48 protein-coding genes, 1 tRNA gene and 2 pseudogenes are annotated in these 57671 nt (G+C 58.6%); 35 read left to right on the plus strand and 16 right to left on the minus strand.

Annotated features, from left to right (window positions below):
- Window positions 1-104 precede the first annotated feature (104 nt).
- Together NKH98_RS26955 and NKH98_RS26960 are read right to left on the minus strand one after the other, a co-directional pair.
- Window positions 105-179 (minus strand) — tRNA-Gln (locus tag NKH98_RS26955).
- Between the two features lie 126 nt (window positions 180-305).
- Window positions 306-621: pseudogene (locus tag NKH98_RS26960) on the minus strand (VOC family protein).
- Window positions 622-817: 196 nt separating this feature from the next.
- Between NKH98_RS26960 and ppdK the strand changes: the two are divergent.
- The 3 genes from ppdK (at window position 818) to NKH98_RS26975 (ending at window position 5612) form a co-directional block, all read left to right on the plus strand.
- Complete coding sequence (gene ppdK, locus NKH98_RS26965; RefSeq protein WP_352903139.1) at window positions 818-3496, plus strand: pyruvate, phosphate dikinase; 2679 nt, start codon at window positions 818-820, stop codon at window positions 3494-3496.
- A 135-nt stretch (window positions 3497-3631) separates the two neighbouring features.
- The gene (locus NKH98_RS26970; protein ID WP_352903141.1) at window positions 3632-4735 is read left to right on the plus strand and encodes a glycosyltransferase family 9 protein; all 1104 of its coding nucleotides are present in this window, start codon (window positions 3632-3634) and stop codon (window positions 4733-4735) included.
- Window positions 4736-4874: 139 nt separating this feature from the next.
- Window positions 4875-5612 (plus strand): polysaccharide deacetylase family protein, encoded by a 738-nt coding sequence (locus NKH98_RS26975; protein WP_352903143.1) that lies wholly within the window; start codon window positions 4875-4877, stop codon window positions 5610-5612.
- On the opposite strand, the gene NKH98_RS26980 is transcribed toward NKH98_RS26975, so the two are convergent.
- Both NKH98_RS26980 and NKH98_RS26985 read right to left on the minus strand, forming a co-directional pair.
- Window positions 5613-6002, minus strand: a complete 390-nt coding sequence (locus NKH98_RS26980) for a DUF427 domain-containing protein (RefSeq protein WP_352903145.1) — start codon at window positions 6000-6002, stop codon at window positions 5613-5615. It lies immediately after the preceding gene.
- 125 nt (window positions 6003-6127) lie between these two features.
- Window positions 6128-6514, minus strand: a complete 387-nt coding sequence (locus tag NKH98_RS26985; RefSeq protein WP_352903146.1) for a hypothetical protein — start codon at window positions 6512-6514, stop codon at window positions 6128-6130.
- Between the two features lie 178 nt (window positions 6515-6692).
- Here NKH98_RS26985 and NKH98_RS26990 point away from each other — a divergent pair, with 178 nt between their 5' ends.
- Complete coding sequence (locus NKH98_RS26990) at window positions 6693-8321, plus strand: fatty-acid--CoA ligase (RefSeq protein ID WP_352903148.1); 1629 nt, start codon at window positions 6693-6695, stop codon at window positions 8319-8321.
- An 82-nt stretch (window positions 8322-8403) separates the two neighbouring features.
- Window positions 8404-9186, plus strand: coding sequence for a DUF1499 domain-containing protein (locus tag NKH98_RS26995; protein ID WP_352903151.1), 783 nt, complete (start codon window positions 8404-8406; stop codon window positions 9184-9186).
- A gap of 13 nt (window positions 9187-9199) precedes the next feature.
- Here NKH98_RS26995 and NKH98_RS27000 read toward each other — a convergent pair whose 3' ends face one another.
- Window positions 9200-10108 carry an MBL fold metallo-hydrolase gene (locus tag NKH98_RS27000; protein WP_352903153.1) on the minus strand — a complete coding sequence of 303 codons (909 nt, stop codon included), beginning with the start codon at window positions 10106-10108 and terminating at the stop codon, window positions 9200-9202.
- Between the two features lie 114 nt (window positions 10109-10222).
- On the opposite strand from NKH98_RS27000, the gene NKH98_RS27005 reads away from it, so the two are divergent.
- The 29 genes from NKH98_RS27005 (at window position 10223) to NKH98_RS27145 (ending at window position 42743) form a co-directional block, all read left to right on the plus strand.
- Complete coding sequence (locus NKH98_RS27005; protein ID WP_352903154.1) at window positions 10223-10813, plus strand: biotin transporter BioY; 591 nt, start codon at window positions 10223-10225, stop codon at window positions 10811-10813.
- A 479-nt stretch (window positions 10814-11292) separates the two neighbouring features.
- Window positions 11293-11817, plus strand: coding sequence for a transcription termination/antitermination protein NusG (gene nusG, locus NKH98_RS27010; RefSeq protein WP_352903156.1), 525 nt, complete (start codon window positions 11293-11295; stop codon window positions 11815-11817).
- Window positions 11818-11965: 148 nt separating this feature from the next.
- Entirely contained in the window at window positions 11966-13285 is a 1320-nt protein-coding gene (locus tag NKH98_RS27015; RefSeq protein ID WP_352903157.1) for a UDP-glucose dehydrogenase family protein, read from the plus strand.
- Window positions 13286-13325: 40 nt separating this feature from the next.
- Window positions 13326-14603: a sugar transferase gene (locus tag NKH98_RS27020; RefSeq protein ID WP_352903159.1), complete on the plus strand. Its 1278-nt coding sequence runs from the start codon at window positions 13326-13328 to the stop codon at window positions 14601-14603.
- Window positions 14604-14632: 29 nt separating this feature from the next.
- Window positions 14633-15079: an NAD-dependent epimerase/dehydratase family protein gene (locus NKH98_RS27025; protein WP_352903162.1), complete on the plus strand. Its 447-nt coding sequence runs from the start codon at window positions 14633-14635 to the stop codon at window positions 15077-15079.
- A gap of 11 nt (window positions 15080-15090) precedes the next feature.
- The gene (locus NKH98_RS27030; RefSeq protein WP_352903164.1) at window positions 15091-16854 is read left to right on the plus strand and encodes an ABC transporter ATP-binding protein; all 1764 of its coding nucleotides are present in this window, start codon (window positions 15091-15093) and stop codon (window positions 16852-16854) included.
- Between the two features lie 136 nt (window positions 16855-16990).
- Window positions 16991-17845 (plus strand): polysaccharide pyruvyl transferase family protein, encoded by an 855-nt coding sequence (locus tag NKH98_RS27035; RefSeq protein ID WP_352903165.1) that lies wholly within the window; start codon window positions 16991-16993, stop codon window positions 17843-17845.
- Between the two features lie 289 nt (window positions 17846-18134).
- Window positions 18135-18902: a hypothetical protein gene (locus tag NKH98_RS27040; protein ID WP_352903167.1), complete on the plus strand. Its 768-nt coding sequence runs from the start codon at window positions 18135-18137 to the stop codon at window positions 18900-18902.
- Window positions 18902-20014, plus strand: a complete 1113-nt coding sequence (locus tag NKH98_RS27045) for a glycosyltransferase family 61 protein (RefSeq protein ID WP_352903168.1) — start codon at window positions 18902-18904, stop codon at window positions 20012-20014. The genes NKH98_RS27040 and NKH98_RS27045 overlap by 1 nt, the downstream gene beginning before the upstream one ends.
- 20 nt (window positions 20015-20034) lie before the next feature.
- Window positions 20035-21171, plus strand: a complete 1137-nt coding sequence (locus NKH98_RS27050; RefSeq protein ID WP_352903244.1) for a glycosyltransferase family 4 protein — start codon at window positions 20035-20037, stop codon at window positions 21169-21171.
- Window positions 21168-22364, plus strand: a complete 1197-nt coding sequence (locus NKH98_RS27055; protein WP_352903171.1) for a glycosyltransferase — start codon at window positions 21168-21170, stop codon at window positions 22362-22364. The genes NKH98_RS27050 and NKH98_RS27055 overlap by 4 nt, the downstream gene beginning before the upstream one ends.
- Window positions 22365-22417: 53 nt before the next feature.
- Entirely contained in the window at window positions 22418-23341 is a 924-nt protein-coding gene (locus tag NKH98_RS27060; protein WP_352903173.1) for an NAD-dependent epimerase/dehydratase family protein, read from the plus strand.
- Between the two features lie 14 nt (window positions 23342-23355).
- Window positions 23356-24288 (plus strand): glycosyltransferase family protein, encoded by a 933-nt coding sequence (locus NKH98_RS27065; RefSeq protein ID WP_352903175.1) that lies wholly within the window; start codon window positions 23356-23358, stop codon window positions 24286-24288.
- Window positions 24289-24388: 100 nt separating this feature from the next.
- On the plus strand, window positions 24389-25435 hold the full coding sequence (locus tag NKH98_RS27070) for an EpsG family protein (RefSeq protein WP_352903247.1): 1047 nt from the start codon (window positions 24389-24391) through the stop codon (window positions 25433-25435).
- Between the two features lie 6 nt (window positions 25436-25441).
- A complete protein-coding gene (locus NKH98_RS27075) occupies window positions 25442-26557 on the plus strand; it encodes a glycosyltransferase family 4 protein (protein ID WP_352903177.1) in 1116 nt (371 codons plus the stop codon).
- 23 nt (window positions 26558-26580) lie between these two features.
- Complete coding sequence (rfbA, locus tag NKH98_RS27080; protein ID WP_352903180.1) at window positions 26581-27462, plus strand: glucose-1-phosphate thymidylyltransferase RfbA; 882 nt, start codon at window positions 26581-26583, stop codon at window positions 27460-27462.
- A 2-nt stretch (window positions 27463-27464) separates the two neighbouring features.
- Entirely contained in the window at window positions 27465-28019 is a 555-nt protein-coding gene (gene rfbC / locus NKH98_RS27085) for a dTDP-4-dehydrorhamnose 3,5-epimerase (protein ID WP_352903182.1), read from the plus strand.
- Window positions 28020-28049: 30 nt separating this feature from the next.
- Window positions 28050-29120 (plus strand): dTDP-glucose 4,6-dehydratase, encoded by a 1071-nt coding sequence (gene rfbB / locus NKH98_RS27090; RefSeq protein WP_352903185.1) that lies wholly within the window; start codon window positions 28050-28052, stop codon window positions 29118-29120.
- Window positions 29027-29998, plus strand: a complete 972-nt coding sequence (gene rfbD / locus NKH98_RS27095) for a dTDP-4-dehydrorhamnose reductase (protein ID WP_352903188.1) — start codon at window positions 29027-29029, stop codon at window positions 29996-29998. The genes rfbB and rfbD overlap by 94 nt, the downstream gene beginning before the upstream one ends.
- A gap of 778 nt (window positions 29999-30776) precedes the next feature.
- The gene (locus NKH98_RS27100) at window positions 30777-31262 is read left to right on the plus strand and encodes a hypothetical protein (protein WP_352903190.1); all 486 of its coding nucleotides are present in this window, start codon (window positions 30777-30779) and stop codon (window positions 31260-31262) included.
- 508 nt (window positions 31263-31770) lie between these two features.
- Window positions 31771-32598, plus strand: a complete 828-nt coding sequence (locus tag NKH98_RS27105; protein ID WP_352903193.1) for a tyrosine-protein phosphatase — start codon at window positions 31771-31773, stop codon at window positions 32596-32598.
- Entirely contained in the window at window positions 32598-33383 is a 786-nt protein-coding gene (locus NKH98_RS27110) for a polysaccharide biosynthesis/export family protein (protein ID WP_352903196.1), read from the plus strand. Before NKH98_RS27105 ends, NKH98_RS27110 begins: the two co-directional genes overlap by 1 nt.
- A 33-nt stretch (window positions 33384-33416) precedes the next feature.
- A complete protein-coding gene (locus NKH98_RS27115; protein ID WP_352903199.1) occupies window positions 33417-35801 on the plus strand; it encodes a GumC family protein in 2385 nt (794 codons plus the stop codon).
- The gene (locus tag NKH98_RS27120; RefSeq protein ID WP_352903202.1) at window positions 35761-36948 is read left to right on the plus strand and encodes a tetratricopeptide repeat protein; all 1188 of its coding nucleotides are present in this window, start codon (window positions 35761-35763) and stop codon (window positions 36946-36948) included. The genes NKH98_RS27115 and NKH98_RS27120 overlap by 41 nt, the downstream gene beginning before the upstream one ends.
- Window positions 36945-38261: an O-antigen ligase family protein gene (locus NKH98_RS27125; protein ID WP_352903205.1), complete on the plus strand. Its 1317-nt coding sequence runs from the start codon at window positions 36945-36947 to the stop codon at window positions 38259-38261. The genes NKH98_RS27120 and NKH98_RS27125 overlap by 4 nt, the downstream gene beginning before the upstream one ends.
- A 346-nt stretch (window positions 38262-38607) precedes the next feature.
- Complete coding sequence (cysD, locus tag NKH98_RS27130) at window positions 38608-39513, plus strand: sulfate adenylyltransferase subunit CysD (protein ID WP_352903208.1); 906 nt, start codon at window positions 38608-38610, stop codon at window positions 39511-39513.
- A gap of 2 nt (window positions 39514-39515) precedes the next feature.
- Entirely contained in the window at window positions 39516-41453 is a 1938-nt protein-coding gene (gene cysN / locus NKH98_RS27135; RefSeq protein WP_352903211.1) for a sulfate adenylyltransferase subunit CysN, read from the plus strand.
- Between the two features lie 10 nt (window positions 41454-41463).
- The gene (gene cysQ / locus NKH98_RS27140; protein ID WP_352903249.1) at window positions 41464-42252 is read left to right on the plus strand and encodes a 3'(2'),5'-bisphosphate nucleotidase CysQ; all 789 of its coding nucleotides are present in this window, start codon (window positions 41464-41466) and stop codon (window positions 42250-42252) included.
- 239 nt (window positions 42253-42491) lie between these two features.
- Window positions 42492-42743, plus strand: a complete 252-nt coding sequence (locus tag NKH98_RS27145; protein ID WP_352903214.1) for a type II toxin-antitoxin system VapB family antitoxin — start codon at window positions 42492-42494, stop codon at window positions 42741-42743.
- Between the two features lie 146 nt (window positions 42744-42889).
- On the opposite strand, the gene NKH98_RS27150 is transcribed toward NKH98_RS27145, so the two are convergent.
- Complete coding sequence (locus NKH98_RS27150) at window positions 42890-44476, minus strand: adenylate/guanylate cyclase domain-containing protein (protein ID WP_352903217.1); 1587 nt, start codon at window positions 44474-44476, stop codon at window positions 42890-42892.
- Between the two features lie 313 nt (window positions 44477-44789).
- Here NKH98_RS27150 and NKH98_RS27155 point away from each other — a divergent pair.
- Window positions 44790-44975: pseudogene (locus NKH98_RS27155) on the plus strand (inositol monophosphatase family protein); the annotation flags it as partial.
- Window positions 44976-45180: 205 nt separating this feature from the next.
- Here NKH98_RS27155 and NKH98_RS27160 read toward each other — a convergent pair.
- From NKH98_RS27160 to NKH98_RS27205, 10 genes are all read right to left on the minus strand, one after another.
- Window positions 45181-46506 (minus strand): type II toxin-antitoxin system HipA family toxin, encoded by a 1326-nt coding sequence (locus tag NKH98_RS27160; protein ID WP_352903220.1) that lies wholly within the window; start codon window positions 46504-46506, stop codon window positions 45181-45183.
- Window positions 46506-46760, minus strand: a complete 255-nt coding sequence (locus tag NKH98_RS27165) for a helix-turn-helix domain-containing protein (protein WP_352902751.1) — start codon at window positions 46758-46760, stop codon at window positions 46506-46508. The genes NKH98_RS27160 and NKH98_RS27165 overlap by 1 nt, the downstream gene beginning before the upstream one ends.
- 662 nt (window positions 46761-47422) lie before the next feature.
- Window positions 47423-47656 (minus strand): DUF6429 family protein, encoded by a 234-nt coding sequence (locus tag NKH98_RS27170; RefSeq protein WP_254819737.1) that lies wholly within the window; start codon window positions 47654-47656, stop codon window positions 47423-47425.
- Window positions 47657-47956: 300 nt separating this feature from the next.
- Window positions 47957-48505 carry a class I SAM-dependent methyltransferase gene (locus NKH98_RS27175; RefSeq protein WP_352903224.1) on the minus strand — a complete coding sequence of 183 codons (549 nt, stop codon included), beginning with the start codon at window positions 48503-48505 and terminating at the stop codon, window positions 47957-47959.
- Between the two features lie 124 nt (window positions 48506-48629).
- Window positions 48630-49460 carry a PA3715 family protein gene (locus NKH98_RS27180; RefSeq protein ID WP_352903227.1) on the minus strand — a complete coding sequence of 277 codons (831 nt, stop codon included), beginning with the start codon at window positions 49458-49460 and terminating at the stop codon, window positions 48630-48632.
- Between the two features lie 536 nt (window positions 49461-49996).
- Window positions 49997-50311: a GYD domain-containing protein gene (locus tag NKH98_RS27185; RefSeq protein ID WP_352478525.1), complete on the minus strand. Its 315-nt coding sequence runs from the start codon at window positions 50309-50311 to the stop codon at window positions 49997-49999.
- Window positions 50312-50367: 56 nt separating this feature from the next.
- On the minus strand, window positions 50368-52668 hold the full coding sequence (locus tag NKH98_RS27190) for a mannose-1-phosphate guanylyltransferase/mannose-6-phosphate isomerase (RefSeq protein ID WP_352903230.1): 2301 nt from the start codon (window positions 52666-52668) through the stop codon (window positions 50368-50370).
- 1224 nt (window positions 52669-53892) lie between these two features.
- Window positions 53893-54696: a metallophosphoesterase gene (locus NKH98_RS27195; RefSeq protein ID WP_352903233.1), complete on the minus strand. Its 804-nt coding sequence runs from the start codon at window positions 54694-54696 to the stop codon at window positions 53893-53895.
- 411 nt (window positions 54697-55107) lie between these two features.
- A complete protein-coding gene (locus NKH98_RS27200; protein WP_352903235.1) occupies window positions 55108-55563 on the minus strand; it encodes a hypothetical protein in 456 nt (151 codons plus the stop codon).
- 243 nt (window positions 55564-55806) lie between these two features.
- Entirely contained in the window at window positions 55807-57351 is a 1545-nt protein-coding gene (locus NKH98_RS27205; protein ID WP_352903237.1) for a family 16 glycosylhydrolase, read from the minus strand.
- Between the last annotated feature and the right edge of the window lie 320 nt (window positions 57352-57671).

The following is a 57671-nucleotide window of genomic DNA, read 5'->3' on the forward strand; positions in this document are numbered from 1 at the left end:
CAGAGAACCTTGCAGACCATCGACAACCCGTTCGGCACGAGGTTGTCACCCATGTCTTAGGTACATTCTGTTACCCATGTCTCCGGGTCGTACCCCTTGCGAGTTGGCTGGGGCGCCAGGATTCGAACCTGGGAATGTCGGTACCAAAAACCGATGCCTTACCACTTGGCGACGCCCCAACAGCCGGAGCGTGCCCGCTGTGCGCGCGGCCTTATAGGACGAGCCGGGAAAAAGCTCAATGCCGACATATCGACTATGCGCGACCGATCCAGCAATTTTGCAATCGCTACTTTGAACGGATCTACTCACCCAAACCGCCATTTATTGCCAGCCGGATGGACGAAACGGAACCGCCTGCCGCCGGGGAATGAGAAATCGGTTGGCGATGGTGCCGCCGGCATTCTCGACGGCGTCCTCCAGCCTCTCGGAATAGAGCATGGGCAGCGGCTTGGCCGGCGCATCTTGGCGATCCGCCTGAAACCGCCTTCCAGCCCTTTCGCAAAGGCCGAAAAGGGCCCGCAATCGGTGAACGACCACGAGAAGGCGCGCTGTAGAAAGCCTTCACTCTATACAGCCTTCCGCCCGTGGCCGCATTTCCAGATAATCGAGCTTTCCGGCCATTCTCGTCGCTCTGTCCTTTTTTGTTGTCGGTATGTCCTAAAGCAAAGCTTTCAAAAAACAGGTCTTTCCGGCGTAGGCTTTCCTTAATCGATTGTAGAGACCGGCGGGCTTGGTCGATGCCTTGCCTTTCGCACTGCAGCATCATATCGCTCGATTTGCCAATTAATTTCCAATCTCCTGCAACCGGGGAGCAAGCATGACCAAATGGGTATACACCTTTGGCGACGGCGCCGCGGAAGGCCGTGCCGGCGACCGAAATCTGCTCGGCGGCAAGGGCGCCAATCTGGCCGAAATGTGCAGCCTGGGCCTGCCGGTGCCGCCGGGCTTCACCATCACTACCGAAGTCTGCAACGCCTATTACGCCAACGGCCATACCTATCCGGCCTCGCTGGAAGCGGATGTTGGGGTCGCCCTCGAGCATATCGGCCGGCTGACCGGGCGCAGTTTCGGCGATCCGTCGAAACTGCTTTTGGTGTCGGTGCGCTCAGGTGCCCGCGCTTCCATGCCCGGCATGATGGACACCGTGCTCAATCTCGGCCTGAACGACGAGACGGTTGAAGCACTGGCCGCCGATTCAGGCGATCCGCGCTTTGCCTATGACAGCTACCGCCGTTTTATCCAGATGTATTCCGATGTCGTCATGGGCCTCGACCATGAGGTGTTCGAGGAAATCCTCGAGGACCAGAAGGGCGGCCTCGGCCATGAGCTCGACACCGAGCTGACGGCCATCGAATGGCAGGGCGTGATCGCGCTCTACAAGGCCAAAGTCGAGGAGGAGCTCGGCAAGCCGTTTCCACAGGATCCGCACGAGCAGCTCTGGGGCGCCATCGGCGCGGTGTTTTCTAGTTGGATGAACAACCGCGCCATCACCTACCGGCGCCTGCACGACATTCCCGAAAGCTGGGGCACGGCGGTCAACGTCCAGGCCATGGTTTTCGGAAATATGGGCGACACCTCGGCCACCGGCGTCGCCTTCACCCGCAATCCGTCGACCGGCGAAAAGCAGCTCTATGGCGAGTTCCTGGTCAATGCCCAGGGCGAGGATGTCGTTGCCGGCATCCGCACGCCGCAGAACATCACTGAGGCTGCGCGGATTGCCGCCGGCTCAGACAAGCCGTCGCTGCAGAAGCTGATGCCGGACGCCTTCCAGGCTTTCGTCAGCATCTCCGACCGTCTGGAAAGACATTACCGCGACATGCAGGATCTCGAATTCACCATCGAGCGCGGCAAATTGTGGATGCTGCAGACCAGGTCCGGCAAGCGCACTGCCAAGGCCGCGCTGAAGATTGCCGTCGACATGGCCAGGGATGGACTGATTTCGAAGGAGGAGGCCGTCGCCCGCATCGATCCGGCCTCGCTCGACCAGTTGCTGCATCCGACGATCGATCCGAAGGCGGCGCGCGATGTGATCGGCGTCGGCCTGCCGGCCTCGCCGGGCGCTGCGACCGGCGAGATCGTGTTTTCCTCGAACGACGCCGAGGAAGCCAAGACGCAAGGCCGCAAGGCGATCCTGGTCCGCATCGAGACCAGCCCCGAAGACATCCACGGCATGCATGCGGCCGAAGGCATCCTGACGACGCGCGGCGGCATGACCAGCCACGCCGCCGTGGTGGCGCGCGGCATGGGCAAGCCTTGCGTTTCGGGCGTAGGCTCGCTGCGCGTCGACTACAAAGCCGGCACGCTGATGGCCATGGGCGCGACCTTCCGCAAGGGCGACATCATCACCATCGACGGCGGCAACGGCCAGGTGCTGAAGGGCGCCGTGCCGATGCTGCAGCCGGAACTCTCGGGCGATTTCGCAGCCATCATGGAATGGGCCGACGGTGCGCGCCGCATGAAGGTGCGCACCAATGCCGAGACGCCGCTCGATGCGCGCATGGCGCGCTCCTTCGGCGCCGAAGGCATCGGGCTTTGCCGCACCGAACACATGTTCTTCGACGGCGACCGCATCGTTGCCATGCGCGAGATGATCCTGGCCGATACGGAAAAGGACCGCCGAACGGCGCTGGCCAAGCTGTTGCCGATGCAGCGCTCCGATTTCCTCGAACTGTTCGAGATCATGGCTGGGCTGCCGGTGACGATCCGCCTGCTCGATCCGCCGTTGCACGAATTCCTGCCCAAGACCGAGGAGGAGGTGGCCGAGGTCGCCGCTGCCATGAACGTATCGCCGGACAAGCTCAGGCGGCGCACCGAAGCGCTGCACGAGTTCAATCCGATGCTCGGCCACCGTGGCTGCCGGCTTGCGGTTTCCTATCCCGAAATCGCCGAGATGCAGGCACGAGCCATCTTCGAGGCCGCCGTGGAAGCCGGCAGGAAGGCCGGCGCGCTAGTGGTCCCGGAGATCATGGTGCCGCTGGTCGGGCTGGCAAAGGAGCTCGAATTCGTCAAGGCGCGCATCGATGCCGTCGCCAAGAGCGTGATTGAGGAAACCGGCGTCAAGATCACCTATCTTACCGGCACGATGATCGAACTGCCGCGCGCCGCGATCCGCGCTCATGTCATTGCCGAGGCGGCCGAATTCTTCTCCTTCGGCACCAACGATCTGACCCAGACCACCTTCGGCATCTCGCGCGACGACGCGGCCTCGTTCCTCGAGACCTACCGGCAAAAAGGCATCATCGAGCAGGATCCATTCGTGTCGCTCGATATCGACGGTGTCGGCGAGCTGGTGCGGATGGCGGCCGAAAAAGGCAGGGCAACGCGGCCGGAGATCAAGCTCGGCATTTGCGGCGAACATGGCGGCGATCCAGCGTCGATCCATTTCTGCGAGGAGGTCGGCCTCGACTATGTCTCGTGCTCGCCCTACCGCGTGCCGATCGCGAGGCTGGCTGCCGCGCAGGCGGCGGTGAGGGTTGCAAAGAACGGCCGCGGATAGGAGTTGGAGTCCACCGGCATCTGACCTTACCGATTTGTAACCAAATTCACGCGAACGTGCGCGTGACGGCTCCAAATCCCGACATCGTTTCTGCCCAGTTTCCGGCCCCCGAACCCGCCCCGGTGCCAGAAACAGATGTTGCAGAACCCGCCCGCGCACGTCCGCTCGATTCTCATCCTCCAGACGAAATTCATCGGCGATCTTGTCCTCGCCTCGGCGCTCGCCAGAAACCTGCGCCTCGAATATCCAAAGGCCAGGATCGTGTTCCTTTGCGAGGCGAGCTTTGCCAGTTTCCTGACGGCTCATGGCATCGCCTCGGACGTGGTGGCGTTCCGGCGCGCCCGGATGCGTGGCACCCCACTGGAGCGTGGCCGCGAGCTTTACGCGATGGTGCGCGCTCTGCGCCGGTTCCGGTTTGACCTGACCATCGACCTGGCCGATTCCAAAACCTCACGCATCATCGTGAGATTCGTCAACGCCAAGACCCGCGTCGGATATGATCCTCCCGAAAAACCGTTGCGCTGGCTGGAACGCCAGCCCGCCAACATCCTGGCCAAGCCGTTTGGCTTTGGTGGCCAGCATTATCTCTGCCGCTATCTTTCGCCGCTTGAGGCACTCGGCGTGGAGTTGCGCGCGCCGGTCCCAAAGATCGAGCCGCTGCCGCTGGAGACCGCCAAGGCATTGGCGCTTCTCGACCGGCATCATCTTCGGCGTAACGCCTTCATAGCCGTTCATGCGGGAGCGAGCTTCCGGGGGCGGCAATGGCAACCGGAACGTTTTGCGCTGGCGATCGACGAGCTCTCGCGACAGACCGGGTTGGACTTCCTGCTTGTCGGCGGCCCCGGTGAACGGGCATCTGCCGAGCGCATCCTCGCCAAGGCCGCTTCGCCGGTCGTCGACGTGGTCGGGGCGCTGTCGCTGGCAACGCTGCTGGCGGTCCTCGGCCAGGCACGCCTGTTTCTGGGGAACGAGAGTGGCCCGATGCACATGGCCGCCGCCGCGGGAACGCCTGTTGTCGGCCTCTTCGGCCTGACCGACCCCGCCGTCTGGGGTCCTGTCGGCGTGACCAGTGTTACGCCGCGGCCCTCCATGCCTTGCGAGTGCATAGCCAGGGACCTGTGCCGCCGTCCCGATCCGAGCAAGGCTTTCTGCGTCTGGCGACTAGAGGTCAAAGCGGTTGTCGACGCGGTGCGCGCGATCCTTTCACGTACGGTTAAGGACGTCGAGCACGCATTGTGACCTCGTGCTTGCCAAAGGTCAGGCCGGCGGTCAAATTGCCGCTGCCGACGCTTTTGCAGGGGCATCGTCCCGATTTCCGCCTTGATGCCGGTCTTGGGGTCGCCGCTTCAACTTTGATCCGGCGACCTGGAAATAATCAATGCGCCTGTTCCAAAAGCATTTTTGCGCTATTGCGATATCGCTGTGGGCTGCCTCTCCCGGCAACGCCCAGTTGCTCGTCGAACCGACGCTGCACATCAAGGCTGAGGCGGGCGGCGGCCGCGTCGCGCTGACGCTCGATGCCTGCAGCGGGCGGACCGATACAAGAATTCTCTCGGCGCTGGTGGAAAACAAGATTCCCGCTACCATTTTCGTCACCGGCATCTGGCTGAAACACAACGCCGCCGCCGTCGAGATCATGCGGGCGCATCCCGAACTGTTTGAATTGGAAAACCATGGCGGCCGCCACGTCCCGGCCGTCGACACGCCGCAAAAGATCTACGGCATTCGCAGTGCCGGCAGCCCGGAGGCCGTGCTGGCCGAAGTCGAATCGGGTGCTGCCGCTCTTGCCGTGACCGGCGAACCGGCCCCGAAATGGTTTCGCGGCGCAACCGCCGAATACAGCCCGTCGACAATCGCAATGATTCGCAAGCTTGGTTTCAAGATCGCCGGATTCTCGATCAACGGCGACGGCGGCTCATTGCTCGGTGCAAAAGAGACCGCCCGGCGCATCGCCGCGGCAAAGGACGGCGACGTCATCATCGCTCATATCAACCAGCCGACCCATGCGGCGGGCGAAGGCGTGGTGCAAGGCCTCCTGGCGCTGAAGAACAAGGGCCTCACCTTCGTGCGGCTCGATGATGCCGACGGCATCGGCGATGAAGGCACCACCGACTGATCAGCCGGGCGTGGCCTCGATCGTCACCTTGTTTGGATAGAACGCGCCGTGATCCCGAATGTCTGACATCTCGTCGAACGGCCGCTCATAGGCCCACATCGCATCCTCGCCGGCATCGCCGGCGGGCAGCACGCTCCAATAGCTGGCATCGCCCTTGTAGGGGCAATGGGTCGAGTGTTCGGTTTTGCCAAGCTGGTTGAAGTCGATGTCGTCGAACGGAATGTAGAAAACCGGAGGGTAGGGCGATTCGGTCAGCACTTTGACCTTGCTGGACGAAGCGATGACGACATCGCCGGCGCGCACCGTCACGGTGCCCTTATAAGGCTCGACGGTGATGACCTTGCCCGGATTGCGCTGAAAGCCTGGTGCCGGGTTTGCGATCTGGTCCACGTCGGTTCTCCTTGCCTCAACCCCAAGATGTGTCTGGGAAGCGCGTTGCGCAAGACCTGCCAGCCACCGGCGGGCGTCGCACGCGGGTGGCAGTCTTGCGCTTTCCTCCGGTATCTCGCCTAAAATCAGGCGGCCGCTTGGAATGCGTCCATCAGTCCGGCATAGGCGGCGGCAATGCCGGCCACCGGATTGGTGCTTTTCGAGGTGGTCTCGACCTTCAGTGCACCACCGCTGGTCGGCAAGGTGAGCAGCAGGAACTGGCGATTGCCGCCATCGCCGACGCAGGCGGCGGCGACGTGCTGGGCTTCGCCCTCATTCTCGACGCACATCTTGAACAAGAGCGTGCCGCCGACCGCTTCGAGGGCGCCACCGACGACCTCGACGAATTCATCTTCGGAAACGGTTTTGGCGTCGGGCACCAGATCGGCCTGCGCGACATCGGCTGCCACCAGATCGGCCAGACTTTCGGCAAGCGTATTCTCGAGGGCTTCGTCGTCGAGCTGCGCGTCCATGCGACACCTCTTTTATTAGCCAATCGCACCCCGCCCGTTAATCAACGTTAACGCCGAGCATGGCCGGATTGTGGCGAATTCCGCCTCATTTCGCCCTATGCACCGCTCCAGCCCGGTCACCGCTGGACAATCCGCCAGTTCGTCCCACAATGGCGAAAAAAATATTGGGAGGAACAAGATGCTCGGGCTGATGCAGGAATGGCCGCTGCTTTGCCACAAGCTGATCGACAATGCCGAGAGGCAGCACGGCAGACGCGAGATCGTGTCGCGCTCGATCGAGGGGCCGATCGTGCGCAGCACATATGCCGAAATCCATCATCGTGCCCTGAAGGTCGCTGAGCGGCTCGAGCGTGATGGTTTCGGGCTTGGCGACCGCATCGCAACCCTGGCCTGGAACACGGCGCGCCACATCGAGGCCTGGTACGGCATCATGGGTGTCGGCGCGATCTATCACACGCTCAACCCGCGGCTCTTTCCCGAGCAGATCACCTGGATCATGAACAATGCCGAGGATAAGGCGATCTTCGTCGACCTGACCTTTCTGCCGCTGCTCGAAAAGATCGCCGGTGCGGTCAAGTCGCTGAAGCAGGTTATTGTGCTGACCGACAAGGTGCATTTGCCGAAGACAGCGCTGCCCAATGTGGTTGCCTACGAAGAATGGCTCGCTGAAGCCGACGGCAACTTCGCCTGGAAGACATTCGATGAAAACACCGCCGCCGGCATGTGCTACACCTCGGGCACGACGGGCGACCCGAAGGGTGTCCTCTACAGCCATCGTTCGAACGTGCTGCACGCCATGATCGCCGCCATGCCCGATGCTATGGGCCTGTCGTCGCGCGATACCATACTGCCGGTCGTGCCGATGTTTCACGCCAACGCCTGGGGCCTTGCCCAGAGCGCGCCGATGATTGGCGCCAAGCTGGTCATGCCCGGTTGCAAGATGGATGGCGCTTCGCTCCACGAGCTGCTCGACACCGAACAGGTGACCTTCAGCGCCGCCGTGCCGACGGTGTGGATGATGCTCCTCCAGTATCTGGAAGAGACCGGCAAGAAACTTCCCTATCTGCAGAAAGTCGTCATTGGCGGCGCGTCCTGTCCACGCGCGCTCACGACGAAGTTCCAGGACAATTACGATGTCCAGGTCGTCCATGCCTGGGGCATGACCGAGATGTCGCCGCTCGGCACGCTGTGCACCCTGAAGCCGGATTACGCCGGGCTGAAGGGCGGGGCCCGCCTCGGCGTCCAGCAGAAACAAGGCTTTACACCGTTCGGCATCGAAATGAAGGTGACGGACGACGCCGGCAACGACCTGCCATGGGACGGCAAGACCTTCGGCCGGCTCAAGGTCCGCGGGCCGGCCGTCGCGCGCGCCTATTATGGCGGCATCGGATCCGAACAGTTCGATCAAGACGGCTGGTTCGATACCGGTGATGTCGCGCACATCGATCCCTGCGGCTATATGCAGATCACCGACCGCGCCAAGGACGTGATCAAGTCGGGCGGCGAATGGATCTCGACCATCGAGCTCGAGAACGTCGCGGTCGGCCATCCCGATGTGGCAGAGGCCGCCGCCATCGGCATTCCGCATTCGAAATGGGGCGAGCGGCCTTTGCTCGTGGTCGTCCGCAAGCCGGGCAGGGAGCCGACCAAGACGGACATTCTCGCCTTCATGGACGGCAAGGTGGCGAAGTGGTGGATGCCGGACGACGTCGCCTTTGTTGGCGAAATCCCACACACCGCTGCCGGCAAGATCCAGAAAATTACCTTGCGCCAGCAGTTCCGGGATTATCACCTGCCGACGGATTGACCGGAGGTGCGGCGTCTTTGCGCCTTCAAGCCGCCGCTGATAGGCACTATGCCTGTGTTCGTGTTGGGGCAGCGCGAAAACAATGACGGGAATTCCCGAGCGACAAACGTCGAGGGCTGCCGGTTGGTCGCGGCGCGCCGGCGCGTTTTCGGCAGTCCTGCTTCTGACCGCTCTTATCGGCCATCGCTATGACCTCGTCGAGACCCCGGCTTTCCTGTGGGTGCTTGGCATCGTCGCGTTGCTGGCAGCATTTGCGCTTCTGTTTGCCGGATTTGCCTTTGCGCGATTGTGGAATTTCGGCGATCGCGGCGGCCAGGACCTGACCGTCGGCGCCTTGCTGGCGCTTCTGGTGCTCGTCCCGTACGGCGTCGCGGCCTATTGGGCGGCGACTTATCCGCCGCTGCGCGACATCTCGACGGATCTGGACGACCCGCCGGCGCTCGATATTTCTACCCGGTCAAAGGACATGAACGAGCTTTTGCCGCCGACGCCCGGCGAGCAGCGCCTGCAAATCGAAGCTTATCCGCTCGTTACCGGACGCAGCTACACCTTGCCTTTTGATCGCGTTCTGGAGGCGGTCAAAACCGTGCTCGATCGGCGCAGCTGGCAGCTCACGGCGCCGTTTCCCGACGCAGCAGGGCAAAGCGTGACGGTCGATGCGCTGGCCAAGAGCTTGCTGCTTGGCCTTCCCGCCGATGTCGCCATCCGCGTGACCGACGACGGCGACGTGGTCATCGTCGATATGCGCTCGGCCTCGCGTTACGGCCGCCACGATCTTGGCGATAATGCAGCGCGCATCGCCGATTTCCTTGCCGAACTTGACCAGGAAGTGGCCGGCCAGGTGGGCGTCGCGCCGGCGGAATGATGTCGGGAGGGTACTACTTTGCTGGCGAATAGATGCCGTCGATAGCCGGCGCGCCATCGGTGTGGACCAGGCCGCGCGCCACCAGGTCTTCCAGATGGGCAAGCACCGACAGGGCGGCCGCGCCATGCAGGCGCGGGTCGGTGTCTCGATAGATCACCTCCACCATGTCCTTGATTGCCCGGTCGCCGCTGTTGATCCGCTCCAGAATTGCCCGTTCGCGCATTTTGCGATGCGTTTTCAATCCGCGCATGAAGTTGCGCGGCTCGGTCACCGGCCCGCCATGGCCGGGCAGCAGCAGCCGGTCGTCACGTTCGATCAGCCGGTCGAGCGATGTCATGTAGTCCGCCATCGCGCCGTCCGGCGGCGCGACGATCGTGGTTGCCCACGCCATGACGTGGTCGGCCGAGAAAAGGATGCCGGTTCCCTCCAGCGCGAAGGCTGCATGATTAGCGGTATGGCCGGGCGTCAGCACCGTCCGGATCGCCCAGCCGTTGCCGTCGATCACCATATCGTCCGGCAGCGCGATGTCAGGAGCAAAGTCGGTGTCGGCGCTGGCATCGAGCGGACTGACCTCGCCGGTACGCAACGGCCGCGCCGGACGATGTCGGCCTTCCGCCAGAACCGCCGCACCCGTATGCTGCTTCAGCCGCGCCGCCAGCGGCGAATGGTCGCGATGCGTGTGGCTAACGAAGATATGGCTGACCGGCCTGGTCCCGATCGCTTCGAGCAGTGTTCTAAGATGTGCCTCGTCATCCGGTCCGGGATCGATCACCGCCAGTGTCTCGTGTCCGACGATATAGCTGTTGGTTCCGTGAAAGGTGAACGGGCTTGGGTTCCTGGCGGTGATCCGAAGGACGTCGGGTGCAACGGCTACGCCCTGGCCGTAGGCAGGGTCGAAGTGTGTGTCGAATTTCAGCGCCATGCGAACGTCGCGACCTTTTTTGGGGCGAGGGCAAAACCGATTGCCGCTTAGCACGGAAGCCAATATAGGAAAACGCAAGGCCGCGTTCGGCGGCAATCCGGAACGGGGAAGACCATGGCAATTGCAACGACGATGCGTCCGCTCATTTCTCTCGCTTTGCCCGAAAAGGGCGCAGCCCGCCTGGCGGGACAGCTTCTGCTGGCGTTCGCCGGAACGCTGCTGCTGGTCTTGTCGGCCAAGACCAAGGTCATGCTCGGTCCGGTCGATATCTCAATGCAGACGCTCGCCGTCTTCCTGATCGCGGCCTCCTTCGGCATGCGCCTCGGCGTCGCAACGCTGCTTCTCTACATGGCTGAGGGCGCGATGGGCTTTCCGGTCTTCCAGAGCACGCCGGAAAAAGGCATCGGCATCGCTTACATGCTGGGTTCGACCGGCGGTTATCTAGCCGGCTTCGTCGTCATGGCCGCGATCGTCGGCTGGGCTGCCGACCGTGGCTGGGATCGCCATCCTATCAAGCTCTTCAATGCCATGCTGGTGGCCGAGATCGTCATGATGGCAATGGGCTTTGCCTGGCTGGCGCTGTTGATCGGCCCGGAAAAATCCTGGCAGTTCGGGGTGGTGCCCTTTATCGTCGGCGATCTGATCAAGGTTGCGCTGGCCGCGAGCCTGGTGCCGGCTGTCTGGTCGCTGCTGAAGCGTCCGTGAAGCCGGTCAGGCGGCAATGTTATTGCCTGAATCCCATGACTCGATGGTAATCTGGTTTCCGCGACGACCTGTCGAAATGGTTTTCGTCACAGGTGGTGTGGCCGTGCAGGATCTTTCTCGCTGCCTAGCGCGACGCCATCCGGCGAACCGTCACATTAGCTTCAAGTCGACGGACTAAGCACCAGAACCGACGGGCGATTCGTCACGACCAGCGTAACCAAGCACCTAGGTATGGAAACAAATTGCTCGACATAGCATCTCAGCCAGCTGAAAAAGAAAGCGGCCCGATGATTATTTAGGCACGGCTAAACTTCCGGACAATTTGTAGGAAATTTTTAACCCATCCGCCTTGACTCTAATGGCTTGGTAGCTTGCTGGTATCCACACACTGTCCTAACCGTTGACCTTAAATCATACCGCAGACCGCCGAGGGAAGACACGTGAGTAGCGCGCATAAGCCAACGAGCAACGCGACCCCCATGTCGCCAGAGCCGACCGCTGCGCCGGCAACTCGCTGGTATGCGGCCAGCGTCTTTCCCGGAAAGGAGCATGTCGCCGAACGGCATCTCCGGATCCAGGGATTTCAGCCGTTTGTGCCTCGCTACGAGAAAACCGTGCGTCATGCCCGGCGTCTCGAAACACGGTCCGCAGCTTATTTCCCGGGCTATATGTTCATCGCCCTTGACCTCGTGATGCAACGTTGGCGCTCAGTTAATGGAACATTCGGTGTGCGCTCCCTCGTCATGCAGGCCGACCTGCCTTTGCCGGTCCCCTCGGGTCTGGTAGAGCGCTTCATTGCGCTAGCCGGCAGACACGGCCTGCTCGATTTCAGCGGCGGCCTCGCGGCCGGCGCTTCGGTCCGGATCCTTTCCGGCCCGTTTGCGGAAATGATCGGTCGCCTTGACCGGCTCGATCCAGCCGGAAGGGCTCGGGTTCTGGTTGCCATAATGAATGGCGAGATTCCTGTCGATCTGGATACCAGGAATCTCGTAGCGATCGCATGATCGCAAGCATCAAGGTGCGGCGAGGCGATGTAAATTGTTGTAGGATCGGCTCTCGGGTTTTCACCCGGGAGTGCGGTAGCCGTCGTTCGGTGGGGATAGGCGCTGTCTGGCGAGATCGTCTCGTCGGCGCTGATTGAGAGTACGCGATATGCGAATAACAATGATTGGTGCCGGCTATGTAGGGCTCGTCTCGGGCGCCTGTTTCGCCGACTTTGGCCATCAGGTCTGCTGCGTCGATCATGATGCGGAAAAGCTTGCCATGCTCAAACTCGGCAAGATACCGATCTATGAGCCCGGGCTCGACGACCTCGTTACAACCAACACTGCGCAGGGTCGCTTGCGTTTCGACGACAATCTGGCGGATGCGGTTTCTCAATCGGATGTCGTCTTCATTGCCGTGGGCACGCCGTCGCGGCGTGGCGACGGTCATGCCGATCTGTCTTTCGTCTACGACGCGGCCGCCGAAGTAGGCCGCGCGCTCAAAGGATTTACGGTCGTGGTGACGAAATCGACCGTGCCTGTCGGTACCGGCGACGAGGTGGAACGAATCATCCGCGAGCAAAATCCCGCCGCCGATTTTGCGGTGGTTTCCAATCCGGAATTTCTTCGCGAAGGATCGGCGATCGAGGACTTCAAGCGGCCCGACCGCATCATTGTCGGCACCGATGCCGAACGGGCCAAAGCCGTCATGGGCGAGATCTACCGTCCGCTCTCGCTGAACGTCGCGCCGATATTCTATACCAGCCGGCGTACGGCAGAGCTTACCAAATATGCCGGTAATGCGTTTCTGGCCATGAAGATCACCTTCATCAACGAAATTGCCGATCTTTGCGAGCGGTTGGGAGCCGATGTGCAGGACGTCGCGCGCGGCATCGGCATGGACAACCGCATCGGCGCAAAGTTTCTTCATGCCGGGCCGGGCTATGGCGGTTCCTGTTTCCCGAAAGATACGCTGGCACTGGTCAAGACCGCGCAGGACGCGGCAAGCCCCGTGCGGCTTATTGAAACGACGGTCTCGATAAATGACCAGCGCAAACGGGCGATGGCCCGCAAGGTAGTCGAGGCCTGCGGCGGCTCGGTTCGCGGTAAGACCATCGGTATCCTCGGCCTTACGTTCAAGCCGAACACCGATGATATGCGCGATGCCCCCTCATTAGCCATCATTCAGGCACTCAAGGATGCGGGCGCTTCTATCAAGGCCTATGATCCCGTTGGCATGGAGCAGGCTCGCAAGATGATCGAGGGCATCGAGTTCGGGGAAAGCGCCTACGCGGTAGCTGACGGCTCGCATGCAATCGTCATCGTCACCGAGTGGAACGCGTTTCGGTCGCTCGATCTGAAGCGGCTCCGCGCACTCATGGCGACGCCGGTGATGGTTGACCTGCGAAACGTCTACCGCGGCGAGGACGTCGTGAGGGAAGGCATAGCCTATTCGAGTGTCGGCCGAGAGCCGCATTTTGCGAAATGAACATCCAGGTTTTCACGGGACTAGGTTCGCGGGATTCAGTTTGAACACCAACGCTATCCATTTACCCAATCGAAGGCACCTCCTGCTGCGGATGCGCTTCCAGCTACTTGGCGGACTGACGTTCGCCATCCTGCTGCCGGCGTTGATCCGCATGTCATTCGATGAACACGTGATCTGGCAGTCGAACATGCAGGTCACCATTTTTGCGGCATTTACCGCCCACACGACGGGCTATCTCCTCTACAAGCGCATCGGCAATTTCCCCGGCGTCGCGGCGGCCGGCTACATCTTGCCAACGTTCGCGCTGACTTACGGGCTCGTGTTCGTCACTATCTTTTTCTTCAGGTTCGAATACAGCCGGTTCCAGGCAGCAGCGAGCTTCATCCAATCAACGGTGTGGTATTTTGGGTTGAGCCTAGCCACGCGGCGGCTCGATGCATTTCGGCTGGCGATAATTCCTGGCGGAGACGTCGACCGATTGGAGAGCATACCGGGTGTGAACTGGCAAAGGATTCATTCGCCTGACACGATTGTGGAATATGCGAACGGCGTCGTGGCCGATCTTCGAGCCAACCTTTCAGACGAGTGGGAGCGGTATATTGCGGACCGCGCGCTCTCAGGAACGCCGGTTTATCACATCAAACAAATCAGCGAGTCGCTCACAGGCAGGGTGGAGATTGAGCATCTTTCTGAAAATACCCTAGGTTCCCTGAATCCAAACCAGGCTTATCTGAAGATAAAGCAGGCAATAGACTGGACTTCTGCGTTGTTTGTCCTTATTGTTTTCTCGCCATTGTTGTTGTTTATGGCCGTCGCGGTGAAATTCGATTCACCTGGGCCGGCACTATTTAGACAAAAAAGGATGGGCTACAGAGGCCATCCTTACGAAGTATACAAATTTCGAACGATGAAGCTCAACGACACCCTTGTCGACGAGAAGGAAGCGGCTATTACGAAGGTCGACGATGCTCGCATCACGCGCTTGGGACAGTTTTTGAGAAAAACCAGGATCGATGAATTGCCGCAGGCCTTCAATATCCTGCGCGGCGAAATGAGCTGGATCGGCCCTCGACCGGAAGCACTCGTGCTCTCGAAATGGTACGAGGCGGAGCTGCCATTTTATCGATACCGGCACATCGTTCGGCCCGGCATTACCGGATGGGCGCAGGTCAACCAGGGCCATGTTGCGGCAGTGGACGACGTTCTGGAAAAACTTCACTACGACTTTTACTACATCAAGAATTTCTCGCCCTGGCTCGACGTGCTGATTGTATTTCGCACCGTTCGAACCATGCTGACAGGATTTGGCGCGCGTTGAAAAGTGCTTCTCTCCAAAGTAGCTATGATATGAAGGCCCTGTTAACCGGCGCTGCCGGCTTATTCGGCTGCCGTGTCGTCAAGCGTCTACCGGAGCGTCGCGCTGAGGTCGTCGGCTTCGAAGCGCAAATGACCCAATACGAGCCGGATATCAGGCAAACACGCGTGACAGCCTGGACTCGGGCGTTCAACCATGGGGCCAATGTGGCCTTGCAGTGCATTCAAGCAAATCTTGCCGATCAGGTTTCCCGCCTCAGCGCGCATGGTCTAGAACGTGTAATCAATTTGGCCGTCCAAACTGAGGTCCATCATAGCTTGGGAAATCCATATCCGTTTTGTCGAAATCGATGTCATCGATTGTCTGCCGAGTGCCGGGCAGTTGATCAGGTTGTGCAGTTTGACGCCGCAAGCAAAAGTCCCAACGAGTTGATGGGGCATAGCTACAAATCTCAAATCTCCAGGGGCTTTGCAGTTTGAGCCAACACTCGATGATCGGATCACTGCGGGAGCTTTTCTCGCATGTGTCGCGCCGCCGGCGCCAACTCGGCCCCGTCCTGATGTTGATGCTTGCTGGCGCAGTTGCCGAGGTGGTTTCGCTGGGGGCAATTCTTCCCTTTCTCGCCGTCGTGTCAAAGCCACAGGAGGCACTTGCTAGCGAAAGGCTGCGGCCACTGCTCGATGTACTCGGACTTAATACGCCCATGGAACTAGTAATTGCGGCTGCGGTCGGCTTCGCGCTATCGGCGGTAATCGCGGCGGCAGTGCGGCTGTTGCTAGTTTGGGGCAGCCAAAAGTTCGTCTTTGCCGTCGCTCACGAGCTTAGTGTAGCGGTGTACCGCCGTACGCTACATCAACCGTATGCCTATCATACAGCCCACAATTCAAGTGAAACTCTGGCCGCCATCAACAAGGCACAACTTGTGACAAATGGTTTGCTGGTGCCACTGATGCAAGCGGCGAGCGCTGCTATCATTGCCTTGTTCATCCTGCTCGGCCTGCTCTTTGTTGACCCGTTGGTAGCGCTGGTCTCGGGGTTCGGCTTTGGAGTCATTTACCTGCTGGTTATGCATTTCACCAAGCGAATGATGCGGCGCAATGGTGGCGTCATCGCCAGAGCACAGAAGGAGCGAGTGCAGGCGGCAGGCGAAGGGTTGGGTGGTATACGTGACGTGTTGCTAGACCGATCGCAAATGGTTTTCGTAAAGCGCTTTTCAGCCGTCGAGAGCGATCTGCGCCGGACACAGGGGACCAACAATTTCGTAGCCGCCGCGCCGCGGTTTGTGGTCGAAGGACTGGGCCTTGTGCTGATCGCCGGCCTAGCGTTAATGCTTAGCCTCCGTGACGGCGGGCTTGTTGGAGCGATCCCGGTGCTCGGCGCCTTGGCGCTCGGCGCCCAAAGACTGCTTCCTTTGCTGCAACAACTCTACACCGGGTGGACTTCATACATGGCAAACGGTCAGTCGTTGCGTGACGTTCTTGACATTTTGCGGTTGCCCGACGCGCCGCAATTCGCCGCCTCGCAAAACGTTGAGCCACTGCCCTTCAACACAGCGATTGCGTTAGAAAATGTTCGCTTCTCCTATCCAGCAGTAAGCCGACCGGCGATCGAGGAGGTCAATCTGGTCATCTCCAAGGGAATGCGTGTCGGCTTCGTGGGCAAGACAGGCAGCGGCAAGTCGACCTTGATGGACATCGTTCTCGGCCTTTTGACTCCGACCGGCGGCCGTATCCTAATCGACGGCGTCGAACTGAGCGATGCCAACCGTTCAGCTTGGCAGGCGCGCATTGCTCATGTGCCGCAGGCGATCTACCTTTCCGACGGCAGCATCGCCGAGAACATCGCCTTCGGCGTCTCCAGCGAAAAGATCGATCACGCGCGGGTCCACCGCGCCGCCGAACAGGCCGAGCTCCTCGATGTAATCGAGGCGCTGCCTCAAGGCTACGGCAGCATCGTCGGCGAGCGGGGGATTCGTCTCTCCGGCGGGCAGCGTCAGCGCATCGGCATTGCGCGTGCGCTCTACAAGCAGGCCGACGTGCTCGTGTTCGACGAGGCAACCAGCGCGCTGGACAATGAGACCGAGAGGGCTGTGATGCAAGCAATAGACGGGTTGAGCCGAGCCTTGACAGTCATATTGATTGCACATCGGATATCTACCTTGGCAAAATGCGACTACATCTTTGAACTGAACGCTGGAAAGGTCTCGCTGAGGGTCGACGATGTTCTTCAGCAGACAAATAACAGAACTGGGTGAACATAGCGTGGGGCGAATACATGAGGCACTTAGTCTGTATCGATTCGCGCGTAATCGCGACTTAAATGGATACGGCGTGTCGTAAAACCTTATGCAGCGACGTCTCAGTACGTGTCAAATTAATGGACGGTATACAATGCGGGCAATAGGCGTCCTATCTCGTTTTACATCCGAGCTTGTACCATTTTTAAAAGGGGACAGAAGGACGCCGGTGGTCTATTTTGACAAAGTACGAAACGTCGGCGATCTTCTCAATCCTTACCTGATCCCGAGAATAACTGGGGTTGAAACGCGAAGGTCGAAGTCAAGTGCCTTCATTCATTTGAGAGCGATTGGGAGTGTGCTGGGGTCCGCCAACTGGCAAAGTTACATCTGGGGGGCAGGTTCAATCGACGGCTCCCCTCCTAGGTTCAGATTGGACCCGCGAAAGATTCGCGCAGTTAGAGGAGTACTCACGCGTGATATGTTGAGTAACTGCGGGTACCCGATGGACTCCGTACTACTTGGTGACCCGGCGTGGCTATTACCAAGATACTATAAGAAGAGATCATCTATCAATGGGGCTGCCTACCGTGTTGGCATTGTGCCACACTTCTCCGATATGGAGAGATTTGTAGACAAATCCCTAGTTCCGTCGCAGGACTGCACCGTGATAGATGTTGGGTTGGATCCGGAGAGTTTTGTTGACAAAGTTCTATCATGCGACTTTATCGTAAGTTCCTCTCTCCACGGGCTCATTATCGCCGATGCGTATGACGTGCCCAATGCATGGGTGAAATTTTCTAACAAGCTACTTGGGGACGAGTTCAAGTTCAGAGATTACTATTCAACAACTGATTGCCCGAAAGAGCCTGCGTATAGGGTCGCGATGCAGAGTGACCTGACGGGGTTGTTGAGCAGCATCTCCTCGATTGCTACTACAAAGCAATTCAAACGCAACGCAGATGATTTGCTGGATGCTTTCCCATCCGAAATGAAGGTGCCCGCGTAGCCATATGGATCTAGTGCGCGAAAGCAAGAGTTTGTCGGTAGACGGAAGGCTCAGGAATGCGACCAGGTAATGTGGCGCAATATGAGACGTCCTTCTATCGCTGAGAGCTCAAACACACGTGGCGCTGGCAAAGCGTATCCGCGCAAAATTGGTCTGCTCTTAGTGTTGACGCCGGTTTGCTTTCGTGATGAAGGCAGCGTGTCACATGCAAGCGCATTAGGTGCCTGTCTGCTGGCGTCCGCACGCTAGTGGGTTGGGGAGATCCCGCGGATGGAGAGCGACTGAAAACATGAAAAGGAAGCCAGTTGACGTAAAGTTGGAAGACTGGATACTGCGTGATCGTGTATTTCGTGTCGCACGTGGGTGGTCCAATAGTGAACTTCGATGGATCGGGCAATTAATTAGTGGTGACGTGGTCAACGTGAGCGCCTACCGCGATGAGGATAAACAGGGTGCTTACTATCGAGGCTACTTCCCTCATGCGTCATCGTACACGTTGACTAACTTTAAGCAAAGCATGAGTGGCTTCCAGGGAGAGGCAGGAGAGATTTTTCTTGATCTTGAGTTGGGTCTTCCGGAAAGTCTTCAAGGAAAGTTTGATTGTGTCTTCAATCATACTACTCTTGAGCATGTCTACGAATTCCGAAAGGCGTTTGCAAATTTGTGTGGAATGAGTCGAGACTTGGTTGTTGTCGTTGTACCGTGGTTGCAAGAAAATCATACTGACTATGGCGACTATTGGCGATTTTCGCCCTCGGCCGTGGCTCGGCTATTTGACGAGAACGGCTTCACTAACGCATATATTTCGTGGAACGACGACCCCGGGACTTCGGTCTACGTGTTAGGAGTTGGAACACGTCACCCGGAACGCTGGGTGCAGAAGTTTCCTTTCTCTGTCGATCCGCACAGCGCAAACTTTCTGCGGTTGCCACAAAACGCCGCGGGCCGATACGCGCTACCCTCGTCCACGCTTCGGCCGTTTCTCAGGAAGACGATAGAAATGGCGAAACGCGTCACAGGGCGGGGAAGGAAGGATCCGAACGAGGATTCGGCCTGATGCTGTCGTTGTTATATCCGACCCGGGAAATGATCGCACTGAAGGCGCCTGGATCAATCCGTCGCTACGACGAGTCGTTCATCAACATGACGTTAGCCGAACGATCGCGGTTTCTCGACTTCTCATATCGGCAAGTCACACCGCAAGTGGAGCACCACCAAGGGGTCACCGTTACCCGCAGCGGCGTTTGCATCCGTGGCGGTCGTATTATTCCAGCTAGCATACATTGGCATCGCCGGATACATCACAAACTTCTTGTCACGACGTTCGCCTCGCTTGCGCGGAGAAAACGAGTCCGCCTCGTAGAAGGCAAGCCGTACATAATCATTCACAACATGTGGACTGGCGGCTACTATCACTGGATCGCCGAGGCTCTTCCCAGGCTGATCGCGGCAAAAGATCACCTCGCGGACGGCATTCTCCTCCTGCCGCAGTCGAAGAGCCTGGAGCGCGTGATGCTTGAGAGTGCGGCGGTATTCGGCGCGACTGCCATTCAGCGGTTCCCCGGTAACGCGAATGTCATGGTCCCCGACCTAGTGCTGCCGCGAAATTCCCCTCTGATTAACAATTATCAACCAAATGAGATGGAGGAATTGAGGGAACGGGCCGCATGGGCGGCGAGGGATCATCCTGCGCCGCTGGGGGCGCGGCGCTTGTTTATCAGCCGCAGCCGGTCTCGGGGTCGCAAGATTGCCAACGAGGAAGAGGTCCAGGCCAGACTGATCGAATTGGGCTTTTCAGTGGTCCATCTGGAGGACTTTGGCTTCCTAGATCAGGTCCGCTTGTTCCAGCAGGCGGATGAAGTGGTCGCTCAGCATGGGGCGGGCCTCGTCAATATCGCATTCATGCGGCCTGGAACGCGGGTTATCGAGCTAATCAGGCGACAAGGCACGCGACGCAGCGATTGGAACAGGCTGCATCAGAGCTCCCTACTTCAGGCCGCGTACCCGAAGCTCGCAGCCTGCATGAATGTCTATTACGAGTGCCTCTTGTGCGAGGCGGTGGACGTGGGGCAGACGTTTGACATCGGTGATGTTTTTGTCGATGTCGAGCAACTTGTCGCAAAATTGGGAGCGGTACGAACATTCGGAGGTGGGCGGTTTTGCGGATAGCATATCTGTCAAACTCGGTCGTGCCTTCGAATTCGGCGAACAGCATCCATGTTGTTCACATGTGTCAAGCGTTAGCCGATTGGGGCCATTCCGTGGATCTCGTAGCCCAACGCGGCGCTTCTGGCGAGGAGCCTTTCGGGGGATATGGCGTCGATGGGGGATTTCGCATCAGGGCATTTGCGAAGGGCAGAAGCAGGCTCGCGCGAGTGCTCATAGCAGTCAGGTCTGGCCTGTTCGCACTGGGCCATGACTTTGTGATCGGCCGCAGCCTAAACGCCTGCGCCGTTGCAGCCGCTGTCGGCGTTCCGACCCTCTTCGAAGCCCATGAGCCTCTGGCGCTCGGCGAGTTGAGAATATTGCGCATTATGGCTCGCCGACGGTCGTTTCGAGGTCTCGTCGTGATAACGCACAAACTCGCTGATTGGTACGCGGGGGCCGTCACGGAATTGGCCGGCAAGATATTTGTGTTTCCCGACGGCGCAACGCCGATCACCCGCACGCTCGCAAATCGTATTGCGCCGGTCGACGGGAAGTTGCAGGTTGGCTATGTAGGGAACCTTTACCCCGGAAAGGGTCTGGAACTGATCGCTAAACTGGCGCCGCTCTGTCAATGGGCGATGTTTCACATCGTCGGCGGGGACGGAGAACTGCTCGCTGACTGGCAGCGCCGATTGAGCCCGTTGACCAATGTTGAATTTTACGGACGGGTCCCCCACAGGGACACGGCTGAGTACATCTCTTCATTCGATGTGGTTGTCCTTCCAAACGGCAGAGTAGTGGAAAGCCGAGACGGAAAAAATATCAGTGAATGGACGTCGCCATTAAAGCTCTTTGAGTACATGGCTGTCGGCAAGCCAATAGTTTGCTCGCGACTTCCCGCCCTGTGCGAAATCATCACTGAAGGGTTGAATGGCTTGCTGTGCGATCCTGACAATACGCAGGAGTGGGTGGACGCATTGTTGCGCTTGCGGGACCACCCGGACCTGAGATTAAAACTGGGCGAACACGCAAGGAGAGATCTGGAACAAAAGTATTCATGGCGGGCGCGAGCAGGAGCGATAGTGTCTGCGGCCAGTTCCCGGCAGGTCCAGACGTTGATTTCGCGGGGTAAATGGCGCCAACTGATCATGTCCTACATGGATCGCAGGTCCCAATGAGAGGCGGCGGCGTCCTCTACATTTCGTACGACGGCATCCTGGAGCCACTCGGGCAGTCGCAGGTGCTTGGTTACGTCGAGCGTCTAGCCGCGGAATTGCCGATGCACCTGATCAGCTTCGAGAAGCCGGAGGATTGGAACGAGGAGGATAAGCGTGCGCGCATTGCGAGCCGCATCTCCCAAGCTGGGATACATTGGCACCCGTTGAATTACCACCGACGCCCCACGGCACCCGCCACCGCCTACGATATCGCCCAAGGTATCCGGCTTGGCGCCTGGCTTGTCATGCGCCATCGCCTGTCGATCGTACATGCACGGTCCTATGTTCCGTCGGTCATGGCCCTTGCGATCAAACGGCTGACTGGCGCTCGCTATTTATTCGATATGCGAGGCTTTTGGGCGGATGAACGTGTCGACGCCGGCATGTGGGCGAAGGAAGGACGGCTCTATCATGTTGCCAAGCACTTTCAGCAGCGCTTTCTGCAAGCGGCCGACGCTGTCGTATCATTGACGCACGCTGCCTCAGCCGAAATCAGCAGCTTTGCCTATCTTGCCGGACGAGTTCCGCCGATCACCGTGATCCCGACCTGCGCCGACCTCGACCGCTTCACACCTCGTGTCGGTGCTGCACCGGCACGGTTCACGCTGGGTTTTGTCGGGTCCGCCGGAACGTGGAATCAGTTTAGCGAAGTTTTGTCCTTCTTCAAAGCCGTCCGTGCACGTCGGCCTGATGCCAGGCTGCTTGTCGTAAATCGCGGCGAGCACGATCTCATTCGCAAGGCGGTCACCGATTGCTCGCTTGACAACAACACTGTCGAGATCACAGCGGCCGATCACTTCCAGGTTCCAGATTTGATTCGGAAGATGACGGCCGGCACAGCAATGAGAAAACCCGCCTATTCGAATCTCGGTTCAGCGCCGACCAAAATTGCCGAATACCTCGGCTGCGGTATTCCTTGCTTGGGAAATGGGAGCGTCGGAGATGTAGCGGAGATCTTGGAGGGACGGCGTGTAGGCATCGCAATGACAAGCTACTCAAAGGATGACCACGCCGCAGCAGCCGACAGGCTGCTCATGCTTTTGGAGGAGCCGGAAGTGAGTGCTCGCTGCCGGCAAACGGCCGAGGCGATCTTTTCCCTTGACAAGGGTGTCGAAGCTTACTGGCGAATCTACGCTTCGCTCCAGCAACATTAGATTGGTTGCAACTCGAACTCTGCTGATCACGACATAAGGACCAAGCGACCGAAATGAGTTCCTATTTGATTACTGGAGGAGCCGGCTTCATCGGCTCCCATTTATGCGACGTCCTCCTGGATCGAGATGATAGGGTCGTCGTCCTCGATAACTTCCTGTCCGGCAAACGGCAGAACCTTCCCACTGCCCATCCCAATATCAGGGTTTTAAATGGCGACATTCGGGAGATCGCCAAATTCCGCAGCGAGATCGGTGATGTTGACGCCATTGTCCATCTCGCGGCGCTGATCAGCGGTTATGACAGTCTACGAACGCCTGACGAGTATGTAGGCGTCAATGTGACCGGCCTTCAGCGGGTGATCGATTTCGCGGCCACTCAGCGCATCAGGAGAATCGTCTTCGCGTCCAGTTCGACGGTTTACGGGAATACGGATCTGCCCTCGATCGACGAAAGTGTCACGCCGGCGCCTGTCACCGTCTACGCCGCGTCGAAGCTGTTTGGGGAGCACCTCCTGGCCATGTACGCCAACTTGCACGGATATTCTTATTGCTCTCTGCGCCTTTTCAATGTCTATGGTCCGCGGCAGGCGGTCGATCATCCTTACGCCAATGTCACATGCAAGTTCTCTCACGCCGCAGCCCATGGACTTCCCATAAAGAAATTCGGTGACGGTGGGCAAAGCCGCGATTTCGTCTATATAGCGGATGTGGTAGATGCCTTCATCTCAGTTCTGGAGGAAAGGGGCAACGGGCTCTATAATATTGGAACCGGCACGTCTAACAGCATCAATACGCTGATTTCAGAGCTGGAGGAGATCACGAACAGCACTCTCGGCGTCGAGTTGCTCGATCCTTGGCCGAACGACATACGTCGAATACAGGCCGACGTTTCAAAGTATATCACGACGTTCGGCAGGCGCCCGAAGGTAAGCCTTCGCGAAGGTTTAGAACGAACGGTCGATTTCTTTCGCGGATGATGGAACACGCACTCTTGGAAAGATCTGAACCAGAGGCATTGCAAAGTGTTGTCCTCGCAATTTCCACCTTCCGAACGGCTGAACATGTGCTCAGGCTTCTTCGATCGGTGTTTGCTAACGGTAAAACGCCATTCTTGGCGGTGGTCGTCGTCGATTCGCTAGGCGACGGTCGGTTGGCTGCCGCCATTCAGGAGAATGGATGGCCCGTCGAGTATCACAATGCTGACCGGAATCTCGGTTCCGCCGGCAATTTGCAGAAGAGGCTGCAGATGGCGGCGGATCTCGGCGCACGCTGGTGCTATGCGATCAACCATGACGGCGAGGTCGACCTCCGTGCCGTGCAGGCCATGGTCCTAGCTGGCAACGCGGGCGAACGCATCGGTGCGGTTTATCCAAATCGTTTTCGGCCACACCGGGGGGAGAGCTGGGAGAAACCGCGTCGGAGCGGGGTGCCGCACCTGCTTTCACCAAGGCTTTCTTCCCAACATGCCTTGGGCGAGGAAGTTGTTTGGAGCAGTTCGAACGGCGCGCTCTACAGCTTGCAGCCTCAGCGCGATGGCATCGAAGTCTGGGGCGATCTCTGGATGAGTTGGGAGGATTTGGGATACGGTCTTTGCCTGAAAAAAGGAAAGTGGCGGCAGATTATATGTGCAGATGCGATTTTTATCGACACGTATGAATACAGAAAGGCGAAATTCTTGGGCAAAACGATTTATGTTGCCGACAAGCCTACGTGGTATCAGTACTACCATTTTAGAAATTTAATTCTAATAGCCAGAAGGGTAGATGGCGGGTTTAAGCTATATCTAAGCCTATTTCCAATGTTGATAAAGGATTTGGTTGTTATTATGTCGTACAAATCGGACCCGCTAATCCGACTTCGGTTGCTGTTTCGAGGCGCGCTTGACGGGATTCGGAACATCTCGGGCAAGGGGCCATTCCCATGACTGGCGCGAACGTCGCCGCCGCGGGTAACACGAGGATAATCAGCTCGTCAGAGCTACCAAATTAAGGCACAGGCCCTCTACGTTGCTTCCTTACTGGCTCATGTTTGGCGTCCCAGCCTTCGCAGCGCTTTTTGAGCGACGCGGGAAGGCGCTTGTATACCCTGGAGAACGATGGCTGTTCTTCATTACTGGGCTTGCCCTATGCTTGCTGGTCGGCCTTCGTAATGATGTAGGAGCCGATTGGCCCGCCTATTTGGGTCACCTCGTTCGAGCAAGCTTAACGGTATTTACGGATATTCCAAAATTGGGGGACCCGGGCTATGCACTACTGAACTGGATCAGCGCCCGAGTGGATCCTGAGGTTTGGCTGGTCAACCTGGTATGTGCCGGTTTGTTTAGCTGGGGGCTTTTCTCGTTCGCACTGGCCCAGCCACGTCCCTGGCTCGCGCTTGCCGTCGCAATACCTTACCTGGTTATCGTCGTTGCAATGGGCTATACGAGGCAGGGCGTGGCGATTGGGTTGGCAATGCGCGGGCTCGTCGCCCTTGGCCGTGATCGTTCCAACCTCAAATTTGTCGCATGGGTGCTAATCGCGGCCACCTTCCACAAATCGGCCGTCCTGCTGATACCGATCTCGGCCCTTGCCGAGAATCGTGGTCGCGTTTGGACCATGCTGTGGGTAGGTGGTGCTGCACTACTGGCCTATTTCGCCCTGCTTCAGGATAGCGTTGACAAGCTGATGTACACATACGTCGATCGTGAGTACGATTCCGGTGGTGCGGCGATCCGGGTCATCATGAACGCAATCCCGGCGATAGTGTTTATCTTTTTTAGGAGACGGTTCCTGTTCGGTCCGCATGAGAAGCAGCTTTGGCTCATCATAGCGCTGATCGCGATAGCGTTGGTGCCAGCCCTCGTTATTTCGCCGTCATCGACGGCTGTTGATCGAATGGGGCTCTACCTAATTCCGATCCAGATCATGGTCCTGTCACAGATCCCGGAAGCTTTCGGGAGGTCCGACCGATCTTATCGAGTCCTGGGTTTGCTCGTGGTTTTATATTCAGCGATTGTACAGTATGTCTGGTTCAATTTCGGATCTCACGCCACCTATTGGCTTCCCTATCAAAACTATCTCCTCCAAGGCTGAAAAAATTTGCGCGTCATCATCTGTGCCAACACTGCGTGGAACCTCATCAACTTCCGCGCTGGGCTCATTCGGAGTTTCCAAGAACGCGGCATGGAGGTTATTGCTGTCGCTCCACCACATCAGCAGCATGCAGCGCAGTTGGTGAGGATGGGTTGCCGTTTCGAACAAATACCTATGGACAACATGGGCACGTCGCCGTTTGCTGACCTTGCCCTGTTGACGCGATTTCGAAAATTGTTCAGGCGAACGCGACCTGACATTTATCTTGGCTACACAATTAAACCGAACATCTACGGGTCCATCGCCGCAAAGATGCTCGGTGTCAGCGTTATCAACAATATCGCCGGTCTGGGAGTCGCATTTTCAAAGGGCTCAAAGATACAACGCATTGTTGAAATCCTTTATCGCTACGCTTTGCGCGGATCGCGGCGCGTATTCTTTCAGAACCGAGAAGACCGCGATGATTTTGTCCGCAAATCCATCGTAATGCCAGAACTGGCCGAACTGCTGCCAGGCTCGGGTGTGGACCTGCAGCATTTTATGGCCGCACGGGCTGTACCGAGCGAGGATGGCGCCGAAAGCGTTTTCTTACTGGTTGCGCGACTCCTTTGGGAAAAAGGCGTGGGCGAGTTTGCCGAAGCTGCGCGAATCGTGCGCTCGACTAAGCCGCAGGCCCGTTTTCAATTGCTTGGCTTTCTCGACGTCCAAAATCCCTCGGCAGTCTCGAAAATGGTGATCGAGGAGTGGGTGAAGGAGGGGGTTGTCGAGTACCTTGGTGTGACGGACGACGTACGCAGATATCTCGCGGCTGCCGATTGCGTGGTCTTGCCGTCCTACTACCGAGAAGGAACCCCGCGCAGCCTACTCGAGGCGGCAGCTATGGGCCGGCCAATCATCACGACGGATTGGACCGGCTGCCGGAATGTGGTCGACCATGGTGTTAACGGCTATCTCTGCCAGCCACGCGACGCTCGGGACCTTGCCGATCGAATGTTCAGGTTCATGTCGCTTTCCCTGCACGAGCGAGGCGCTATGGGCGATGCTAGTCGCGCGAAGGCCGAACATGAGTTCGACGAAAAGTTCGTAATACAAAAATACCTGAATGCGATGGGAGAGGTGTAAATGGGCATTCAGGAGGGTCGAGCATGAAGGGCATCATCCTTGCGGGCGGGAGCGGAACCCGTCTTTATCCGCTGACGCTTTCCGTATCGAAGCAATTGCTGCCGGTCTACGATAAGCCGATGGTCTATTACCCTCTGAGCGTGCTAATGCAGGCGGGGATTCGCGATATCCTCGTCATCTCGACCCCGCGTGATCTTCCGGGCTTTCAGGCGCTGCTGGGCGATGGCAGCGTCTTTGGCCTGGATCTGTCCTATGCCGAACAGGCGCAGCCGAATGGGCTGGCCGAAGCCTTCATCATCGGCCGCGACTTCATTGGCTTGGACAATGTGGCCATGGTGCTCGGCGACAACATCTTCTTCGGCGCCGGCTTGACAGCCATCTGCCAGACTGCCGCAAAGCAGACACAAGGCGCTTCAGTCTTCGCTTATCATGTCGAGGACCCGCAACGGTATGGCGTCGTGAGCTTCGAAGCGTCGACCAGCAAGGCGCTGACGATTGAGGAGAAGCCGAAGGAGCCGAACTCGAACTGGGCGGTCACCGGTCTCTATTTCTACGACAATGACGTGGTCGACATTGCTGCATCAATCAGGCCGTCGGGGCGCGGTGAGCTCGAAATTACCTCGGTCAACAATATCTACTTGGAGCGTGGCTCGCTTCATGTACATCGGCTAGGCCGCGGCTTCGCTTGGCTCGACACCGGTACGGTTGACAGCCTGCATGACGCGTCCTCGTTTGTCCGAACCATAGAACATCGGCAGGGGATCAAGATCGCCTGTCCGGAAGAAATCGGCCTGGAAATGGGTTGGATCTCGGCCGATGCAGTTCTGGCGCGTGCGGAAAAGCTTGGCAGGAACGAGTATGCCGGCTATTTGCGCCGCCGAGTCTCCGAACTGGCGCGAGGCTGATTATGACGAACGTTCGCAATCTTAGGCTGGGCGGCGTGCTGGAAATCACGCCAAAGCGCTTTGCCGATGCACGCGGCTTCTTCTCCGAGACTTACAATGCAGCAGGCCTTGCCGGAGCTGGCATTGATCTCGTCTTTGTACAGGACAATCACAGCCTCTCCACTGCGGCGGGTGTTCTGAGGGGGCTTCACTATCAACTGCCCCCTTTTGCACAAGCCAAGCTCGTTCGGGTCGTGCGTGGCGCGATTCTCGATATCGCTGTGGACATCAGGAAGAGTTCTCCAACCTTCGGGAAATGGGTCTCGCTGGAGGTATCCGCTGAGAAGTGGAATCAGATCCTCGTACCGATCGGCTTCGCGCATGGCTTCGTCACCTTGGTGGAGAATACGGAGGTGATCTACAAGGTGACGAGCCCATATTCACCAGCGCAAGATCGTTGCGTCCGCTTCGACGATCCGGCGATTGGCATCGAGTGGCCGACCTTTCATAATGGGCTCGTGCTTTCGGATAAAGATCGCAATGCACCGCTTCTCGTCGAGGCCGAGATCTTCGACTAGATCGATCATGCCAAGCGGAGGGCTTTTGGGTTGAACATATTGGTAACGGGGGGGGCGGGCTTCATCGGATCGGCGGTTTGCCGGCATCTGTGCAGCAACCCCACGCATCGCGTTGTCAACGTGGACAAGCTGACTTATGCTGGCAATCTGGCTTCATTACGCCAGATCGAGAACCATCCTAACTACAGCTTCGTGCGGGCGGACATTTGCGACGAACATGCAATTTCGCAAGTCCTGCGCGACCATGACATCGATGTCGTAATGCATCTTGCCGCCGAGAGCCATGTGGACCGCTCGATCGACGGGCCGGCAGCTTTCGTCGAGACGAATATCGTCGGTACCTTCAAGCTGCTCACGGCCGTCTTGACCCATTGGCAGCACCTGTCCGCCGAGCGCCAAGAAACCTTTCGTTTCCATCATGTCTCGACAGACGAGGTGTTTGGGGATTTGCCCTTCGACGGCAGCTTCTTCACCGAAGAAACCGCTTATGCTCCGTCCTCCCCCTATTCTGCGTCCAAGGCCGCGTCGGATCATCTCGTTCGTGCCTGGCGCGAGACGTACGGGCTGCCTGTGGTCGTTTCCAACTGTTCGAACAACTACGGCCCGTTTCACTTTCCTGAAAAACTGATTCCATTAATCATCCTCAATGCGCTCGAGGAGAAGCCGCTCCCCGTTTATGGCACTGGTTCAAATGTTCGGGACTGGCTGTTCGTCGACGATCATGCGCGGGCGCTGGAACTGGTCGCGACCAAAGGAAGGCCGGGTGAAAGCTATAATGTGGGCGGGCGTTCTGAGCGCAGCAATCTCAACGTTGTAGAGACGATCTGCCGGACGCTGGACAGCCTTCGGCCGCGGCGCGGCGGAGCACGATATCGCGACTTGATCGCGTTCGTGGCTGATCGCCCTGGCCATGATCGGCGTTATGCAATCGACGCGTCCAAGATCGAGCGCGATCTCGGCTGGACGCCAGCCGAGACATTCGAGACGGGCCTCGCCAAGACCATCCGATGGTACCTCGACAATCCTTGGTGGTGGGAACCCATCCGCAGCAGCCGCTATGCCGGCCAAAGGTTAGGTGCAGTGGAAAAGGCACTGTCGTGAGAATTCTTGTCACGGGCCGTGAAGGGCAGGTTGCGCGTAGCCTAGCTGAGCGCGCCTCGACCGTTCCAGGCATCGAATTGATCGTGACGGCTCGGCCGGACTTTGATCTTCTCGATCCCAAATCAGTCAGGTCGGCGATCCTTGTCAGAAAGCCTAGTATAGTTGTCTCCGCCGCAGCTTATACATCCGTCGACCAAGCCGAGGACGAACCCGAGACCGCGCAGGCGATCAACGTGTTGGGTGCGCGCGCCGTCTCTGCCGCAGCAGCCGAAACGGGTGCTCCCGTTATCCATCTCTCGACCGACTATGTGTTTCGCGGGGACAAACCCGGCGCTTACATTGAAACCGATACCACTGGCCCAAATGGGGTCTATGGCCGCACCAAGCTCGATGGCGAGGGAGCGGTTGCCTCCGCCAATAGCCGTCATGTCATCTTGCGCACCGCCTGGGTATACAGCCCATTCGGCCGTAATTTCGTGAAGACCATGCTCAGACTGGCAAAGGACCGTGATACGATCCGCGTAGTCTCTGACCAGTTCGGCAACCCAACCTCTGCTCTCGACATCGCAGACGGCATTCTGCACATCGCGAAAGCCGTGGAGCGCGGAGAAAATTCCCACCAGTTCGGCATATTTCATCTCGCCGGCACGGGTGGTACGAACTGGAGTGGTCTTGCTCGCGAGATATTCGCCGAAAGCCGACGGGTTGGCGGTCCATTGGCAAATGTCGAGGACATATTCACATACGAATATCCGACTGGTGCGAAACGCCCGGCCAACTCACTCCTCGACTGTCAAAAGCTGTGGGACATCTACGGCTGGCGCGCGCCCGACTGGCAGGAATCGTGCGGGGCTGTCGTCAGGAGACTTGTCGGCTGAGCATGTTACTGGCAATCGCTTGCAGGCTACCGGAGCCGTCGAAGCCACTGGATGCTATCTGCAACAAGGCGGCCATCGAACCTACCGGATCAAAGGGAGGACGGTCCTCCGCAATGAACGAGATGGCGGTGGGAATCCTGCGTGACGGCAGCAGGGGCTGAACGTTATCTCACCATCCACTCTCGGGCGTCAGCGGGTTCGGTAGCGCGAACCGAAGCTGATAGACCGGGGGGCAGATTGCAGTGAGGTGGCTCCCAGGCAAGGGGGCAGAGGGCCCGGCCCGCGCGCCGTGTTGGATCCCGGGATGCTTGCGACGGCTCCCTCCCGCCAGATCCGTGGCGCAGTATTGTGCAATGCCTCACCTCCGATTTCTCCGATGGCACCAATCTTGCTGCAAAGCTCGTAGAGCCGGCATCCTGCACCTGCGGGTTCGATCTACAAGTCTTGGGCGACAGGCCTGCCTCGGACGAAAGGGTGGCTGGTCGATACCACGACCACGTTCGATCGCAGACGCTGCGCGCAAGCTTCGAAGCGATGGTGACGCCAACGCCGCAAGGAGTGCTAGATCAGCTCTCTGGCAATCCATTGATTGCGACCGGCTTAAAGTTGATAAGTTTGATAATCCAATGGTGTGTTCCATCCACCACACACCGAAACCAAAAATTATCCCGCATTTGCTATATGGGTTGGAATTGGCGCAAAAAGCTGTTACGCGCTGATCCAGTAGCTTGGTGATTGGGTAGGCCTCGCGTAACGTGGGACAGAAGGATTGATGCGGATGAACCTAATTTTGAAAAGTGCGTTGGCCGGATTTGTTGTGTTGGCCGGCTTCGCCCCGGTGTCATCTTTCGCGAAGGATGCATCGTGCACCTGTGCAACTGCCTATCAGGGTACAAATCCGATTGGATCGATCGGGAGCGTCAATGGCGACGTAATGGTCTCGCAGGTGGCTGGCTATGGTCCGGCGCAAGCGGGGAGCGCGCTGGAGTTCGGCAGCCGCGTGGTGGTCGGCGCCAAGGGGTCTGCTTCGGTTCGTGTCGGTGGCTGCAACTTGAGCGTGCCGGCCAATTCGACCCTCGATATCTCCCGGGTTGAGAACAAAATCTGCCTCAATGTTCTCGGTTCTGAGCACACCGCCCAAACGGGCGATTCCAACAATGATGACAATGATGACAAGACGCCGCTCTACATTTTTGGCGGTATGGTTGGTGCGGCTGGCATTTTGGCTGCAACACAGGATGACGGCCACGGCGTCAGCGACTGAGTTGGACTGCGGAGGCGCATGGCGCTTCTGCGGTGCGCCTGGTAGCGACAGCGGAATTGCCTTACCGGTTTGTCGGTCGGGTCGTTCAAGCTCAGGGCGACGTGCGGATGTCTAAGGCTGGGAGCCGGGCAAAGATCGGAATGTCAGCCCATTTCGGTGCACGCATCGCGACCGAATTGCAATCTCCCGCTTCGCTGCGTGTTGGCGCGAGTTGCGGACAGGGCCTCCCGCGGGTGCGACGATCGGAGTCAATCCTGCGGAAGGCTGCATGTGCGTAGCGCTCGCTACTTCGGAGGCAGTTATTGCCGCTGGCAGTGTGAGCCATGGCCTTGCGCCAATTCTGTTGGGCGGCGATTCGGTGCGGATCATCGGCCTGCATTATGATTTTGCCTTTGTCCGCCAGTAGCTGGCCCCCAGCATCCGTAGTATGGCATGAACTTGAGAGATGCCTCATTCGCTGTTCTGCGAGTGACGCATTTAGTCGTGATGACGACGGTGCATTGCTTCGTTGCAGTCACAAACGCCAATGATAGATCTGCATTCCCATATCTTGCCCGGCCTCGATGACGGCTCACCCAGCCTCGCTGAGTCGCTGGAAATGGCTCGACTGGCGGTGGCCGATGGAACGACTCACATGGCGTGCACCCCGCACGTGACGCCCGGTGTCTATGAAAACGGAACATCGAACATTGTCCGGGCGGTTCAAGAATTGCATCAGGCGCTTCGCCGCGCCACCATACCGCTTGCTCTTTACGTCGGTGCAGATGTTCACATAGCGCCAGATCTTCCGGACCGATTGGCGGCCGGCAGTGTGCCGACTTTAAACAGGTCCCGCTATTTTCTATTCGAACCGCCGCATCATGTCCTCCCTCCACGAATGGAGGACCTTGCTCTACGCCTCATAAACGCCGGTTTCATCCCGATCCTTACCCATCCTGAGCGTTTGACCTGGATCAAAACGAATTACGACGTTGTCGAGAGGCTGAATGCAGTGGGCTGCCTTATTCAGCTTACCGCCGACTCGATTGTGGGTGCTTTTGGACGCGCGGCGCTTTACTATTCTGAGAAGCTGATTGACGAGGGCAGGGTGGACATTATCGCATCGGACACTCATAGCGCTACGCGCCGGCGTCCTGGGCTTTCGCAGGCGGTTGCGGCGGTTGCCAAGCGATGTGGGGATGACGAGGCCCGCAATATGGTGTTGAAACGTCCAGGCGAAATATTGGCGAACCGGCCTATCGAGCCGGTCGGAAAGGCACGTCCGAAAAAACCGAACGCTAGCAACGGCGGCCGGTTTGGAGGATTTGGCCGCTTGTTCAAAGGCGGGACAGCGTGATGGCGATTTTTCGTTTCGCATGGACCCATATGGGCGCGGTATCCCTCTTGCTCGCTTCGCTTGCAATTTCGGCATGTACGAGCACTTCGTCGACCGCTTCATCTTCGTCGGGTCCGGTCGACGCGCTGCAATTGACATCATCATCGACGCCACTTTCAGGCGGCGGCGCTCTGCAGATGGTGAAGGATCTGCCAGCGCCGCAAAACACCCAGAACGGCAGCGAGCAGCCATTGTCTCCGAACGATGTGCTCGAGGTGAATGTGTTCCAGGTCGACAATCTGAACAGAACGGTTCAAGTCGATGCTGGCGGGCAGATTTCGCTTCCGCTTATCGGAACCATTACCGCCTCAGGAAAAACGGTCCGCCAATTGGAGCAAGAGATCGAGACTGCGTACGGAGCCAAATACCTGCAGTCGCCAGACGTGACGGTTTTCGTCAAGGAATCTATCGGACAGCGAATAACGGTCGACGGAGAGGTCAATAGGGCCGGTATATATCCCGTGTCGAGCAATTCAACTCTTCTGGACGCCATCGCCTTGGCGGGGAATTTCAGTCCTATAGGGGATGCGAAAAAGGTCTTCATTTACCGCAACATCGGCTCAAATACACTAGTGGCAAATTACGACGTGGAGGCTGTTCGTGCCGGGAAGGTCCGCAATCCGCGCATCTACGGCGGTGACAAGGTTGTCGTCTTTGCGTCGAAATCGAAAATTGCGATGAGCAATCTTAAGGATGCTCTGGGCATTGCTTCAAGTGCTGCTCGACTTGGGGTGATGGTTCCGTAATGCTTAACGCTCAAACTTAGGATCATTGGCACTATGCTCGATCGCAACAGGCAGCATCAACTTGCGGCTCCCCGACATGGTCAAGCCCTGTCTGCAGATCAGTATTATGATGGTCCTCAAAACTATGGCCCCTACGGTCGCGACGACTCCGAGCAGGAGGAGGGCTTCAGTCCGCTAAGGCTGCTCTTTTATTTTGTCCAGTACCGGTGGCTGATCGTCATGATGGCGGCAGCTGGCCTTGTCGCCGGTGTGATCATCACCATGATGCAAACACCGAAGTATCAGGCAACAACGCAATTGGAAGTGCTGGTCCCTTCTGCCAAGGTCTTCCAGGACATTGAGGTCGTTTCTGAAAATGCCGACGTCCGCGCTTTTCTGACAGCGCGTGAAAAGCTCAAAAGTCGCGCATTGGCGCAGCGCGTAGTATTTCAACTGGGGCTGAGCGAAAAGCCGGACTTCCTGTTTCCGACCGCCGACTTCTCTCTTAGTAACATCTTCTATCGTGCGTTCGGGATTTCGAAATCGGCTTCTATTCAAGACAAAACCCCGGAGCAACGCGAAAGCATTGCGATCCGGCGGATTATAAATGACCTAACGGTTAGTCTCGTCCCCAACACAAGCCTACTGTCGATCACGTTTGTTGATCAAAAGCCGCAATATGCGAGCGAGGTGGCTAATCAGGTCGCGCAAAGCTTTATCGATCAACGTCTCGATCAGACAAGTGAAACCTCCGACCTGGCGCGACAGTTCATTCAGGAACAGGTTTTGCAAGTAAAGCAAAAACTTCAAAAATCGGAAGAAGAATTGGTCGCTTATGCGAAGGATGCCGGCATTACGGTGACCGGCGACGACAAATCGCTGATAGGATCGAATATCGAGGCCTTAAACACCGCGCTGGCGACCGCTATTCAAGAACGTCTTGATTCCGGACGGATGGTCGACCAGATAGACAAGGGCCGCGGATCGAGCCTCAGCCCCGTCCTGGAAAGCAAGGGTCTGCAGGCGCTCAGTGAGAAACTGGCAGATTTGACAAGCCAGTACCAGCAGAAACTAGGGGTTTTGAAGCCTGGTTTTCCAGAAATGCAGCAGCTCCAGTCGCAGATCAAGGAGTTGCAGCGGCTCTATAACAATGGCGTCCTGGCCATAACGGACTCGCTGCGGTTGAAATACCAGGAGGCACAGAACAAGGAAGCCGATCTTAAGGCCAAGCTTGCCGAGATGGAAAAGCAGCAGGTTGTTTTCAACGACAAGAACATTAAATACACGATCCTGAAGCGCGAAGTGGATTCGAACAGGTCGCAGTATGACAGCCTGATCGCCAAGCTAAATGAGGTCGGCGTCAGCTCTGAGCTCAAGACACAGAGCGCGGCCATTGTTGATTTTGCCGCGCAGCCGAATACTCCTTATTCGCCACGCCTAAGCGCCAATCTTGCGATTGCACTGGCTGTTTTTCTAGCTTTAGGCGCTTCCGTTATATACGTCATCGAGCTGTTGAATAATACGTTTACTAATCCCGAGCAGGTCGAAAAGGAACTGGGACTGGCAATGCTCGGCATCTTGCCGCTCGTCGATGACCGGGAACTCGCGGCCAGCATCGCCGATCAAAAGTCCGGACTGTCTGAGGCCTACCGCTCGCTTCGAACATCGTTGCAATTCTCAGGTGCGGAAGGCGCGCCAAGATCGCTGGTTGTCACAAGCTCGGAGCCCTCGGAAGGTAAGTCGACGACGTCGTTCAAGCTAGGGCAGGATTTTGCCGCGCTAGGCGCGAGAGTTCTCATTGTCGACGGCGATCTTCGGAAGCCGAACCTTCATCGCCTTTTTGGTCTGGACAACACGATCGGCCTCAGCAACCTCCTGACTAATACCGTCCGCAAGGAGGATCTGGCGAGCATCTTCAGGGCGACGAAATATCCCAACGTGACCGTTCTGACCTCTGGCACGATCCCGCCGAACCCCGCGGATCTGCTCTCGTCACCTAAGATGGCTCTGATCGTGACCAATCTCGGCAAGCGCTTCGATGTTGTCATCATCGACGCTCCGCCTATCGTCGGACTTTCGGATGCGCCTATTCTCAGCCGCCTCGCTGAGGGCACGTTGATGGTCATCTCCACCAATCAGGTGACACGCAAGTCGGCCAAGACCGCGTTGAAGCGTCTGCGAGCCGCTGGCGCGAACGTGGTTGGCGCCGCCATGTCCAAGTTTGCGGTGAACAAGTTCGATTATAATTACGCCTACAAATACATGAATTACCAGTATTACAGTTACGGCACAGACTCCAGTACTCCGAGGATTGAGGGCAAGATCGATGACGGAGCAAGCCAGCCCGCTTACGCAAAATCTCCGGCGCTCAGTCGTTTGGTTCGTCGCATCCGTTCTAGTGTTACTGGTTTCCTCGATCGGGCTAAGTCGATTTCTTGAAACAGAAACGCCGGCTGCTTCTCTTGCGCTGGATCCGTTCAACGTCGACGCATTGATCGCCAAAATCACCAGTGACCTCAACGGTACGAATAATGATCCTGATCTGGATGCATTGCTTGCCCGGGCCAAAGGCGCGCTCGCCTTCGATCTAGCTGACGCGCGTCTTTATAGCCTGATCGGTGAGATTAAATACCGGCAGGGCGAAAAAGCCGAAGCCTATCGGCTCTTCGACCACGCCCTGAAGCTATCCAAGACCGAAATCCACGCGCTGCAGAGATCCATTGGCCACTCGATCGATACAGGGGATCTATCAAAGGCGGTCAGTGAGATCGACATATTGTTACGGCGATGGCCCGATCGATTCCCGGCCGTCGCCGAAAGGCTGCCGAGAATCCTCTCAAATCCTGATGGATACCAAGCTGTACTGGGAGCCATCAAGGCGGAGGCGCCCTGGAGAGCCAGTCTGTTTGCTGCGCTTAGCAAAACCCCCGAGGGACTCGACTCCGCAAATCGGCTGCTGCTGGATATGAGCGGGTCTAGTGCGCGAGGCAGAGCAAGCGAACTGTCCGCCGTTATCTCCGGCTTCATTCGCCTAAGGGAATATGAAGCAGCCTATCGGCTGTTCCTTTTTAGTCTTAGTGACGAAGAACGAACATTGGGCGGGTATATTTTCAACAGCACCTTCGAACCCGGGTTCAGCGGTAGGCCCTTCAATTGGCAACTCCGGGATCAGTCAGGCTTGGAAATCACATTTGCAACGTCTGTGCACGCGGTGGAGGGTGAGGGCGGAGCTACGGTCCGCTTCTTGAACACGCCGGTGAAGGACGCAGCTCTCCAGCAGTACATCGCGCTGCCGCCAGGCGCTTATAAGATTTCTCTGATCGCATCTGCACGAAATCTGAAGCTTCCAAAGGAATTGTTCTGGGCGATTAGATGCGTTGACCCGGAAGGGGAAATAGCGCGATTCAACATTCCGGAGGGCACCTATAATCGGCAAAATCTTAGCCTCGAGTTTTCGGTCGGGCCGGCTTCGTGTCCTCTGCAGTTAGTAAGGCTACAGACTGCCGCTATTGCCGAGAGTTGGCGATTTCGATATGTCGGCACATTGGTAATGCACAAACTAAGCATTGAGAGACGTCCGTCTTGAACCACCGATCGTCGGAATGGGAGAAATATCTCCTTGGGTCAGTTCTGTTTGTTTCGCTGCTGATCGGCGGTGGTACTGCAAGTGGTCTCTATACGGACACTCTGGTCGAGATCGCGGCGGTTGTCTCGGCGGCGGCCCTGTTTTCGCAAACCCCTGGCCGAAGAAGCCCTTATTCTGTTCTGTGCCTGCTGCTCTTCGCCGTGGGATTTGCGGTCTTGCAAGTCGTCCCGCTACCGGCGGCCATATTCAACGGGTTGCGGCCGGAACTGCTACTCGGAGATCCATGGGTTGGAGACACAAAATTTCGCTTCATAAGTGTTGGTGTCGGACGCACGGTCGAATGTCTACTTTACTTTTTGGCCACAGCGCTGTTTTTCTTGGCTGTGTTGCGGTTGCGGGCGGAGCAGGTCAGCGCACTTCTTCCCTTTTTTTTCATGGGTGTTATCTGCAATGGATTAGCCGGAGCGATTCAATATTCGCTATCTGACAAAGTCGCTATTGTGGGCTTGTTGCCTTTTACGATCAATGCCGGGCTTTTTGCCAACGCGAATCATTTTTCGGCTTTGCTTTTCGTGTCGGTTCCCTTTGTCGTCTACTACGGCCTCTTCCGCGGACGTCTTTTGTCAGGATCTCTTGGCTTGATCACGCTTTTGCTGCTGCTGCTGGCTGCCGGTTCGCGTGCAGGTGTCCTGATCGGATTGGCGATTACCGCACTGTCAATCGTATTTCTTTCGGCGCGCTCCAGGGCGAGCGGGTTGAGCGTTCTCCTGATTTTCATTGCGCTTTCTGGTTACACGATCGGCCTGTGGACGAAGATCGATGTGGACGCGCTCGATCCGGCATTCGGGCGAGGAGAGTTCGCCCGGACCACGATCGAAGGGACTAAGGACAATTGGGCAACGGGTGTCGGATTCGGGAATTTTCAAAAGGCCTACCAGATATACGAACGGGAGAGCATGATTTTCAAACAATACGTGAACCATGCCCACAATGACTACCTTGAAATAGTCTTCGAGGGAGGAGTTCCCGCCGTCCTGCTGATGGTGGGTTATTTCGTATTGCTTTTCGCGGCATTGGTTAGAATTCGCCGAGACCCTCTCCAGAAAGCAGCATTCCTTTCGGTTTCTTTTCTTCTCATTCATTCGCTGGTCGACTATCCGCTGCGGACCGCGGCGTTAGCGATGACCTTTGCCTATATGAACGCCATCATCTTCCACAAAGGGTTTGCGGAACGCTTGAGCCGCAAGAGCGAGATGATCGAGATCGATCACAACGGTGACAAGCTACTTGTCCCCATCGAAACTTCGTCCTAGCGACGTCGTCGCCACGGCTGACGTCGCCTGAACGAAGCGGACGGCGGTCAGGCGAGCCGTCTCCTGGCTCTCAGCTTCCCAGCCCAGGCAATGTTTTCCCGCCCCCTTTCAGGGGCAGCCGCTCGCCGGGCAGAAATTTCCCGATTTTGCCGGCTGTATGGAAAATTCATTCCCGAACCATCCGGCCGCAAGCTTGTCTTGCATTGTTCTGGGCAGGAACGATCTGCTAGAACGCCCCCCACGAGAATTGATTGTCCAGAAGTGCAGCTTGAACCGGCGGCTGAAGATCGCCCCCGTTGATGATACAGGCCCTTCTGTGGATGGCACGAGAGAACGCTTACAGTCCATGAACATCGCGCTTACGCACCTTCAGCGGCTTGAGGCTGAATCCATCCATATTTTTCGCGAGGTGGCCGCGGCTTTCGCCAAGCCGGTGATGCTCTATTCGGTCGGCAAGGATTCATCGGTGCTCATGCACCTGGCGATGAAGGCGTTTTATCCGGCCAAGCCGCCCTTTCCCTTCCTCCATGTCGACACGACCTGGAAATTCCGCGAAATGATCGCCTTTCGCGACCAGATGCAGCAAAAGCTCGGCTTCGATCTCCTGGTCCATGTCAATGAAGACGGCGTGCGCGACAACATCAATCCGTTCGACCACGGCTCCAACACCCACACGCATGTGATGAAGACGGTTGCGCTGCGGCAGGCACTCGACAAATACGGGTTTGACGCAGCCTTTGGCGGTGCCCGCCGCGACGAGGAGAAGTCGCGGGCCAAGGAACGCATCTTCTCGTTCCGCAACGCCCAGCACGTCTGGGATCCGAAGAACCAGCGGCCCGAGATGTGGAAGATTTTCAACACCCGCATCGCAGCCGGTGAATCAATCCGGGTGTTTCCGCTGTCGAACTGGACCGAGCTCGACATCTGGCAATACATTCTCCAGGAAGACATCCCGATCGTGCCACTCTATTTCGCCAAGCAAAGACCGGTCGTCGAACGCGACGGCATGCTCATCCTGAAGGATGATGAACGCATGCAGCTACGGCCCGGCGAGACGGTGCAGAACCGGATGGTGCGGTTCCGCACGCTCGGGTGCTATCCGCTGACCGGCGCGATCGACTCGGACGCCGACACTCTAGAGGCGATAGTCGGCGAAATGCTCACCGCGCGCACGTCCGAGCGGCAAGGTCGCCTGATCGACCGCGACGAAGCCGGCTCGATGGAAAAGAAGAAGCGCGAGGGGTATTTCTGAGCATGCGCCACATCATGGCCAAGAGTCTCGCCCCAACCGACGGCGTCCGCGACTATCTGGCGGCGCAGGAACGAAAGTCGCTGCTGCGCTTCCTGACCTGCGGTTCGGTCGACGACGGCAAGTCGACGCTGATCGGGCGCCTGCTTTCCGACACCAAGCAGATTTTCGAGGACCAGCTGGCCACGCTCGAGCGCGATTCACGCAAGCACGGCACCACCGGCGACGACGTCGACTTCGCGCTGCTGGTCGACGGCCTCGAGGCCGAGCGCGAGCAAGGCATTACCATCGACGTCGCCTACCGCTTCTTCGCCACGCCGAAGCGCAAGTTCATCGTCGCCGACACGCCCGGCCACGAACAATACACGCGTAACATGGCGACGGGTGCGTCGACGGCGGATCTCGCCATCGTGCTGATCGATGCCCGCCAGGGCGTACTGCGCCAGACAAGGCGGCATTCAATCATTGCCTCGCTTCTGGGCATTCGCCACATCGTGCTCGCCGTCAACAAGATCGATCTTGTCGGCTTCGACGAGGCGGTTTTTGAACGGATCGTCGCTGATTACGGGCAGTTCTCACGTGAGCTCGGCTTCCAGACGATCGTGCCCATTCCGATGTCGGCCCGCTACGGCGACAACGTTACTGGCCGTTCCGTTAGGACGGACTGGTATTCCGGCCCGACGCTGATCGAACATCTCGAAACCGTCTCGGTCGACGAGGCCGCGGTCGAATTGCCGTTCCGGTTTCCGGTCCAATATGTGAACCGTCCCAACCTCGATTTTCGCGGCTTCGCCGGCACCATCGCCTCCGGCTCGGTTGCACCGGGCGACGAGGTGGTCGTCGCCAAATCCGGCAAGTCCTCCCGTGTCAGGCGCATCGTTTCGCATGGCGGCGACCTTCAGCAGGCTGTCGCGGGCCAGGCCATCACCCTTGTGCTCGACGACGAGGTGGAAGTCTCGCGCGGCAATATGCTGGTATCGCCAGCGGCGCGGCCGCAGGTCGCCGACCAGTTCGCCGCCAACATCGTATGGTTCGACGAACATGCGCTGCTGCCCGGCCGCTCCTACATCCTGCGCACCGAGACCGACCAGACGAGCGCAACCGTCACCGACCTGAAATACCGCGTCAACGTCAACGACTTTGCCCATGAGGCGGCCAAGTCGCTTGAAATGAACGAAGTCGGGATCTGCAACATCTCGACGCGGTCGCCGATCGCCTTCGATCCGTTTGCCGAAAACCGCACCACCGGCGCCTTCATCCTGATCGACCGCATCACCAATGCCACGGTCGGTGCCGGCATGATCCTGCATTCGCTGCGTCGCGCCGAAAACATCCACTGGCAATCGCTCGATGTCGGCAAGCGCGCCCGCGCCGATATGAAGAACCAGCGGCCGGCGGTGTTCTGGTTCACCGGGCTTTCGGGCTCGGGCAAATCGACCATCGCCAATCTGTTCGAAAAGAAGCTGTTCGCCACCGGGCGCCATACCTACATTCTCGATGGCGATAACGTCCGTCACGGCCTCAACCGCGATCTCGGCTTCACCGACGCCGATCGGGTCGAGAACATTCGCCGCGTCGCCGAAGTGGCGCGCCTGATGGCCGACGCCGGGCTGATCGTCATCGTGTCGTTCATTTCGCCGTTCAGCGCAGAGCGGCGCATGGCGCGCGAACTGATGGCCGACGGCGAATTCATCGAGGTGTTTGTCGACACCCCCTTCGAGGAATGCGCCAGGCGCGATCCGAAGGGCCTTTATGCGCGCGCGTTGAACGGCGAGATCAAGAATTTCACGGGCGTTGATTCACCCTATGAGGTGCCGGAAAAGCCCGAGATCCATCTCAAGACACTCGGCAGATCGGCCGAGGAGATGGTGGACGCCCTTGAACACTGGCTAAACGAGCGGGACATTGCCGAAGACCAATATGAAAGCGGCGGCGGTATCTGACGACGAAGCGATGCTCGCCATCTTCGAGCACCTTGCCTTGGCGGCAGGGCGCGAGGTGATGCGCGTCTTTCGTGCCGGCTGTGCGGTCGACAGCAAGTCGGACAGTTCGCCGGTGACGGAGGCTGACCGCGAGAGCGAGAAGATCATCCTCGCCGGGCTGCGCGCCGCATTTCCCGAGATTCCGTGCGTGGCCGAGGAAGAAGCTTCGGCCGGCATCATGGCACCGGATCTCGGCGACGCCTTCTTCCTGATCGATCCTCTCGACGGCACCAAGGAGTTCGTCAACCGCAGGACCGATTTCACTGTCAACATAGCGCTGGTTCGCCATGGCGTTCCGGAGATCGGCGTTGTCTTCGCGCCTTGCACCGGCCGCTTCTTTTCCGGCCGGCCGGGCAAAGCGGAAGCGATCGAGATCAATGACAACTATGAGATCGTCGATCGCCAGCCGATTTCGGCGAGGGCCGGTATGGTGCCGCTGACCGTCGTTGCCAGCCGGTCCCACAACACGCCGGAAACCGACGCCTATATCCGCGCGCTTGGCGCGGCCGAGATCGTCTCAGTCGGCTCATCGCTGAAATTCTGCCTCCTCGCCGGCGCCGAGGCGGACGTCTATCCGCGTTTCGGCCGCACCATGGAATGGGACACTGCCGCGGGTGACGCGGTGCTACGCGCTGCCGGCGGCATGACGCGCACGCTGGATGGTGCGCCGCTCGCCTACGGCAAGCGCAACCAGAGCGACGACGAGGATTTCGCCAACCCGCATTTTATCGCCAGCGGCAAGGCTGCTAGATCTGGCTAGACGATGATTGCGCAGTTCCACACCTGTACGAAAGTGCGGGCGTACCAGTGATTTATCGAGGTGACCTCAGATACTGGTCGAGGTCTGTAAAGACAGCGGTAAGATCCCCATTCAGTCTACAGTTGGGTCTGCGTGGCCGATTGGCTTCGTGTCCCGCCGATGCTGCCGGGCATTCACTCAGTGTATCAAGTTGCTATATACCGATGCGCTTGAACGGCTATACGCTATACGAGCGAGTGATGGCGTTCCACGTCAAGAATCCCGAGACCAAGGCGCTGGCCCGCCGGGTCGCCGCGCTTAAGAGGGCTGGTCTGACAGAGGCCGTCCATGCCGCGCTCAAGCATGAGCTTGAGCGCGAGCAGGCGAGCAGGCTAGATGGTCCTGGTGGAGATCGGCGTCAGGTTCGCCGTGATCTGCGAGCCCGGGGCAAGCCTGATCACGGCAGGCCCGCCAACAAGGCGTTTCGCGACAGCCTGTACGAGAATGACTGATGTTCATCGACGCCTCGGTCCTGACGGCGCTGATGACCAACGAGGATGATGCAGGCGAACTTCTGGCCGGCACCCGGCGCGGCTGAACGGTGTTGAACCCGACTTATGTGGCTGGCAACCGTCCAGATTGCATCACCTTCAAGAACCTAAAATGCGGCGGGCTTGCTTCGGATGGATAAGGCCAGGAGCGCCTCCGAAAGTCGTTTCTTCGCCCGCTCGACCCCGTTCTCGTCGATTGCCTCAACATCGAGGAACAAGTCGAGGCCAGTCGCGTGCTCGCTGATGACCTGAGGGCGCTGGGCGAGTTCACCCAGGAGGCCCTCGACTTCGTAGGGGACAACCTCCCGGCTGATCCCCTTCATCGCAATCGGTGCCAACGGACGCGCCCGGACAAGGTCGCGCACGAGCGCGTAAGTCTCATAGCTGAGGCAGATGCCGCCGGGCTCGGCAATCGACTGCAGCCGGGCCGCCAAGTTCGCTTCCGCCCCAATGATCGTGTAGTCCATCCGATCGTCGGAACCGAAGTTCCCAACATTGCAATAGCCCGTGTTGATGCCCATGCGAGCTCGGAAGGGCCGTTCAACTCCGCGGTCATGCCACACCCTGTTCAACTGCTCCACCCGACGCTGCATGTCGACAGCCATGCGCAAGCAGGCTCTCGCGTCTTCCTCGACGCCTTGCGTCTCGGGGTCGCCGAAGAACACAAGAAGCGCGTCGCCGATGAACTTGTCGACAGTGCCGCCGTGTTTGAGGGCGATCGCCGACATCTCGGTGAAGTACTCATTGAGGAGAAGCGTCAGGTCCTCGGGCTGGAGCCGTTCCACGATCGCGGTGAAATCCTTTACGTCGGAGAAAAAGATCGTGAGCTTCTTGCGCTCGGTCGCGATGGTGACGTCCTTCTGGCCGCTGAAGATGCTTTTGTAGATTTGAGGCGAAAGGTATTTGGCGATCTTCAATGAAATCGCGGCCAGGAAGTCGTTTGCCTCCGAAAGCTCCTTGTTGATGCCCTGAATCAACGCGGACTGCCGACGCTGCAGGAGAATGAACGTCAGGCCCGCCGCCGCCGCGAAGGCGAAATATACGAGCAGATACTTGAAAGTGAGGATGTTCGCAGCGATAGGCTGATTGACTGATATCTCCTGGATCCCTCGGACATCCCCGACCTTCCAATCCGTCTTGGGGCTGTCCGGGTGTGAGTTATGGCAGGTCACGCAGACTTGTCCCATTACAACAGGGGCCGCGGCGCGGACCTGCCGGTCAAATAGTGAACCCGAGACTTCGATGATCGGCTCCTTCGGGTTGGCGCGCAAAGCCAAGATTGCATTCCGCTCGAATACATCGAGCTGGTGGGGGGCGCGACCTTTGAAGGGAAGATCCGAGACGAACCGATATTTGACCGACCCGTCGTGAGCGCTGATGCGCTTGCCGAGTTCAATCGAGAGGGTTGCTGGAATAGGGATCGCACCCGGCACGTCCCGGTAGTTGTGCGTCGCAGTCACGGCGCCGTTTGCTTGCAGCACGCGTCCCACGACGTCGCTGCCGTAGAATCCGCGCATTTCGTCGATGATCCGGCTGATTTCGCTGGCTTGCCTGCGCAGCATCCGTTCGGACAGGTCTCGGAGGTCGAGCCAGGCTGCGACGGGCAGACCGATAAGGCCGATGACCACTGCCGCCACCAGGAGCGGTCCCATGGTGCGCTGCTGACGCGCAATCTGTTCACCCAGTCCAGCCATTGTGCAAGCGCCCGGCCGTCTTAGTATGTGAACTATAGCTCATTCCCGGCACGGTACCAGAGTCAGTCTTGGCTCGACGAAAACACGTCAGCCCTGCAAAGTCGGACCGACCTTGAGCGGTTGCTGCTGAGCCCCGACCCTCACAGCAGATTTCGCTTTCTGGCGCTAGATCCACAGTGAATCAGTGAAGGGATGTCGCAAAGTCGGTTGTGGCCCGCAATGATAATCGCTCAGGGGCCAAAAATTCACCTCTGGCACGGTTGAGACTTCTGCGGCCGGGGAGCGCGTCGGAGAAGGAAAAGTGTCCCGCGGAACGTATCCGCGTTTCGGCCGCACCATGGAATGGGACACCGCGGCGGGTGACGCGATATTTCGCGCTGCCGGTAGCATGACGCGCACCTGAATGGTGCGCCGCTCGCCTAGCGCAACCAGGAGCTACGACGAGGATTTTGCCAACCGGCATTTTGTCGCCAGCGGCAAGGCTGCTAAATCTGGCTAGACGATGATGCGCAACCAAAACGAACGCGTCAGGCCTGATCACCGCAACGTGAGCGCAGTTCCAGCCACATGCGCGAAAACGAATGTGTATCAGTGACTTCTGGCCGCGATCTGGCTGCCCGCCTCACAGGCTTGATCGCCCGTCGGTGGACTCGGCCTGGTTCGGTCGGCAAAATCCCCCGCAGCCCGTTCGTTTCGCACCTCGATCAATGGACGGCGTCAGCCTTGGTCTGAGCGAGAAGGGTGGCGCGCTTACCTATGGCCGATTTGACCGAGTCGACAAGCTGTTCAGGAAAGCCATGCGGCAATGAGACGATCGCGGTGTCGGCCTGCTTCTCCACGTTTCCAGCAATATCTTCGAAGATTCTGCGCATGGCACGCCTGCCCACCCGGGCAAGATCAGCGGTCTGCATGAAGTGGCGGGGCATGATGTCAGGCACCGAATAGTGCCGGCTCTTGCCGACCGACATTGCCAACTTGAACTTCTTGCGGGGAATCTGTCCGGCATCAAGGCTGGGCTGCGCGCTCAGCACGTCGTAGAGGGGCGTCATGCGGAATCCCCCGCCGGGGCCGAGAAAGATGCTGAAATTCTTAGCGTGGCCGTCGGTCGCGCCAATCAGCCAGAACAAAATGCAGGCGCGCAAGAAGACGGCGATGTCTTCATCAGGCGTATCGCTGCCCTTCAGAAGCTCGATAATCTCCCGCATGCCGGGACCGCCATCGGACTGGTACTTGCGAGTGGGCGGCACCGACAGCGCTTGACAGATATCCTCCTGCGGCAGGCGCAAGAGGCGGCCGTCGCGGGCCCACCACCGGTCGAAGCGCTCCACGATCAGCGTGCGGCGTTCTCCGAAGTCAGCGATCTCCGCTTGGGCGACGGGAACGCCGAAAGCCTGGAGCAGCTTGAGGCACAGATACTCGTTCTCGACGCTATTGGAGAGATCGATACCGTTCGGCAGCTGGCCAATCTGGGGCTTGAGGATATGAGTGGTCGCCGTCGTGCCGACTGGTTTGTACCAGCTCCCGTCCTTGCGCAGCAGCGCGGTCTTTTCCTGCGCGCCGGCAATCGAGATGCGGAAATCCTCATCCTCGCCAAGGCCGAGGGGAGCAGCCGCAAGGTTCTTGATTATCCCCGCCACGTCCTCGTTGCTGAGCGGCTTGCCGACGATACTGCCGGCATTGCCGGGATCCATGCCATCGGGCAGGAACTGCAGCGCGCCAATGCAGTCATGGCCGAGAGCGGCGAGCATGCTGTATGCGTCCGTGCCGTCGGCGCCGACGCGTTCGGCAACGCGCCTGCGTATCGCGTCACTATCCGGAAGGAGATTGTCGAAGACGTTGATCACGGGCGCGCCGATATAGCGGTCCTCCCGCAGGGGAAGCGAGAGCGAGACTGGGAAGGTGCCACGCCAGTCCAGCCATTCGTGGGCGTATTGGAAGTCGATGGCGCCCGTCGATTCCCTGCGCAGCACGCCCGCCAGGCGCCCGTTCAGGAAGACATTTAATGGGATGTGAGCCGGTCGCCGTACCATCAGAACAGGTCCTCGATGTCAGCGGAGCTGCTCTTGCTACGCTCTCGAACGACGAGTTCCAAGTCGAGGGCGGAGAGGGCGGCCATCAAGGTGCGGAGCTGCACGGCCGGCTCGCCGGCCTCGAGGCGGGACACTGTGCCCTGGCGCAGATGGATCTGGTTACCAAGCGAGCCTTGCGTAAGACCGGCCTGCCTACGCGCGCGGCGTAGGATGGCACCGAGTTGTTTTGCGTTGCGAGCAATCTGGTCGGTCATGATGGGTCTCCGAGGAGCAGTATACGGGATCGCGCATTAATGGTCAATATACGCGATCGCGTATAATTCAGGAATATACGCGATCCAGTATAAAGAAGAAGTATACGCAATCGCGTATGACGCTCATTACTCGGAACCCGAATACTACGGCACGGCGCCTCTACCGCGATGTCCTACATACAATCGGGAACAGCGAATGCGCGGCGAAGCGGATGGCGGGGCCGCGACAGCCGTTGTGGGCCAGCCTGTCAAGCTTGGGCCTCGGCGTTCAGGCACCAAGTTCGGAGGATCACAGAGGATCGCATCAGCATCATCGATTGGACATTAAAGGGCGTAAGGGATGGTCTGGGCTCGCTGGCAATGCCACCCGATCGAGGGGGATTGCTGTGGTCAACATCCGCCCCTGCGCAGGTGGATTGCGGGTTGGTAGCAGTTGTCGAAGCAGAGACGATCAGATCCTTCATTTGCTGGAGAGCAAACTATGCCAGCAATGGTATGAGGGGATTGCTGCGCACGCCGAACCTTCAAAGTAGCTCAATCGTTCCCCACGATTAGTTAAGCGACGCCCGAAACCTACCACAAAACCGTCGCCAGAAATCATAGCCATGCCTCTTGCCTACGGGCGCTGCGCGCCCCGGGGAACTGGAACACCCGCCCCACGCTCATGGCCCCGGCCGCGTGAACAGGGTGCGGAACAGTTCTTCCGCGCGTCGCAGGCCTTCATCTGTCAGAACCACCGACTTAGCCTTGCTTGCTGGATTCGAGATCAGCCCCTTCTGGTACAGGCGATCCAGAGTATCCCAATCCAATCCCTTCCAGGCGCGCCTCTGTTCATGCAGGGTTAGCCAAAGCAGGGCCAGAGCGGCATCGTCGATCTTGTCGGTGTCGATCTCCATGCAGGCAATCTACCACACGAAACCAGCGTCTGCCGCAGCCTACACCGATTGGTTACAATAGGCCCGGCGGCTGCCCGGGCAACGGCCCGGCGTTGCGGGCACTGGCGGCTCGGCACCACGTGATACTCGCGTTGAAAGGCGTTGCCTGGGGAACGGCAATGAACTCGAACTCCGGAAAGCTTTGACCTCCAGCAAGACCCGTGAGCCCGTCCTGTTCGGACCCGCCAGCAGGCAGCGGGTCGGCGCCTGCTGCTGGCCCATGGACGTTCGGGAGGGTAACACCACCGGCGATGTGTCGTCTTATGGCTGCGGAGTTCCTAAGGCGGGTTTCTCGAGCACCAGCACATGACTGCCAAGGGGCGACGTGTGGGTGCTCTTGACCTGGAACCCCTCGTCAGAAAGCGTTTCGATGAATTCGCCATCCGTTCCCGGCGGAACGCGGGCAACAACGTTCGAGGTGCGCCTCACAATATTGGAAAGCACCCTTCGCGCCTTGCCTGGGCCGATGTTGCGCTGCATGTGCTGATAGACGGCCAGCAGCAGGACGATATCGTATTTCGGTAGAAGGATATTGCCGAGGCGCCGGCTGCCAAGATTCAGGCGATCGAACCGGGCATGAACCGGGGAGCCGCTCAATAACATTTTTGCAGTCTCGATGTGCGGCTTGGCAATGTCGATCCCGTGGATCGAGCTGGGTTTCAGCTTGGATATCTCATAGGCGACAACGCCCATATTGCAGCCAACATCGAGAATGGATTTTCCGGTGTAGTCGACCTTTGCGGAGAATAGCCCGTCAAGTCTGTCGTCCCACGTTCCTGCAAAACCCCTTTTGAATCTTGACCACCACAAATCATCAGCTCCTTTGGGAAGAGCCCCCTTGAGCGCCTCCTACCACGAGAGAATTAACGGTCGATACCCTTTCAACTGGAATTGATCCCATTGACGAACCAAGGCAGGGACGTGTGCGGCGGCGTCACAAGCCCATCACCTCGAGTGCCGCGGGAACCGCGTAGCGGCTGCCGTCATAGCGCAGCCGGTAGGTCCGCTTCACAGGCTTGCCGGGATGGGACCGGCATTCGCCATTCTGGTCGGGGGAGGGATTGTCGGTAGTCGACCGCTCGACCGCAATGATGTCTCGATAGCCGTGATGGCGCGCCGGGCTCATCGCCAGGCTGACCTGGCTGGAATGAAAGGATCCGGCGCAACTGGCATCGCTATCGCCGCCAGAGCCGGCCACCACGAGGCCGTCGAGCACCAAGCGCAGCGCATCGCTGGCGACGGCATAGAGCCGCAGGTCGGTTTCAGTGAAGGGAGTAGCCTGCGAATGGTTTGCCATTTCGATGCGCAGGCCGAAGGCGGTGACCTCAGGGGCCAGTGCATAGCGGCCGGTGTCGAATTCCACCTTACGGATCGCGATGGCATCATCGGTCATCAGTCCAGGCTGGAGCAGGCGCTGGCGCACCCGCAGGCTCTTTCTATCGACCACCAGTAGCTCGATGTCGCCGACATGCAGGTGGTCGCCGTTAGCACTGTCGATCAGGGGTACCGCGACCAAAAGCAGGTCGTCATGAGCCGGCCAGATCTTGCAGGCGAGGCCGAATGGCGCATCGCTCTCCGGGAGCGTTGAGGCGATGCTCGTATGGGGTACAAGCGTGAACGACGCGCCGTCGGCGCTCTTTTGGGCCTTGGGATAGGCCTGCCGCACCAGGGCGGCGGCATCGCCGCAATCGCCGGCCGTTGCCCGGGCGGGCGACAGGCTGGCGAGGGCGGCGCCGAGCAACAGAACAGGCAACACTATTCGCATGGAGTTCTCGCGTCGCAGGGCCGGGCTCGGCCAGGCCCTTCTACGCGAGATTGGTGGCGGCGCACAGTGTGTAGGCAAGTGACGGCTAGCTCCACCCGCTGCGTCAGGACCATAGGTATCCTGGAACGTTTAAAGTCCGAGCTCGCTTAGGGACGGTGATCATGAGAACGCCGCCCGAGCGGCCAATTTTTGCCAATGCTGTTCGAGCTACCTGAAACAGATACTGACAAAGTGATCTCGATTGCCTTGTCGCGCTCCGATTAGATAAAGAAGCGCTCCGACAACAAACCGCTCCAAAACCGGACCTCGCCGATCCGTCAAGCGCACCTTCTAGGGAGTACATTCCAAAATTAACTCGGCATGACCTCCGTTTCTGACCCCTGAGCCGGGCGCGTTGGCTGTCGGCGCGGTATTGAAGCAGAACCAATGCCGCGCCTGCTTCGGCTTTCCGAAACCCCAGCTTGACTTTCCTTGAGACTTGGCAGCACGGCGCGTTCAATCGCAACCGTGCTGCCTTCAATGTGCAGCCAGTCCAATCATCCGGTGAGCTTGTAAACGCCGGCAGCCTTTTTGGCAGCTGCGAGCACCGCATTCATGTCGAGTTCTTCGAGGACAACGAGGTCCTTTATCCAGCCGTTTGACCGCACCGCCAGTGCTAGGTCCATCCCATCGGCCTGGTCCGGAACCTCAGCATTGATGACAATATCATAGGCGCCGCGAGTAAACATCATACGGGACACCTTGCCACCAACGCTTTCCAAAACCGCCTTGATTGCAGCTTCTCGGTCTGAGCCTTGTATCAGTCCCTTGTAGGCATGGGGCGGATAGTTTCCCAGGATTGTCACTTTCATGGGTATTCCTCCCGATCTTGTTATTGATCGTTTGACCAACACGGGCAACAGTTGGGTCAGCCGTAGCCCTGCATCGCAACGCTCTTGCTCGTATCCAAAGCTGGCAGCGGGAAAGGTTCGACGTGCCCTGCGGTCTTGTCCAAATACTGCATCAGGGCCGTCACGAGGTGGTAGAAAATGCTCGCGGGGACCTCCGTTGCCAGTGACCTTCCGCGCTCGTCAATCCTGTCGATCCACAAGCCAAGCGGTGCGGGATCGATATGCCATTTGAAGAGGCGGGCGACACGAGCTTCGATCTCGGGTTTCAGATCAGGCCCGCCGATGCCGTCCAGGGCGACGGCCGCTTTGACGGCTTCGCATTGCGGCCAGCTGCGGGAGAGCCGGTCGAAGGGAATTCCCTGCCGCGACACGGCTGCATAAGCCAAGCCCGTGGCCCGGTTCAATCCGCTGGCGATCGCCGACGAATAGAGCTTCCTGGCGTAGGCTGCCAAGTCTTTCTGCCCGCTTGCCCGCGCGAACTCGACGAGGAGCGAAGCCCATTCGAAATGGTGCCCTGGTTCGGTCCACTGCCCCTCGTCTCCCGGCAACGGTAGCCAGTCGACGTCGAAATGTTCCCCAAGCGTCCAGCTCTCCTGGTCGAAGAAATGGCACCGGAAGAGATCGACGACGCGTGCCGCCCGACGGAGATATGGACGCTCGCCGGTGACGCCATGCCAGGCAAGGAACGATTCCAGCATGTGCATGTGCGGGTTCGAGAACCGCACCCCCTTCCAGCCGGGGGTCTCGAGGAAGCCGTTCAGGCTCACGTCCTCGAGATGGGTGTCGATGAAATGGAACGTCTCTTGTGCCAGCTGCAGGGCATCCTGATGGCCGCATCGGTGAGCATGGGCAAGCGCCAGGAGCACGCAGGAATGGTCGTAGGCGTCCTCCGTCGGGTCAGCCACGCTGCCGTCGGAATTAAGGGTGCGCACCCAGCCACCGCGATTGGTGCGGCCGTGTGTTGCGATGAACTGGATGCCATGGTCGATGAGCTTGTCGGCCGGTCCAACCCAGCCGCGTTCTTTGGCCACCGCGAACGCGTAAATCTGGCGAGCCATCGTGCGCATGCGCTTGGGTTTGCCCAGCGGCCTTGCATCGAAACCGAGCGCCTCGTGGAAGCCGCCATACGTATCGTCGACACCCGCAGTGGACCACAGCGGCAAGGTTTCGTTGAAGAGCCAATGTTCGACCCGCTTGCGCCATGACCCGCTGATGATGACCCGGTCGTCCGACCCCGTGAACTTCGTTTCAAGGCGTCCGCTCTTCTCGAGTTGTTCGACGACCTTCTTCACGTTCTGGCTGTGGCTGACAGGCGCGACGAATACCGCGTCCGGTGTCGTCACCACCGCCACATTTTTCATTCCGATGACTGTCAGCAGTCTGCCCTGGCTCCGGAGATAGGAGTTGCCGCAATCCATGGCGACAACGTCGCCCATTACGACATTGCCGTCGCGGTCCGTCGGGCTGGCTTCGAGCAGCGATTGCCACGATCCAAGGTCGTTCCAGCGGAAGGAAGCCGTAACCATCGCAATACCGCGTGCATGCTCCATGACTGCGTAGTCGATCGACGTCGATGGGACAGCCGAATAGAAGTCCTGGGGCAGGTAGATGCCCGAGACGTCGGTCCGTGCGGCCTTATAGGCCCGTTCCGCGGCGTCCCAGATGTCTGGCCGGAAGTCGAGAAATGCCTTTCGCATCGTGTCGGCACGAAACAGGAAGATGCCGGCGTTCCAGTAGAATGTTCCCGAAGCCACATATTTGCGGGCCGTCTCGGCATTGGGCTTTTCGACAAAGTGTGAAACGGCGGCCACGCCGTCACCAGTTGCCGCAACCTCGATGTAACCGTACCCGGTTTCGGGATGGGTCGGCTTGATGCCGAATACGACAGTGCTTCCTGAATCGGCGGCAGGCATGCCCGCCTCGACGGTTTCCCAGAATTGCGTTTCGGTCGATATCTGATGGTCGGAGGGGACCACGAGCACAAGCGCGTCCCCGCCATATTCGGAGATCGTGTGCAAGGTGGCTATGGCCACCGCAGCGGCGGTATTGCGGCCGACGGGTTCGAAAATCGGGCTGCCGCCGTTCAGGCCGAGCGGACCGATGTCCGAGATGACGCGGTCGGCATGCCGTTCGGAGGCTATCAGATAGATCGGCGTCTCGCCGTCCGACCGCGCCTTGAGGCGTCGGACAGTCTTCGCGAGCATGGAGCCGTCGCCGGAAAGGTCGTGGAATTGCTTGGGATTGTCTTCGCGCGACAGCGGCCACAGCCGTGACCCGATGCCCCCGCTCATGACAAAACTTACGATCCGCCCCCGCATGGTCCAGTCCTCTCAAAATGTCTGGTTGTAGGCTCCGACCTCTGATTGCGGCGCCGCACGGCATCGAGAGCCCCGAACATCTCGCGACGTCGCTCCGGCGAAACTGGCCTCCCACGACGACAACAATTTCCGGCTTGTTCAACAAGCCCCTGACCAGAGTCCACGTGCCGTCTGGGTAACGACACGCCCCCATTCACGGGGACGAGATTGGCCGGCGCCTGGCCGGCGAACTCGATCCCGTCTTGCGTGAATTCCTCGGCAACTATCGCGACCACACCGTATTTTACCTCCTCTGGGCAGTGGGGCGACATTGTCCGGGTGCTGAAGGTCCGCGGCAGATCGCGGTAAAGGTCCGCGAGTGTCTTGCCCAAGCTGCGGTCGGGCATCTCGCAAACGGCCATCGCCGTGGACAGCCGTCGTCCTAGCCGCGCCCGATCGGCGGCTTGAGGGAGAAATGCCCCGACTTGTCGAAGCCAGCTATGGCATCGACGAGTTTGGCAGCGCGCCTCTTGATGGCGGCTACGGAAGTAGTGACCAGTGCTGGTGTAGGAAACTTCACCTATTCGGCCGATCAATGTGCGAAGCGCCATGCCCATTGCCTGCACGCCCACTAGGTTGAGTTCGGGCTTTTTCTCCCGGTCTGGATGGCCGAACCACCTGCGCGCGTTGTAGTCCCGAAAGTCAGTGGCTTTGATGAGAGCACTGCTTTCAAAGACGAATGTGTTCGGCCTAGCTTGGCCGAGTATGTCCAGAGGCACGGTTTCGATCCGCTATTGCGCGCACAGTTCTAGCACGCTGCCGGGCGCAGGCCCCTTCAGGAATTGGAGTAGTCCTAAAACGCTGGTTGGCGCCGCCTAATCCAATAGGAGTATGCCCGCCGATGGCCGAAAGAAGGTCTCATGCAAGCATGCCATTTGCATTCGCCAAGATGCGTCTGCTCGGGCGCCAACAACAAGGATGGTGCAAGATGCCGCTGACCGCATTCAGGTTTCCCTTCCCGACAATGTCGAAGAAAGGTGTTTGGACTTTGGACGCCTGGCGCAGCTTTTTAAAGACCTTCTGGTGGAGAGCTATTCGCCGAACTCCGCCCGTCCGGAGAAAGGATGATGGACTGTGCCGCGTTCGTATTGAAGGGCGATAGGAACACGGCGAAAACCCGACCGCATGTACACGACCATCAATACCCTCACGCGGAACGGTCCGCGGACGGCAGGTCAGCAGGTGTCATTCGTCGACAGGACGAGAGTTTTTCGGGCCGATATCTATCACAATGATCTCCGGCGACACGCCGAAGCGCACCGGCAGCCACGATACGCCCAAACCCCCGGATACGATCATGTGCCGCCCACCCTCGACGACATGCCCATAGGCGAAGCGCTGTCCGTAGGCTGAATTGCTGATGGGGGGGCCGATGAATGGCAAGCGGACCTGTCCGCCATGTGTATGGCCGCATAACGTCAGGCTGACACGGTCAGGGACAGTAATGAAGATGTCCGGTTCATGCGCAAGGAGCAATATCGGATTGCCGTCGTCGGGTATTGCGGCCATCGTTCCAGGCAAATCGTCGACGCCCTTGTACACGCCGCGAGAAAACTGCATGGCCCGCTGGTCGCCAAGACCCGCGAGCCAGAATGCTGGGCCATCCTGCTGACGGATAAGCGTGGCGGTGTTCTCGAGGACCGGAATGCCATTGTCGACCAGGGCTGCGCGGACGCTATCGACACCGTGCCACCAGTCGTGATTGCCGAGAATGGCGTGGCAGCCGAGTGGCGCGGTAAGTTTCGAAAGTGAATTGCCCCAAACGGTGTCGGGCACGATCCCAGTGGCATAGCGCGGCGACACGCCCATCACATAGTCGCCAAGGAGAAGGATGATGTCGGGCTGCAGGCTATTCGAAACACCGACGATCTCGTCGATCCTGGAAACCGGCATCCAAGGCTCGCAGGCGTGGATGTCAGCGACCACGACGATGCGCAGCGGCTTGGCAGTCGTCGGCCAGCGTGGCGGAAGGAGCTTGTAGCGAGTCACACGCAGTCGAAACCGAGGCTCAATCTCGAGGGCATAACTTGCCAGACCGAAAGCCGCGAGGGACACGGCGCCAAAGAGCTTCAGGAAGGACCGCCGCGACGTCAGCACTTGTATTTCCCAGCAAAACGAGGTCGGCTTAGAGATCGCCACGAATTCAGCTGCGGCAGCCTGAGCCCCCTCAACCGCGTGAGAGGCTTCGCGGGGTCAATAGTTTCCCAAATCGGCGTCACCTGCAAGCATTGGTCTTTATTGCGCAGGGGAGGGAGCTCGGGTTAGACTAGCACCCGTCAACTGCTCCGATTGGCCACTGATCTCGAGCAGATGGTGTAGTTCCATTACGGATGAATGCTTCGCCTTGGATGGCGAGCGCCTCCATCTCGGCATCGTTCACCTGATCGCTTTTTTCGTCGGTCACGGAATAGACCGTGCGCCAACTTCGGGCCCGTTGGTTGTCGTGACTGCGATCAGCTCGACCGGGGTCACGCGATCGAGGAGGGCGCCGTCCGCGCAGGTTTGCGTGATGCGGCAGAACAGGGGCGTTCGATGTTGCTTCACGTCGATGTGCCCGTCGGATGGTGATGCAATGTGGAGCGCCAGGTTTGTCTCGCGAGTGAGTTGTTGCAGTTCGACCTTCCACAACCGGTTTTGGTCACCCAGCTTCGAGCCGACGGCTTTCCGCCTTTGACGTATCGCATGCTTCGGCTGCGCCTCGACAAGATTGCGGCGCTCTCGAGTTGAACCGGAGGGCAAACTTTCGTCGGTTGCAAACCGGCTTCTTACCGCTCTCGCAGTGTTTCCTGCTTGTATCGCATCAGTGGCGGGCGAAAGTAGCTGATGCTGCTGCGCGTGCCAGTCTGGGATGTTCATTCGGAGCCGAAGCTTGGTAGCACCAGTCTCCTCGGTTCGGTCCGAATGGACAACCTACAGAAAGCTCGCAACAGAGCCTGTTGTTCCATCCCGATGGCATCGGGATGGAACCCTATCTCTTTCAGAGTGGATTTTCTCCGAAACCGGGCTCCCGCCTTTTGCTACTCTGACTTCGGTTCGGGATCATGGCTTTGAGGTGCTGTTTATCCAGTCCTTATTTGGCCACGGCAGCCCCGCGTTCCTTCAGGTCACATAAAATGAGGCTGCGCCAAGCGAGAGATGTGGGGAAAGGGTGGCGAACTGTATTTGAGATGCGCCGCCGGCCCCGTCACTGTCGAAAGAGAGCGCCCCGGTTTCACTGTTGTAGATGATATGATCGGAACTGTCATGCGCGGCTGTACCAACAAAGAAGGCTTTGGATGGAAGCCCTCCCGGCTGAAGCCCGGCAAAAACGGTATCGCTGAGATGGAACGTGTCCTGGGAGCGTTTGAAGTCGGTGATCTTATCGACATTGCCGGCTCCAAGAGCAGTATTGAACGAGAAGGCATCGTGGCCTCCGTAACCGGTCAAGACGTCGGCGCCGAGCCCGCCGTTGATGACATTGTTGCCGGCATTGCCCTGGATGGTCTGGGCGAACTCGTTGCCGGTGAGGGTCATCGCCTTCGTGTCGGACGGGTTGTTGGTGGCGAGATGCTCGATCTCCGAGCCGGCCGAAAGCGCATAGCTCACCGAAGCGATCACACTGTCATTGCCGCCACCCACTGCCTCAACCACCTTCTCGTTGGCATTATCGACATAGTAAGTATCGTTGCCGCCATAGCCGATCATCGTGTGGCCACTGGTTCCATGCAATACATCGGCGCCGCTGGTGCCGTACAAGGTGCCATCGCTGGTGCTGCCGGAAACAGGGATAGACCCAGTCTCGGTCCCGGTCGTGCCAGTGGTTTGGGGAGTGACGTTCGCGCCCGTGACAGTGTCGCCGCTACCTGGTTTTTGATAGAGCTGCACCTCGTCGATCTGCATCTGCATTGACGATGGGGTCGAGCTGTCGAGAGCCGTACGCCATCCGGTCGTGTTCGAATTCGCAACCGAATTGCTCATCATCAATTCCATCGGTTCATCCGGGATCACTGCCTGTGCGCTGGTCACTTGCGCCATCTGCTTCCCGTCTAGATACCAGGTAATCGATTCACCGGGCACCCAGTTGATGCCGTACGTGTGGAAGCCGGCCGTGAGGTCGACGCCGCTGTCGACGACGCCACCGGTCACCCCTGACGGCCCGTGGAGGTGCCAGGCGAAATTCTGGTCTGCCGGTCCCGAACCGGTAAATCCACCCTCCTGTATATCGATCTCAAAATTGTCGCCGCTGCTGCCCGCGCCTTGGCCGGGCATCATCCAGAGGCCTGGCCATGCGCCGTCGCCGCTCGACGCCTGCATGCTGATCTGAAGGTAGCCGCCGTTGAATTCGAAGTTGCCATAGCTGCTGACGGCGCCGGACGTGATCGGGAATGTTTGTGCCGTCCCCTGATCCACGCCGTCGACGGGCTGTTTGATTGCCGTGAGATTCAACAGCCCGTTGCTCACCGTATCTTGGCTCGGCATAAAGTATTCGGCGTTAAACTGGCTGCCCATCCCACTTCCGCCCGATCCATTGTCGTTCCAAGGCCAGCCATTGGCGGCATTGCTGGTGATGTAGGTGTGCCAGTTGCTGTCGAGCGCCGTACCGGAGAAGTCCTCCTCGTAGACCAAGTCGCTAGAGGCAAAGCCTGCAGGTGTGGAAAGTGCCATTCGGTGATCCTCTTCGAGGTTGAAAACAGGGATTTCTACTGCCGCGCATCGCCGAGGCGCGCGACATGAGCATGCTCGCAGCTAGGCACCGCGAACGGATTGCAAAGTAGCGGAGATTTGGAAGTCCACGCCCCAGACATATTGTCGAGCGAGCTTAACGTTGAGCTCGCCATCGAAGGTGAGTTTTGTCAACGGGAATGCTCATCAGGCCCTCCTCCTCGACACCATATACAGTGTCGCTGCCGACGCCCGCAGGGTGTTCAAGGGTCCCAGCCGCAGCCGGATCGAAGTGAGCGCAAGTCGTCCGGCGGATGTACCGC

This window comes from Mesorhizobium sp. M0833 (genome assembly GCF_040319905.1).
GTDB lineage: Bacteria > Pseudomonadota > Alphaproteobacteria > Rhizobiales > Rhizobiaceae > Mesorhizobium.

Excerpts from the sequence above, each read along its gene's own strand:
- ppdK (WP_352903139.1), top strand. The coding sequence starts at position 818 with ATGACCAAATGGGTATACACCTTTGGCGACGGCGCCGCGGAAGGCCGT.
- NKH98_RS26970 (WP_352903141.1), top strand. The coding sequence starts at position 3,632 with ATGTTGCAGAACCCGCCCGCGCACGTCCGCTCGATTCTCATCCTCCAG.
- NKH98_RS26975 (WP_352903143.1), top strand. The coding sequence starts at position 4,875 with ATGCGCCTGTTCCAAAAGCATTTTTGCGCTATTGCGATATCGCTGTGG.
- NKH98_RS26985 (WP_352903146.1), bottom strand. The coding sequence starts at position 6,514 with ATGGACGCGCAGCTCGACGACGAAGCCCTCGAGAATACGCTTGCCGAA.
- NKH98_RS26990 (WP_352903148.1), top strand. The coding sequence starts at position 6,693 with ATGCTCGGGCTGATGCAGGAATGGCCGCTGCTTTGCCACAAGCTGATC.
- NKH98_RS26995 (WP_352903151.1), top strand. The coding sequence starts at position 8,404 with ATGACGGGAATTCCCGAGCGACAAACGTCGAGGGCTGCCGGTTGGTCG.
- NKH98_RS27000 (WP_352903153.1), bottom strand. The coding sequence starts at position 10,108 with ATGGCGCTGAAATTCGACACACACTTCGACCCTGCCTACGGCCAGGGC.
- NKH98_RS27005 (WP_352903154.1), top strand. The coding sequence starts at position 10,223 with ATGGCAATTGCAACGACGATGCGTCCGCTCATTTCTCTCGCTTTGCCC.
- nusG (WP_352903156.1), top strand. The coding sequence starts at position 11,293 with ATGTCGCCAGAGCCGACCGCTGCGCCGGCAACTCGCTGGTATGCGGCC.
- NKH98_RS27015 (WP_352903157.1), top strand. The coding sequence starts at position 11,966 with ATGCGAATAACAATGATTGGTGCCGGCTATGTAGGGCTCGTCTCGGGC.
- NKH98_RS27025 (WP_352903162.1), top strand. The coding sequence starts at position 14,633 with ATGAAGGCCCTGTTAACCGGCGCTGCCGGCTTATTCGGCTGCCGTGTC.
- NKH98_RS27030 (WP_352903164.1), top strand. The coding sequence starts at position 15,091 with ATGATCGGATCACTGCGGGAGCTTTTCTCGCATGTGTCGCGCCGCCGG.
- NKH98_RS27035 (WP_352903165.1), top strand. The coding sequence starts at position 16,991 with ATGCGGGCAATAGGCGTCCTATCTCGTTTTACATCCGAGCTTGTACCA.
- NKH98_RS27040 (WP_352903167.1), top strand. The coding sequence starts at position 18,135 with ATGAAAAGGAAGCCAGTTGACGTAAAGTTGGAAGACTGGATACTGCGT.
- NKH98_RS27045 (WP_352903168.1), top strand. The coding sequence starts at position 18,902 with ATGCTGTCGTTGTTATATCCGACCCGGGAAATGATCGCACTGAAGGCG.
- NKH98_RS27055 (WP_352903171.1), top strand. The coding sequence starts at position 21,168 with ATGAGAGGCGGCGGCGTCCTCTACATTTCGTACGACGGCATCCTGGAG.
- NKH98_RS27060 (WP_352903173.1), top strand. The coding sequence starts at position 22,418 with ATGAGTTCCTATTTGATTACTGGAGGAGCCGGCTTCATCGGCTCCCAT.
- NKH98_RS27070 (WP_352903247.1), top strand. The coding sequence starts at position 24,389 with ATGTTTGGCGTCCCAGCCTTCGCAGCGCTTTTTGAGCGACGCGGGAAG.
- rfbA (WP_352903180.1), top strand. The coding sequence starts at position 26,581 with ATGAAGGGCATCATCCTTGCGGGCGGGAGCGGAACCCGTCTTTATCCG.
- rfbC (WP_352903182.1), top strand. The coding sequence starts at position 27,465 with ATGACGAACGTTCGCAATCTTAGGCTGGGCGGCGTGCTGGAAATCACG.
- rfbD (WP_352903188.1), top strand. The coding sequence starts at position 29,027 with ATGGTACCTCGACAATCCTTGGTGGTGGGAACCCATCCGCAGCAGCCG.
- NKH98_RS27100 (WP_352903190.1), top strand. The coding sequence starts at position 30,777 with ATGAACCTAATTTTGAAAAGTGCGTTGGCCGGATTTGTTGTGTTGGCC.
- NKH98_RS27110 (WP_352903196.1), top strand. The coding sequence starts at position 32,598 with ATGGCGATTTTTCGTTTCGCATGGACCCATATGGGCGCGGTATCCCTC.
- NKH98_RS27115 (WP_352903199.1), top strand. The coding sequence starts at position 33,417 with ATGCTCGATCGCAACAGGCAGCATCAACTTGCGGCTCCCCGACATGGT.
- cysD (WP_352903208.1), top strand. The coding sequence starts at position 38,608 with ATGAACATCGCGCTTACGCACCTTCAGCGGCTTGAGGCTGAATCCATC.
- cysN (WP_352903211.1), top strand. The coding sequence starts at position 39,516 with ATGCGCCACATCATGGCCAAGAGTCTCGCCCCAACCGACGGCGTCCGC.
- cysQ (WP_352903249.1), top strand. The coding sequence starts at position 41,464 with ATGCTCGCCATCTTCGAGCACCTTGCCTTGGCGGCAGGGCGCGAGGTG.
- NKH98_RS27145 (WP_352903214.1), top strand. The coding sequence starts at position 42,492 with ATGGCGTTCCACGTCAAGAATCCCGAGACCAAGGCGCTGGCCCGCCGG.
- NKH98_RS27150 (WP_352903217.1), bottom strand. The coding sequence starts at position 44,476 with ATGGCTGGACTGGGTGAACAGATTGCGCGTCAGCAGCGCACCATGGGA.
- NKH98_RS27160 (WP_352903220.1), bottom strand. The coding sequence starts at position 46,506 with ATGGTACGGCGACCGGCTCACATCCCATTAAATGTCTTCCTGAACGGG.
- NKH98_RS27165 (WP_352902751.1), bottom strand. The coding sequence starts at position 46,760 with ATGACCGACCAGATTGCTCGCAACGCAAAACAACTCGGTGCCATCCTA.
- NKH98_RS27170 (WP_254819737.1), bottom strand. The coding sequence starts at position 47,656 with ATGGAGATCGACACCGACAAGATCGACGATGCCGCTCTGGCCCTGCTT.
- NKH98_RS27180 (WP_352903227.1), bottom strand. The coding sequence starts at position 49,460 with ATGCGAATAGTGTTGCCTGTTCTGTTGCTCGGCGCCGCCCTCGCCAGC.
- NKH98_RS27185 (WP_352478525.1), bottom strand. The coding sequence starts at position 50,311 with ATGAAAGTGACAATCCTGGGAAACTATCCGCCCCATGCCTACAAGGGA.
- NKH98_RS27190 (WP_352903230.1), bottom strand. The coding sequence starts at position 52,668 with ATGCGGGGGCGGATCGTAAGTTTTGTCATGAGCGGGGGCATCGGGTCA.
- NKH98_RS27200 (WP_352903235.1), bottom strand. The coding sequence starts at position 55,563 with ATGAACATCCCAGACTGGCACGCGCAGCAGCATCAGCTACTTTCGCCC.
- NKH98_RS27205 (WP_352903237.1), bottom strand. The coding sequence starts at position 57,351 with ATGGCACTTTCCACACCTGCAGGCTTTGCCTCTAGCGACTTGGTCTAC.